50 protein-coding genes (2 of these 50 only partly in view) are annotated in these 57,671 nt (G+C 62.2%); 25 read left to right on the top strand and 25 right to left on the bottom strand.

Translation table 11 applies throughout. The annotated features are described in order from the left end of the window. Window positions 1-235, bottom strand: the 5' portion of a protein-coding gene (locus MRY75_RS03870; RefSeq protein WP_292305832.1) for a glycosyltransferase. The gene continues 1,004 nt to the left of window position 1, outside the view; the window shows 235 of its 1,239 coding nt (coding positions 1-235); it begins with the start codon at window positions 233-235; the stop codon falls past the left edge of the window. Window positions 236-243: 8 nt separating this feature from the next. Then, window positions 244-1,041, bottom strand: a complete 798-nt coding sequence (gene cysQ, locus MRY75_RS03865) for a 3'(2'),5'-bisphosphate nucleotidase CysQ (RefSeq protein ID WP_292305831.1) — start codon at window positions 1,039-1,041, stop codon at window positions 244-246. Between the two features lie 126 nt (window positions 1,042-1,167). Here cysQ and MRY75_RS03860 point away from each other — a divergent pair, with 126 nt between their 5' ends. After that, on the top strand, window positions 1,168-1,998 hold the full coding sequence (locus MRY75_RS03860) for an ABC transporter permease (RefSeq protein WP_292305830.1): 831 nt from the start codon (window positions 1,168-1,170) through the stop codon (window positions 1,996-1,998). Here MRY75_RS03860 and MRY75_RS03855 read toward each other — a convergent pair whose 3' ends face one another. Continuing rightward, complete coding sequence (locus tag MRY75_RS03855) at window positions 1,999-2,601, bottom strand: alpha-ketoglutarate-dependent dioxygenase AlkB (protein WP_292305829.1); 603 nt, start codon at window positions 2,599-2,601, stop codon at window positions 1,999-2,001. 208 nt (window positions 2,602-2,809) lie between these two features. Between MRY75_RS03855 and dnaK the strand changes: the two genes are divergently transcribed. From dnaK to radC, 3 genes are all read left to right on the top strand, one after another. Next, the gene (dnaK, locus tag MRY75_RS03850; protein WP_292305828.1) at window positions 2,810-4,732 is read left to right on the top strand and encodes a molecular chaperone DnaK; all 1,923 of its coding nucleotides are present in this window, start codon (window positions 2,810-2,812) and stop codon (window positions 4,730-4,732) included. 77 nt (window positions 4,733-4,809) lie between these two features. Continuing rightward, window positions 4,810-5,961, top strand: a complete 1,152-nt coding sequence (gene dnaJ, locus MRY75_RS03845; protein WP_292305827.1) for a molecular chaperone DnaJ — start codon at window positions 4,810-4,812, stop codon at window positions 5,959-5,961. Window positions 5,962-6,058: 97 nt separating this feature from the next. After that, on the top strand, window positions 6,059-6,826 hold the full coding sequence (gene radC / locus MRY75_RS03840) for a DNA repair protein RadC (protein WP_292305826.1): 768 nt from the start codon (window positions 6,059-6,061) through the stop codon (window positions 6,824-6,826). Here the strand turns inward: radC and MRY75_RS03835 are convergent. The 3 genes from MRY75_RS03835 to secA form a co-directional block, all read right to left on the bottom strand. Then, window positions 6,823-8,382 carry a phosphate ABC transporter substrate-binding/OmpA family protein gene (locus tag MRY75_RS03835; RefSeq protein ID WP_292305825.1) on the bottom strand — a complete coding sequence of 520 codons (1,560 nt, stop codon included), beginning with the start codon at window positions 8,380-8,382 and terminating at the stop codon, window positions 6,823-6,825. The two genes, radC and MRY75_RS03835, sit on opposite strands and share 4 nt — an antisense overlap. Window positions 8,383-8,409: 27 nt before the next feature. Then, complete coding sequence (locus MRY75_RS03830; protein ID WP_292305824.1) at window positions 8,410-9,375, bottom strand: translocase; 966 nt, start codon at window positions 9,373-9,375, stop codon at window positions 8,410-8,412. Window positions 9,376-9,481: 106 nt separating this feature from the next. Further along, the gene (gene secA, locus MRY75_RS03825; RefSeq protein ID WP_292305823.1) at window positions 9,482-12,193 is read right to left on the bottom strand and encodes a preprotein translocase subunit SecA; all 2,712 of its coding nucleotides are present in this window, start codon (window positions 12,191-12,193) and stop codon (window positions 9,482-9,484) included. 174 nt (window positions 12,194-12,367) lie between these two features. On the opposite strand from secA, the gene MRY75_RS03820 reads away from it, so the two are divergent. From MRY75_RS03820 to MRY75_RS03805, 4 genes are all read left to right on the top strand, one after another. Beyond that, entirely contained in the window at window positions 12,368-13,219 is an 852-nt protein-coding gene (locus MRY75_RS03820; RefSeq protein WP_292305822.1) for a peptidylprolyl isomerase, read from the top strand. 3 nt (window positions 13,220-13,222) lie between these two features. Continuing rightward, window positions 13,223-14,452, top strand: coding sequence for a bifunctional glutamate N-acetyltransferase/amino-acid acetyltransferase ArgJ (argJ, locus tag MRY75_RS03815; protein ID WP_292305821.1), 1,230 nt, complete (start codon window positions 13,223-13,225; stop codon window positions 14,450-14,452). After that, window positions 14,449-14,847, top strand: coding sequence for an 8-oxo-dGTP diphosphatase MutT (gene mutT, locus MRY75_RS03810; RefSeq protein ID WP_292305820.1), 399 nt, complete (start codon window positions 14,449-14,451; stop codon window positions 14,845-14,847). Before argJ ends, mutT begins: the two co-directional genes overlap by 4 nt. A 107-nt stretch (window positions 14,848-14,954) precedes the next feature. After that, complete coding sequence (locus tag MRY75_RS03805; protein ID WP_292305819.1) at window positions 14,955-15,089, top strand: hypothetical protein; 135 nt, start codon at window positions 14,955-14,957, stop codon at window positions 15,087-15,089. Between the two features lie 74 nt (window positions 15,090-15,163). Here the strand turns inward: MRY75_RS03805 and infB are convergent, their stop codons facing one another. The 4 genes from infB to rimP are packed head-to-tail and all read right to left on the bottom strand — an operon-like array spanning window position 15,164 to window position 20,585. Continuing rightward, window positions 15,164-17,653: a translation initiation factor IF-2 gene (gene infB / locus MRY75_RS03800; RefSeq protein WP_292305818.1), complete on the bottom strand. Its 2,490-nt coding sequence runs from the start codon at window positions 17,651-17,653 to the stop codon at window positions 15,164-15,166. Continuing rightward, the gene (locus MRY75_RS03795; RefSeq protein ID WP_292305817.1) at window positions 17,650-18,297 is read right to left on the bottom strand and encodes an RNA-binding protein; all 648 of its coding nucleotides are present in this window, start codon (window positions 18,295-18,297) and stop codon (window positions 17,650-17,652) included. The genes infB and MRY75_RS03795 overlap by 4 nt, the downstream gene beginning before the upstream one ends. Window positions 18,298-18,327: 30 nt before the next feature. Then, a complete protein-coding gene (gene nusA / locus MRY75_RS03790; protein WP_292305816.1) occupies window positions 18,328-20,010 on the bottom strand; it encodes a transcription termination factor NusA in 1,683 nt (560 codons plus the stop codon). A gap of 5 nt (window positions 20,011-20,015) precedes the next feature. Beyond that, the gene (rimP, locus tag MRY75_RS03785; RefSeq protein WP_292305815.1) at window positions 20,016-20,585 is read right to left on the bottom strand and encodes a ribosome maturation factor RimP; all 570 of its coding nucleotides are present in this window, start codon (window positions 20,583-20,585) and stop codon (window positions 20,016-20,018) included. 422 nt (window positions 20,586-21,007) lie between these two features. Here rimP and MRY75_RS03780 point away from each other — a divergent pair, with 422 nt between their 5' ends. After that, complete coding sequence (locus MRY75_RS03780; RefSeq protein WP_292305814.1) at window positions 21,008-21,619, top strand: Hint domain-containing protein; 612 nt, start codon at window positions 21,008-21,010, stop codon at window positions 21,617-21,619. Between the two features lie 74 nt (window positions 21,620-21,693). Here MRY75_RS03780 and MRY75_RS03775 read toward each other — a convergent pair whose 3' ends face one another. The 3 genes from MRY75_RS03775 to MRY75_RS03765 form a co-directional block, all read right to left on the bottom strand. After that, complete coding sequence (locus MRY75_RS03775) at window positions 21,694-25,776, bottom strand: translocation/assembly module TamB domain-containing protein (RefSeq protein ID WP_292305813.1); 4,083 nt, start codon at window positions 25,774-25,776, stop codon at window positions 21,694-21,696. 1 nt (window position 25,777) lies between these two features. Beyond that, window positions 25,778-27,568, bottom strand: a complete 1,791-nt coding sequence (locus MRY75_RS03770; protein WP_292305812.1) for an autotransporter assembly complex family protein — start codon at window positions 27,566-27,568, stop codon at window positions 25,778-25,780. A 195-nt stretch (window positions 27,569-27,763) separates the two neighbouring features. Then, window positions 27,764-28,273 carry a hypothetical protein gene (locus MRY75_RS03765; protein ID WP_292305811.1) on the bottom strand — a complete coding sequence of 170 codons (510 nt, stop codon included), beginning with the start codon at window positions 28,271-28,273 and terminating at the stop codon, window positions 27,764-27,766. Window positions 28,274-28,454: 181 nt separating this feature from the next. Here MRY75_RS03765 and MRY75_RS03760 point away from each other — a divergent pair, with 181 nt between their 5' ends. After that, complete coding sequence (locus tag MRY75_RS03760) at window positions 28,455-28,739, top strand: hypothetical protein (RefSeq protein WP_292305810.1); 285 nt, start codon at window positions 28,455-28,457, stop codon at window positions 28,737-28,739. Then, window positions 28,711-29,415, top strand: coding sequence for a hypothetical protein (locus tag MRY75_RS03755; RefSeq protein ID WP_292305809.1), 705 nt, complete (start codon window positions 28,711-28,713; stop codon window positions 29,413-29,415). The genes MRY75_RS03760 and MRY75_RS03755 overlap by 29 nt, the downstream gene beginning before the upstream one ends. A gap of 215 nt (window positions 29,416-29,630) precedes the next feature. On the opposite strand, the gene MRY75_RS03750 is transcribed toward MRY75_RS03755, so the two are convergent. The 4 genes from MRY75_RS03750 to rbfA all read right to left on the bottom strand — a co-directional run bounded on the left by MRY75_RS03750 (window position 29,631) and on the right by rbfA (window position 32,947). Then, the gene (locus tag MRY75_RS03750) at window positions 29,631-30,413 is read right to left on the bottom strand and encodes a 3'(2'),5'-bisphosphate nucleotidase CysQ (protein WP_292305808.1); all 783 of its coding nucleotides are present in this window, start codon (window positions 30,411-30,413) and stop codon (window positions 29,631-29,633) included. Next, window positions 30,400-31,746, bottom strand: coding sequence for a TldD/PmbA family protein (locus tag MRY75_RS03745; RefSeq protein WP_292305807.1), 1,347 nt, complete (start codon window positions 31,744-31,746; stop codon window positions 30,400-30,402). Before MRY75_RS03745 ends, MRY75_RS03750 begins: the two co-directional genes overlap by 14 nt. 63 nt (window positions 31,747-31,809) lie before the next feature. After that, a complete protein-coding gene (locus MRY75_RS03740) occupies window positions 31,810-32,520 on the bottom strand; it encodes a phosphodiester glycosidase family protein (protein ID WP_292305836.1) in 711 nt (236 codons plus the stop codon). Between the two features lie 31 nt (window positions 32,521-32,551). Beyond that, entirely contained in the window at window positions 32,552-32,947 is a 396-nt protein-coding gene (rbfA, locus tag MRY75_RS03735; protein WP_292305806.1) for a 30S ribosome-binding factor RbfA, read from the bottom strand. An 85-nt stretch (window positions 32,948-33,032) separates the two neighbouring features. On the opposite strand from rbfA, the gene dapB reads away from it, so the two are divergent. Together dapB and MRY75_RS03725 are read left to right on the top strand one after the other, a co-directional pair. Next, window positions 33,033-33,851, top strand: coding sequence for a 4-hydroxy-tetrahydrodipicolinate reductase (gene dapB / locus MRY75_RS03730; RefSeq protein ID WP_292305805.1), 819 nt, complete (start codon window positions 33,033-33,035; stop codon window positions 33,849-33,851). An 82-nt stretch (window positions 33,852-33,933) separates the two neighbouring features. Continuing rightward, a complete protein-coding gene (locus tag MRY75_RS03725) occupies window positions 33,934-34,296 on the top strand; it encodes a dihydrodipicolinate reductase (protein WP_292305804.1) in 363 nt (120 codons plus the stop codon). 3 nt (window positions 34,297-34,299) lie between these two features. On the opposite strand, the gene MRY75_RS03720 is transcribed toward MRY75_RS03725, so the two are convergent. Beyond that, window positions 34,300-34,482 carry a DUF1674 domain-containing protein gene (locus MRY75_RS03720; RefSeq protein ID WP_292305803.1) on the bottom strand — a complete coding sequence of 61 codons (183 nt, stop codon included), beginning with the start codon at window positions 34,480-34,482 and terminating at the stop codon, window positions 34,300-34,302. An 80-nt stretch (window positions 34,483-34,562) separates the two neighbouring features. On the opposite strand from MRY75_RS03720, the gene MRY75_RS03715 reads away from it, so the two are divergent. The 7 genes from MRY75_RS03715 (at window position 34,563) to MRY75_RS03685 (ending at window position 43,146) form a co-directional block, all read left to right on the top strand. Continuing rightward, window positions 34,563-35,843, top strand: a complete 1,281-nt coding sequence (locus MRY75_RS03715) for a transcription antitermination factor NusB (RefSeq protein ID WP_292305802.1) — start codon at window positions 34,563-34,565, stop codon at window positions 35,841-35,843. An 85-nt stretch (window positions 35,844-35,928) separates the two neighbouring features. Next, window positions 35,929-37,680 carry a heparinase II/III family protein gene (locus tag MRY75_RS03710; RefSeq protein WP_292305801.1) on the top strand — a complete coding sequence of 584 codons (1,752 nt, stop codon included), beginning with the start codon at window positions 35,929-35,931 and terminating at the stop codon, window positions 37,678-37,680. Window positions 37,681-37,702: 22 nt separating this feature from the next. Further along, window positions 37,703-39,292: a bifunctional phosphoribosylaminoimidazolecarboxamide formyltransferase/IMP cyclohydrolase gene (gene purH, locus MRY75_RS03705; RefSeq protein ID WP_292305800.1), complete on the top strand. Its 1,590-nt coding sequence runs from the start codon at window positions 37,703-37,705 to the stop codon at window positions 39,290-39,292. Between the two features lie 45 nt (window positions 39,293-39,337). Further along, window positions 39,338-39,808 carry a signal peptidase II gene (gene lspA / locus MRY75_RS03700; RefSeq protein WP_292305799.1) on the top strand — a complete coding sequence of 157 codons (471 nt, stop codon included), beginning with the start codon at window positions 39,338-39,340 and terminating at the stop codon, window positions 39,806-39,808. Window positions 39,809-39,882: 74 nt separating this feature from the next. After that, window positions 39,883-40,398: a DUF3035 domain-containing protein gene (locus MRY75_RS03695; protein ID WP_292305798.1), complete on the top strand. Its 516-nt coding sequence runs from the start codon at window positions 39,883-39,885 to the stop codon at window positions 40,396-40,398. 100 nt (window positions 40,399-40,498) lie between these two features. After that, a complete protein-coding gene (locus MRY75_RS03690; RefSeq protein ID WP_292305797.1) occupies window positions 40,499-41,842 on the top strand; it encodes a pitrilysin family protein in 1,344 nt (447 codons plus the stop codon). Next, window positions 41,839-43,146, top strand: coding sequence for a pitrilysin family protein (locus MRY75_RS03685; protein ID WP_292305796.1), 1,308 nt, complete (start codon window positions 41,839-41,841; stop codon window positions 43,144-43,146). The genes MRY75_RS03690 and MRY75_RS03685 overlap by 4 nt, the downstream gene beginning before the upstream one ends. Before the next feature lie 114 nt (window positions 43,147-43,260). Here MRY75_RS03685 and dapA read toward each other — a convergent pair whose 3' ends face one another. Continuing rightward, a complete protein-coding gene (gene dapA / locus MRY75_RS03680; RefSeq protein ID WP_292305835.1) occupies window positions 43,261-44,136 on the bottom strand; it encodes a 4-hydroxy-tetrahydrodipicolinate synthase in 876 nt (291 codons plus the stop codon). A gap of 130 nt (window positions 44,137-44,266) precedes the next feature. On the opposite strand from dapA, the gene MRY75_RS03675 reads away from it, so the two are divergent. After that, complete coding sequence (locus tag MRY75_RS03675) at window positions 44,267-46,231, top strand: lytic transglycosylase domain-containing protein (protein ID WP_292305795.1); 1,965 nt, start codon at window positions 44,267-44,269, stop codon at window positions 46,229-46,231. Here the strand turns inward: MRY75_RS03675 and MRY75_RS03670 are convergent. Both MRY75_RS03670 and mnmD read right to left on the bottom strand, forming a co-directional pair. Further along, window positions 46,196-47,062, bottom strand: a complete 867-nt coding sequence (locus tag MRY75_RS03670; RefSeq protein WP_292305794.1) for a DMT family transporter — start codon at window positions 47,060-47,062, stop codon at window positions 46,196-46,198. The genes MRY75_RS03675 and MRY75_RS03670 overlap by 36 nt on opposite strands. 1 nt (window position 47,063) lies before the next feature. Further along, window positions 47,064-47,738 carry a tRNA (5-methylaminomethyl-2-thiouridine)(34)-methyltransferase MnmD gene (gene mnmD / locus MRY75_RS03665; RefSeq protein WP_292305793.1) on the bottom strand — a complete coding sequence of 225 codons (675 nt, stop codon included), beginning with the start codon at window positions 47,736-47,738 and terminating at the stop codon, window positions 47,064-47,066. Window positions 47,739-47,785: 47 nt separating this feature from the next. Between mnmD and MRY75_RS03660 the strand changes: the two genes are divergently transcribed. Continuing rightward, entirely contained in the window at window positions 47,786-48,826 is a 1,041-nt protein-coding gene (locus MRY75_RS03660; RefSeq protein ID WP_292305792.1) for an FAD-dependent oxidoreductase, read from the top strand. Here MRY75_RS03660 and MRY75_RS03655 read toward each other — a convergent pair. The 4 genes from MRY75_RS03655 to MRY75_RS03640 form a co-directional block, all read right to left on the bottom strand. Beyond that, entirely contained in the window at window positions 48,819-50,288 is a 1,470-nt protein-coding gene (locus MRY75_RS03655) for a PLP-dependent aminotransferase family protein (RefSeq protein ID WP_292305791.1), read from the bottom strand. The genes MRY75_RS03660 and MRY75_RS03655 overlap by 8 nt on opposite strands. Before the next feature lie 203 nt (window positions 50,289-50,491). After that, window positions 50,492-51,967: an ABC transporter substrate-binding protein gene (locus tag MRY75_RS03650; protein ID WP_292305790.1), complete on the bottom strand. Its 1,476-nt coding sequence runs from the start codon at window positions 51,965-51,967 to the stop codon at window positions 50,492-50,494. Window positions 51,968-52,106: 139 nt separating this feature from the next. Then, window positions 52,107-53,381 carry an acetylornithine deacetylase/succinyl-diaminopimelate desuccinylase family protein gene (locus MRY75_RS03645; protein WP_292305789.1) on the bottom strand — a complete coding sequence of 425 codons (1,275 nt, stop codon included), beginning with the start codon at window positions 53,379-53,381 and terminating at the stop codon, window positions 52,107-52,109. A gap of 54 nt (window positions 53,382-53,435) precedes the next feature. Next, a complete protein-coding gene (locus tag MRY75_RS03640; protein WP_292305788.1) occupies window positions 53,436-54,401 on the bottom strand; it encodes a DUF2125 domain-containing protein in 966 nt (321 codons plus the stop codon). A 65-nt stretch (window positions 54,402-54,466) separates the two neighbouring features. Here MRY75_RS03640 and MRY75_RS03635 point away from each other — a divergent pair, with 65 nt between their 5' ends. The 3 genes from MRY75_RS03635 to MRY75_RS03625 form a co-directional block, all read left to right on the top strand. After that, window positions 54,467-54,997 carry a gamma-glutamylcyclotransferase gene (locus MRY75_RS03635; protein WP_292305787.1) on the top strand — a complete coding sequence of 177 codons (531 nt, stop codon included), beginning with the start codon at window positions 54,467-54,469 and terminating at the stop codon, window positions 54,995-54,997. A gap of 72 nt (window positions 54,998-55,069) precedes the next feature. Beyond that, entirely contained in the window at window positions 55,070-56,260 is a 1,191-nt protein-coding gene (locus MRY75_RS03630; RefSeq protein WP_292305786.1) for a biopolymer transporter ExbB, read from the top strand. A gap of 3 nt (window positions 56,261-56,263) precedes the next feature. Further along, window positions 56,264-57,671: the 5' portion of a peptidoglycan -binding protein gene (locus tag MRY75_RS03625; RefSeq protein WP_292305785.1), read on the top strand. 857 nt of this gene lie beyond the right edge of the window; only the first 1,408 of its 2,265 coding nucleotides appear in the window; it begins with the start codon at window positions 56,264-56,266; its stop codon lies beyond the right edge, outside the window.

The raw sequence follows: 57,671 nt of genomic DNA, 5'->3' as shown, positions 1-57,671 counted from the left end.
CCTCGCCCCGCGCCAGAGTTATGCCGGCATTACGCGCCTCCGAGATGTTGGCGCGATCAAAGTCGATCACCCGCACCCCTGCGGCCTCACGAGCGACCGCAGCTCCTTTGGGGCAGGCCACAACGATGGTCTCGAATCTGGGGTAATCCAGTTGCCGGACCGCCAGAAGACAGCGTCGAAGCCAGTCGGGCCGATCACGGCTGACGACGATGACGCTGATGGCGGGCTCTGCCATCGTCCCGTTCAGACAGGGCTCAGGTCGATGCCCGGTGCCGTCGCGACGAAGAACGGATTGGCAAAACCGGGCTTGCCATAGGCAAGCGGCTCCAGATCATCAAGCCGCAACACCCGCCCGCCTGCGCCGGTCAGAACCGCGTGACCCGCAGCGGTGTCCCACTCCATCGTCCGGCCAAGACGCGGGTAAAAATCCGCTTCTCCCGTCGCAACAAGACAGAACTTCAGTGACGATCCCGCGCTCTTGCTGTCCTTGACGGCATATCGGTTGATGTAATCGTCGGTCGCCTGATCGCGATGGGATTTCGACGCCACCACCATCAAAGCCGCGCTGTCCGGATCCGAGACTTGGATGGCCTTTGTGGCGCCTGGTGTCTGCTTGTCGAAGGCGCCGGTTTCCTCGACACTGCGACCAGAGGCGTCGGTATAGAAGAGCCGATCCTTCGCAGGCGCATAGACCACACCCCGCGTCGGGACACCGTTCTCCACGAGCGCGATATTGACGGTAAAGTCGCCCCGGCGATTGATGAACTCCTTGGTGCCGTCCAGCGGATCGACGATCAGGAAGTCACGCACATCAAGATCATGGGTGTCGGCCTGTTCCTCGGTGATCAGGGCGATTTCCGGGAACGCAGCCCGCAGGCCAGCCGAAATCAACGCATCCGCCGCCTCGTCCGCCGCCGTGACCGGACTCGCGTCAGATTTCGCGCGAATGTCGAAATCATCCGCCTCATAGATCTCCATGATCCTGTCACCGGCCTCGAGCGCAAGGCGTCGCATCGTCTGTGTCAGGGTTTCGTAATCCATGCGGGTCGGTCCTCGGGTCGATTGATTTACAGGCGCGCCTCTCTTATCATTGCCTTAACAAATGTCCGCAACAACAGTCAGGTCAATTGACGGAAAGACGCGGGCGACGGCAGAGGCAGACCGGCCATGTTTCAGAAATCGGTTCCGACGAACAATGTGTCGTCAGCGTTCCAGATCCTTGAACTGATCTACCACAACACGGTGCGCTCCGTGCGCAAGACCCACGGCAACGCGTTCATGTCGATTGCCGTCAGTGTCTTCCAGTCACTGCTTTTCGTGCTCTTCTTCTATGTGATGTTCAGCATCATGGGTATGAAAAGCCTGGCCCTGCGGGGCGATTTCGTCATCTTCCTGCTGACCGGCATCTTCATGTTCATGACTCACAACAAGGCGGTGGGTGCAGTCCTTGGCAGCGAAGGCCCCTCCAGCGCGATGATGCAGCACGCGCCAATGAACACTTTCATTTCCATCGTCTCCGGCATGCTGTCTGTCCTTTACATCCAGATGCTGGCCATTTTCTTCATCCTCTTTGTCTATGACGTTGCGATGAACCCGTATGTGCTGACCGAGATCGTCGATCCGGCACCGGTGATGGGGATGCTTCTGCTGTCATGGTTCTCCGGCGGCGCGGTCGGTATGGTCTTTCTGGCGATGAAGCCATGGTTGCCCGGCCTCACGTCGACCCTGTCCAACGTCTACAAGCGCGCCAACATGATCGCATCGGGTAAGATGTTTGTCGCCAATTCCCTGCCTTCCTTCATGGTGTCCATGTTCGACTGGAACCCGCTTTTCCACACGATCGATCAGGCGCGGGGCTTTGCGTTCATCAACTACGTGCCGCGCAACACGAACTGGGAATACGTGGTCTACCTCTCGCTGACCCTGCTGATGATCGGTCTCATGGGCGAATTCTACACCCGCAAACACGCGTCGGCCTCGTGGTCGGCGCGGCGCTGATCAGGTCACAACCCGCAGAGTCAGTTTGATGCGGCCCCCTTTTGGCATCAGGGTAGAACTGTTCGGGCGAATGCGGTCGATCCCGTGATAGGCCAGCCGGGCAGCGCCGCTCATCACCACAACATCGCCGGATCGAAGCCAAACCGACTCGGTCTTGCCGCCGCGGGTCGGATTGCCCATCCGGAACAATCCCTCATCCCCGAGTGAGACTGACACCACCGGCTGAGTCAGATCGGCCTCGTCCCGGTCCTGATGGAGGCCCATCCGGGCTGATGCGTCATACCAGTTGATCAGGCAGCATTCCGGCGCCCGCGCGTCAGGTACAAGATCCTGCCACATCCGCAACAGCCGATCCGGAATCGCGGGCCACGGGACGCCCGAAGGATGCCGGGCTTCGTACCTGTAGCCCTTGCGGTCACTGATCCAGCCATATCGACCAGCCGCGCTCATCCGCACGGACATCGGCTTGCCCCGAGGCGTCACCGGCTGGATCAGCGGCGCATGGGTCAGGACCTCCCGCAGGTCTGACACAAGTGCGGCCTGCGCGTCAGGTGGGAAATATCCGGTGTGAATCGCGAAGTCTCGGACATGCAATACGGTCATTCTCCAAGGATAATGCGGGCAACCGGGGAACACATACCGAATTTTCAGAAAGTCGCGGTAGATGCGGCGCTTGCAGGCGTCCGGATGCCTCCTTATATACCCTCCGGACCCGCTGAACCGAATGGTCGGCGGAATGAAATGCGGGGCGGGATGCCGGAATGGGTCTTCGTCTCGTGACATCGCCTTAAGACATGAAGGGATCGAAAACATGGCCAAAGTGATTGGTATTGACCTCGGAACAACCAACAGCTGCGTCGCGATCATGGATGGATCGCAGCCGCGCGTGATTGAAAACTCCGAAGGGGCGCGCACAACCCCGTCCATCGTGGCATTCACCGACGACGAACGCCTCGTCGGTCAGCCGGCAAAGCGTCAGGCTGTCACCAACCCCGAAAACACCGTCTTCGGCGTCAAGCGCCTGATCGGTCGCCGCAACGATGACGCCGATCTTGCGAAGGACCGCAAGAACATGCCGTTCGAGGTGATCGATGGCGGCAATGGCGACGCATGGGTGCGCGCCAAGGGTGACAAGTACAGCCCCTCCCAGATTTCCGCCTTCATCCTGCAGAAGATGAAGGAAACCGCCGAGTCGTATCTTGGCGAAGACGTAACGCAGGCGGTCATCACCGTTCCGGCGTATTTCAACGACGCACAGCGTCAGGCAACCAAGGACGCGGGCAAGATTGCGGGCCTCGAAGTGCTGCGGATCATCAACGAACCGACAGCCGCCGCGCTGGCCTATGGTCTCGACAAGAAAGACAGCAAGACGATCGCGGTCTATGACCTTGGCGGTGGTACGTTCGACGTCACCATCCTCGAAATCGACGACGGCCTCTTCGAAGTGAAATCCACCAACGGCGACACCTTCCTTGGTGGTGAAGACTTCGACATGCGGATCGTCAACTACCTTGCCGACGAGTTCAAGAAAGAGAACGGCGTCGACCTGACCAAGGACAAGATGGCGCTCCAGCGTCTCAAGGAAGCTGCGGAAAAGGCCAAGATCGAGCTTTCGTCCTCCAGCCAGACCGAGATCAACCAGCCGTTCATCTCGATGGACAGCAAGACGGGCCAGCCGCTTCACCTCGTGATGAAGCTGACACGCGCCAAGCTGGAAAGCCTTGTTGGCGACCTCATCAAGGCGTCGATGAAGCCGTGTCAGGCCGCTCTGAAGGACGCAGGTCTGTCGACCTCCGACATCGACGAAGTCGTGCTGGTCGGTGGTATGACCCGCATGCCGAAAGTGGTCGAGGAAGTGACCAAGTTCTTCGGTAAGGAGCCGCACAAGGGTGTGAACCCGGACGAGGTTGTGGCGCTGGGCGCGGCCATTCAGGCTGGCGTTCTGCAAGGTGACGTGAAGGACGTTGTCCTTCTCGACGTGACCCCGCTGTCGCTGGGCATCGAAACGCTGGGTGGCGTGTTCACCCGCCTGATCGACCGCAACACTACGATCCCGACGAAGAAGTCGCAGATTTTCTCGACCGCCGAGGACAACCAGAACGCCGTGACGATCCGCGTGTTCCAGGGGGAACGCGAGATGGCGGCCGACAACAAGATGCTCGGTCAGTTCAACCTCGAAGACATCCCGCCCGCACCGCGCGGCATGCCGCAGATCGAGGTGACGTTCGACATCGACGCCAACGGCATCGTGTCCGTGTCGGCCAAGGACAAAGGCACCGGCAAGACGCAGAACATTACCATTCAGGCGTCCGGTGGTCTGTCCGACGAGGACATCGAGAAGATGGTCAAGGACGCAGAGGCGAACGCCGAAGCGGACAAGGAACGCCGCGAAATGGTCGAGGCCCGCAACCAGGCCGAAAGCCTCATCCATTCGACCGAGAAGTCGGTGGAAGAGCACGGCGACAAGGTTGACCCGACCACGGTCGAAGCAATCGAATTGGCCATCGCGGCGCTCAAGGATGATCTGGAAGACGAAAAGTCCACCGCCGACAAGATCAAGTCGGGCATCCAGAACGTGACCGAAGCGGCCATGAAGCTGGGCGAAGCGATCTACAAGGCGCAGCAGGAAGAGGGCGACTCGGAACCCGCTGCGGCAGACCGTGGACGCGGTGACGACGATGATTCCATCGTCGATGCCGATTTCGAAGATCTCGACGACAACAAGCGCGCCTGACGCTGGTTGGGCGGAACCGAAAAGGGGCCGGTCCGGACACCGGGCCGGCCTCTCTCGTTCCGTAGAAGGAGGGCATGATGTCCAAACGTGACTACTACGAAGTGCTCGGCCTCAAGAAAGGCGCTTCTGCTGACGAGATCAAGAAAGCCTATCGCGCCAAGGCGAAAGAGCTTCATCCCGATCGCAACGCAGACAATCCAAAGGCGGAAGAGCAGTTCAAGGAAGCGAACGAGGCCTACGAGGTTCTCAAGGACGCTGACAAGAAAGCGGCCTATGACCGCTATGGCCACGCGGCCTTTGAAGGCGGCATGGGCGGCGGTGGTCGTCCCGGTGGCTTTGGCGGCGGCGGACAGGGCGATTTCGCCAGCGCCTTTTCTGACGTGTTCGACGATCTCTTCGGTGATTTCATGGGCGGCGGCCGTGGTGGCGGGCGTCAGCGCGCTTCGCGCGGGGCCGACCTGCGCTACAACCTGCGTGTGACGCTTGAAGATGCCTATGGGGGTCTGCAGAAGACGATCCAGGTGCCAACCTCGGTCCAGTGTGGGTCTTGCAACGGTTCTGGTGCCGAAGGCGGGGCCGAACCCACGACCTGTCCCACCTGTTCCGGCATGGGCAAGGTTCGTGCGACCCAAGGGTTCTTCACTGTCGAACGCACCTGTCCGACCTGTTCCGGTCTGGGCCAGACGATCAAGAACCCCTGCAAGACATGCAGCGGGGCTGGCCGCGTCCAGAAAGAGCGTGCTCTGTCCGTGAATATCCCGAAGGGCGTGGAAACCGGCACCCGTATCCGTCTTGCTGGTGAGGGTGAGGCGGGTCTGCGCGGCGGACCTCCGGGCGATCTCTACATCTTTATCGAGGTGGCCAAGCACGATCTTTTCGAACGTGATGGGGTGCACCTGCATTGCCGCGTGCCCGTATCGATGACCGTTGCCGCCCTGGGTGGCAATATCGAAGTGCCCAGCATCGACGGCGGTCGCAGCCGTGTCGCTATCCCGGCAGGAAGCCAGTCCGGCCGCCAGATGCGCCTTCGCAGCAAGGGCATGCCCGCGCTGCGTGGTGCAGGGCAGGGCGACATGTTCATTGAACTCGCGGTGGAAACACCGGTCAATCTGACCGCAAAGCAGAAAGAACTGCTGCGTGAATTCGAAGAGCTGAGCGAAGACAACAACCCGGAATCCAAGAGCTTTTTCAAATCTGTAAAGGGCTTTTGGGATTCGATGAAAGGCTGATGATAAGGCTCCGGAGACTCTTCGGGGCCTTTCATCGTTTCGGGCCATACAGGATTGCTTAGCCTTTTCTTAACGATCCACGCGCCATGATCAGCACATGGTGCAGTCTCGTCCTCCACAACCTTCGCTCTTCGAAGCCGCGGCTTTCGCGCCCACGCCGCCGTCCAAGAGCGACGCAATCAGGAAAAAACAGCCGTCCTATATCGATGGTCATCGCAAACGCCTGCGTGCCCGTTTCATTGCAGGTGGTGCCGATCCGCTGCCCGATTACGAACTGCTCGAACTTCTCCTTTTCCGATCGCTTCGGAATGGCGATGTGAAACCGGTCGCGCATCGTCTGATCGCCACTTTCGGTGACTTCAACTGCGTCTTGTCGGCACCCATCGATCGCCTGAAGGAGGTGGAGGGCGTGGGTCCCGAAACCGCGTTCGACCTCAAACTGATCGAAGCCGCGACGCACCGCATGTCCCAGGGCAGGGTTCTGAAACGCCCTGTCATCTCAAGCTGGGATGCGCTGCTCGACTATTGCCGTGTGACGATGTCCCATCGTGACACTGAACTCTTCCGCGTGCTGTTTCTGGACCGCAAGAATGTCCTGATCGCGGATGAAATCCAGGGCAAAGGCACGGTCGATCATGTCCCCGTCTATCCGCGCGAGGTGATCAAACGCGCGCTGGATCTGAACGCGTCGGCACTGATCCTTGTGCACAACCACCCCTCGGGTGACCCGACGCCTTCAGGCGCCGATATCGACATGACCGAGACCATCCGGCGGGCCTGCGAAGGGATGGGCATTACCCTGCATGATCATTTGATCATTGGAAAATCGCGCGAGGTCAGCTTCAAATCCGAAGGCTATCTCTAGCGCACCCAGACCTCGACCCGCCGGTTCACCTGCCGTCCCCAGCTTGTGTCGTCACAGGCCATCGGCATTGCTTCGCCGAATGCGTCAGTCGACAGCTGCAGCTGTGACAGATCGGCTGTTTCTACCGCGGCCTCGATCGCCTGTTTCACGGCCTGCGCTCTTTGCTGCGCAATGCGCAGATTGCCTTCCGCCGGGCCTTCGCCATCGGAGAATCCGACGAACACCAACTGCCGCCCGTCATAAACTCCGGCCTCGATCGCATGGGCCAACTGCTGCACGTTCGACCGTGACTGGGCGTCCAGCCGTGCCGCCCCTGCCTCGAACCGGAACGAGGTGGACAGGCGCCGCAGTGGGGCCAGCGTATCGACCATCCGCTTCAAAGCCAGCAAATCCGCCTCGCCCTCGGCCACGCGGATGGCATTGGCGAACCGGTCCCCCTGCGCATTGAGCGCTATCTCTTCGGGTGCCTGATCCACGAACCCGGCCCGCCGCGTGATGATCTGTGCAGGCGCGGTACGCGCATAAGCCAGAAAGTCCCGCGCCAGCTTGGGCAAGCGTCGCGCTGGAATGTAGAGGAACATCGGCGCGGTCAGCGGGTAATCCTCAGTCTTGATAGTCAGCCGATTGGCGCGCAACTGGAACCCGCAGGTCCCGGTCAGCGCCAGGGGCTTGCTGTTGCCGATTTCTGAATAACTCGCCACTCCCAGCGCAAGCTGGTCGCGCGCCACCGCGTCGGCCAAAGCCACATTGGTCGCATGCCGTATCACTTCGTCCGTCAGGCGCAGCCCGGCTTGCTGAAGCACGCGATCTTCGACCGCCTGTGCGATGCCGGACTGAGCGTCACGCATGTGGATCGTGATTGGTGCATCCGGCCCGCCCAATGTGCGCCAGTTGTCGATCTGACCGGCCAGAATCCGCGCCAGATCCGACACCGATACAGCCGCCACAGGATTGGTTGGCGACACGATCACCGTCATTGCGTCCAGCGCCAGAACCCGACTGCGGTTCAGATCGTCGAGCTGCCCGAGTCCGACCTCGGCCGCAAGGGACAATTCGCCCGGACGAATCTCGCGCAGCGCCATCACGAGGTCCGCCTCGTCAGCCAGCAGATCGGCAAAGCCCTCATCGGTGCTGGTCACGCGGAATCGGAACCGGCCGACCGGCGTCTTCCCTTCGGGGCCGGTCAGGACATAGTCGAAATGCGCCTCGTCCCGGGTGATCCGCTCTGCCTTCAGGCCGGACTGCAGCGCAAAGCCTTCGACAAGTGCGGGCATCAGCACATCTCCGATGGTCGAAGATCCGGAAATCGAGAGTTCGGCCACGAATGGGGTCAATGACGGACATCCCGGCCCTTCGCAGAGAACGCCCGATCCATCGACGGTCAATTCACCATACTGGGTCTCGACGCGGTAATATTCGCCGTCAAAGCCCAAAAGGGTGCCCGACAATTCGATCGCTCCATCGCGCGACCGCAGCGTCACGTCATCCGCGCGCGAGGCGCTCGCACTCACTACAAGGAAAAGTGCGGCCAAAAGCGCCGCACAGAACTGTTTCATCTCACAAAGAGCCTTTGACCCGCCCGCCTATTTTGCAGCGATTGTCAGGTCTTCGACGAGATTTTTCAACAGCAAGAAATCCCCGACGGCATCGCAACCTGGCACGTCGATGGTCAGCTCTTTTGACGACAGCGTGCCGCCATTGCGAATCTCGAGGGTCTGCGCCTCGACGCTTCTGTCGCAGTTCGACGCGATGATTTCGGCCTCGACGGTCAGCGCGACCGTACCCGACGCCTGCGTCATGCCGGAGGGAAAGGTATAGACCTCGGCCAGTAAGGCATCCGGCGCGTCGACCCGGCCCAGCGTGGTCAGAAATCCGCCTTGCCCGGTTGCGGCACGGCTCGGTTCTCCACTGGCGCCATGCCAGATATGGCCGTCCGTGAAATACTCGGCATCGAATTCCCGCGCATGCAGCTGCAGCCCGGCATCGCCACGCCATTGCAGGACAACGCGATCATAGAAGGGGACCGAACTTACCTCGGTCATTGCAACCGCACCTTCGCCATCCAGGAAAGACGCAATCACAAGGGCCTGTTCGGACAGGGCGGGAACATCGAGAGACAGGCTGCCATCGGGCTGCATCACGGTCGTGAACATCAGCCCGTTGTGATGCAGGGTCACGCGTTCGCTGCCATGGCAGGGGGCCGTGATCTCGACCGACATCATCGCGCCCGCCGTCGGCGTCGCGGTCATTGCGACGTCACAGGCAAAACCGGTGTCGACCGGCGCTTCGGGAATCGCGATCTCGGGGGTTTCGATGACAGGTGTTACCGCGGCGGACACGATAGTGTCGGGAAGTGATGCGACCATGGGCATATCGACCGGCACCAGGTCGCGGGGGGTCGAGGATACAGGTTGCACATCGGACACCACCAAAGGCACCTGTGTGACGCTGCGCGGCTTCGACGATGGCCAGGACTGCATCACCAGCCCGATCCCAAGCGCCGCGCAAAGCGTGATGGCTGCGATACGAATAGTGAACTTCCTGTCCATGACAGACTCCCGATACACAACATGCACGGGAAGAAATGCCAAAGGATTTGGGTCTGCCTAGGGCAGCGAATGGGTCACTTTGGGACGGGATTGTGGCAGGACGGCCTTAGGCCAGCCGTCCATGACAATGCTTGAACTTCTTGCCGGATCCACAGGGGCAGGCATCGTTCCGGCCCGGATTGCCCCAAGTCGTGGGATCGGCTTCATCGAAGCCGTCAATGGCGGCTTCAGTGTCAACTGGCGGAGTGCCCGGCTGTGCCGTGGCCGCTTCGGCGGCGCGCGCCATCGCGGCCTGTTGCGCGGCCATCTGTTGAAGCATCGCCTTCTGCTCTTCCTCGGTCATCGGGCGAACCTTGCCCAACTGCTTGCTGACGTCCTCACGCAGACTGTCGAGCATGGATTCGAACAACTGGAACGCCTCGGACTTGTACTCGTTCAGCGGATCGCGCTGCGCATATCCCCGGAATCCCACGACCGATCGCAGATGTTCCAGCGTCAGCAGGTGTTCGCGCCACTTGCTGTCAATCGTCTGCAGCAGCACCTGCTTTTCGATCTGGCGCATCGTGTCCGCGCCAAAGGCCTCGGCCTTTTTCGCCATCATCTCGTCCGACGCGTCCTCGAGCCGCTCGCGGATCACCTCGGCATCCACACCCTCTTCATCTCCCCAGGCGACGACAGGGGCGTCAACACCAACCAGCTCTTTCACGGCCTCGTGCAGGCCTTGGGTATTCCACTGATCTGCATAGGTTTTGGGGGGGATGTAAGTGTCCACCAGATCGTCGATCACCTGATGGCGCATGTCGCGGGCGATTTCGGACAGATCCTGCGCTTCCATGATCTCGCGGCGCTGGCTGAAGATCACCTTCCGCTGATCGTTCATCACGTCGTCGAATTTCAGAAGTTGCTTGCGGATGTCGAAGTTGCGCCCCTCGACCTTGGCCTGCGCGCGCTCGAGCGACTTGTTCACCCACGGGTGCACGATCGCCTCGCCTTCCTTCATGCCCAGCGTAGACAGCACCTTGTCCAGCCGTTCAGAGCCGAAGATACGCATCAGATCATCGTCCAGCGACAGGAAGAAGGACGACCGGCCGGGGTCACCCTGACGGCCCGAGCGGCCACGCAACTGGTTGTCGATGCGGCGGCTTTCATGGCGTTCGGTGGCCAGAACGAACAGACCTCCCGCAGCCTTGACCGCCTCTTCGTCGGCGGCATGCCCCTCTTCGATCCGCTTCCGGATCGCCTCGGGGTCACCTTCGGGATCGGCGGCAATCGCTTCCATGATCTTGAACTCGACATTGCCGCCCAGTTTGATGTCGGTCCCGCGACCGGCCATGTTGGTGGCGATGGTGATCGCGCCCAGCTTGCCGGCATCGGCGACGATCTGCGCTTCCTGCTCGTGCTGGCGCGCATTTAGGACATTGTGCTTGAGCCCGGCTTGCGTCAGCAACTGGCTCAGCATCTCGGACTTCTCGATCGAGGTCGTGCCCACCAGAACAGGCTGCCCTTTGGCGTGGGCCTCTTTGATCTCGGTGACGATCGCGTCGTATTTTTCCTTGGCCGTGCGATAGACCTTGTCGTCCTCGTCGATCCGCGCAATCGCCCGGTTGGTCGGCACTTCGACAACACCAAGCCCGTAAATCTCGGCGAATTCGTCGGCCTCGGTCGCCGCCGTACCGGTCATCCCGGCCAGCTTTTCATAGAGACGGAAGTAGTTCTGGAACGTCACCGACGCGAGCGTGACGTTCTCGGGCTGGATCTTGCAGCCTTCCTTCGCTTCGATTGCCTGATGCAGACCCTCGGACAGACGCCGCCCGGCCATCATGCGACCGGTGAATTCGTCGATCAGCACCACTTCGCCATCGCGGACGATGTAATCCTTGTCCTTCTGATACAGCTTGTGCGCCCGCAGACCCTGGTTGATGTGATGGATCAGCGTGGTGCTTTCCGGATCGTACAAGGATTGTTCGTCAGGCAGCAGGCCAAGCCCGTGCAGCGTTTCCTCGAGGTATTCGTTCCCTTCGTCGGTGAAGGTCACGTTCCGCGTCTTTTCATCCAGCGTGAAATGTTCCTCGGTGAGGGACGGAATCACCTGGTCGATGGCCACATACAATTCGCTGCGGTCCTGTGCCGGGCCGGAAATGATCAGCGGCGTCCGAGCTTCGTCGATCAGGATGGAATCCACCTCGTCGACAATCGCCATGTAATGGTCCCGCTGATACATCTGCGTCAGTTCGGACTTCATGTTGTCGCGCAGATAGTCAAAGCCCAGCTCGTTGTTGGTCGCATAGGTGATGTCGCAGGCATAGGCGGCCTGCTTTTCCGCGTCCGGCTGGCGCGGATAGACCACACCCGTGGTCAACCCCAACGCGCCGTAAACCTTGCTCATCCATTCGCTGTCGCGTTTGGCAAGGTAATCGTTGACCGTCACGATATGCACGCCGCGCCCCGTGAGCGCGTTCAGGTAGGCCGGGAAAGTCGCGACCAGCGTCTTGCCCTCACCCGTCTTCATTTCCGAGATGTTGCCCTGATGCAGGAAAATCCCGCCCATCAACTGCACATCGAAGGCCCGCAGCCCCAGCGCGCGCTTTGCCGCCTCGCGGCAGTTGGCAAACGCCTCGGGCAGAACGGCATCCAGTGCTTCGCCATTGGTGATCCGGGCCTTGAATTCAGCCGTTTTTTCAATCAGCTGCGCATCGTTCAGTTTTTCGAACTCCGCTTCCAGTGCGTTGATCTTTTCGATCAGCGGGCGCGTCGCCTTGACTTTGCGGTCATTCGGCGTTCCGAACACCTTGCGCGCGACTTTACCTAATCCCAGCATGCAACCACTTTCAGCTTTGACATCTTCGTGTGCGGCATCTGCTTGCTCGCCTCGCACACAGCCCATATGTCACAGGGGAACGACTGGCTTCGCAGAGCCTTGTGGCGATGTAAGGTCAGACAAATACACTGTCAATGTCGCCCCAACGGTACCGGCGGCTCTGGAAGGATAAACATGACGAATCTCATCACGAAACTCTCCGCAAGCGCGCTCGCGCTGATGCTGGCCATGCCGGTTCAGGCGCAGGATACGCTGACGGCAGACTCGGTGGTGGCCACGGTCAACGGCACCGAGATCACGCTGGGTCACATGCTGATGATCCGCGCCTCCCTGCCCGAACAGTACCAGCAGCTTCCCAGCGATGTGCTTTGGGACGGCATCATGGATCAGATCGTCCAGCAGACGGTGCTCAGCCAGCAGGAGGGCAGCGAGGAAACCCGTCGCATCCAGCTTGCCCTCGAAAACGAACGGCGTGCCCTTCTGGCGGCACAGGTCATTGAAGGCATCGTTGACGACGCCGTCACCGACGAAGCCGTTCAGGCATTTTACGAAGAAACCTATGTGAACGGTGACAAGACCGAGGAATTCAACGCCTCGCACATTCTTGTCGAGACCGAGGAAGAGGCTGCCGCCATCGTCGAGGAACTCAATGGTGGGGCTGATTTCGCCACCGTCGCACGCGAGAAATCCACTGGCCCCTCCGGCCCGAATGGCGGTCAGCTCGGCTGGTTTGGTCCTGGCATGATGGTCCCCGAGTTTCAGTCCGCTGTCGAAACGCTCGAAGTAGGCGCGATTTCCGGTCCGGTGCAGACGCAATTCGGCTGGCACGTCATCACGCTGAACGAGAAGCGCCTCCAGGAAGCGCCTGCTCTGGACAGCGTGCGTGCAGAAATCGAAAATCAACTCAGCCAGCAGGCGGTCAGCCAGAAAATCGACGAACTGACCAACGCCGCTGATGTCACCCGCACCGCCAAGGAAGATGTCGACACATCTGTCCTCGGCAATCTCGGTCTTCTGGAGGACTAAGAATTGGCCAAGATCACATCGGTTTCGCCCCTCGCGCCTGCCAGCTTCCCAACGCTGCCGGTGATCAAGGGCGCAAGGTTTGCAACCGCGGCCGCGGGCGTGAAATATGCCGGGCGAACCGACGTGATGCTGGCCGTTCTTGACCCCGGCAGTTGCGTGGCGGGGGCATTCACCAAGTCCGCCACGCGATCCGCCAACGTACTGGACTGCCAATCGAAAATCCGGCTTGAGGACGCAGGCGGCGCTGCCATCATCGTCAACTCCGGCAATTCCAACGCCTTTACAGGCCGGGCAGGGGACGAGTCTGTCCAAGCCATTTGTGCCGAGGTCGCCCGCGTGACCGGCCTGCCCGCCACCCGCGTTTTCACAAGCTCCACCGGCGTCATCGGCGAACGCCTCCCGCATGACCGCATCGCGGCCAAGGTCGAAGAGCTGTATGGCAATCTGGACGAGTCCGGACTGCCGAACGCCGCCAAGGCGATCATGACCACCGACACCTTCCCCAAAGGATCGACCACCAGCGTCGAACTGCCGGGAGGCACCGTGACCATCGCCGGCATTGCCAAGGGTTCGGGCATGATCGCGCCCGACATGGCGACGATGCTGGTCTATATCTTCACTGATGCCAAGATCGCTCAGACCGATCTTCAGGCCTTCGTGTCCGAGATCAACGAAAAGACCTTCAACAGCATCACCGTCGACAGTGACACCTCCACCTCCGACACTCTGTTGGTCGCCGCTACAGGTGCGTCGGGTTTGACAGTCGGTGCAGAAGACACCGCCTTCCGCGACGCGCTGCACCATGTCATGTTGGACCTCGCTCATCAGGTTGTCCGCGACGGCGAGGGGGCTACCAAGTTCGTCGAAATCACAGTCACTGGCGCGCTCAACGATGCCGACGCCAAGACTCACGCCATGTCCATCGCCAATTCGCCATTGGTCAAAACTGCCATCGCGGGGGAAGACCCCAACTGGGGCCGCGTTGTCATGGCCATCGGCAAATCCGGCGCACCCGCCGACCGCGACACGCTCAGCATTTCGTTCGGGGATGTCAAAGTCGCCACCAACGGCTGGGTCGATCCGGACTACCGCGAGGAACAGGGCGCGGCGATCATGAAGCAGGAAAACATCGCTATGACCGTCGATCTGGGCATGGGCAGTGGACAGGCCACCGTGTGGACCTGCGACCTGACGCATGGCTACATCTCGATCAACGCCGATTACCGCTCGTGACCGTTGTTCTTGTTTCCGCGGTTGCGCTCATCGACCCCGATGGGCGCATCCTTCTGGCCCAGCGGCCCGAAGGCAAATCCATGGCGGGCCTGTGGGAATTCCCCGGCGGCAAAGTCGAACCCGGTGAGACCCCCGAACAGGCGCTGATCCGCGAACTACACGAAGAACTGGGCATCGACACGTGGCAAAGCTGTCTTGCCCCGCTCACCTTCGCCTCGCACAGCTACGAGAAGTTCCACCTGCTGATGCCGCTCTTTGCCTGCCGCAAGTGGAACGGCACCCCCGAATCACGTGAGGGACAGGCACTCAAATGGGTGCGGGCCAATCAGCTCAAGGACTATCCCATGCCTCCGGCGGATATCCCCTTGATCCCGATTCTACGTGACTGGCTCTGACCAAATCGTCCCAAACGCGCAAAACTTGCGGGCGGACGTCTTTTTTTCTGGCAAAGAATAAGGCGGCGTTCTACTTAAACTGTGTTAGACCTTGGGGGAGATTTGACATGCTGAGAACAATCATCATCGGAAGTTGCATGTCTGTGCAGGGGATTCTTGAAAAGACCCTGCCCGATGGGCGCATTTCTGTCCGCGTCGGAAGCCGCATCTTTACAGGTCTGCCGGTCGCATCGCGCGGCTGATCCTTCGGGATCATCGGAAAAAGAAAAAGGGCAGCGGTGACGCTGCCCTTTTCTGTGTCTGGTGACACGCCGGATCAATCCAGCGTGCGTTCCACTTCCTGACGCTCGAAGATTTCGATGACATCGCCCTCGCGGATATCGTCGTAATTCTCGAATGCCATCCCGCATTCCTGACCGGATTGCACCTCGGGAACCTCGTCCTTGAAGCGCTTGAGCGTCTTGAGCGTGCCTTCGTGGATCACCACGTTGTCGCGCAGCAGGCGCACACCGGCGCTGCGGCGGGCCACACCTTCGGTGACCAGACAGCCCGCGACCTTGCCCACGTTCGACACCTTGAAGACTTCCTTGATCTCGGCATAGCCGATGAAGGTCTCCTTGATCTCGGCGCTAAGCAGACCAGACGCCGCCGCTTTCACATCGTCCACAAGGTCGTAGATCACGCTGTAATAGCGGATCTCGACGCCCTTCTGGTTCGCCGTATTCCGCGCAGACGCATTGGCACGCACGTTGAACCCGATGACGGGACAACCCGACGCTTCGGCAAGGCCGATATCGGTTTCGGTGATGGCACCCACGCCCGAATGCAGCACGCGCACGCGCACTTCGTCGTTGCCGACTTTCTCCAGCGCCTGAACGATCGCTTCCGCCGACCCCTGCACATCCGCCTTGACCAGCACAGGAAGCTCGGAGACGTTCTCGTCGTCCTTCGCCTTTTTCATGAGCTGTTCCAGCGTTGTCGCCGCACCAAGGGCAGCCCGCTTTTCTTTTGCGACGTTCGCACGGTATTCCGCGATCTCGCGCGCCTGCGCTTCGGTTTCGGTCACGTTCAGCACGTCACCCGCTTCGGGTGTGCCGTTCAGACCCAACACCTCGACAGGTACCGACGGACCGGCTTCCTTGACGCGTTCGCCCTTGTCGTTGATCAGCGCCCGGACCTTGCCGTACTGCTCGCCCACGACGAAGATGTCGCCCTGACGCAGCGTCCCGGTCTGGATCAGAACAGTCGCCACCGGGCCACGGCCCACGTCAAGCTGCGCTTCGATCACCGCACCCTGCGCCGACCGATCCGGGTTTGCCTTGAGTTCGAGGATCTCCGCCTGCAGCGCGATCGCTTCGAGCAGGTCCGACAGGCCCTGACCGGTATGCGCCGACACTTCCACGTCCTGCACATCACCGGACATCTGCTCCACGACAACTTCGTGTTGCAAGAGGTCGGTCCGCACCTTGGTCGGGTTGGCGCTTGGTTTGTCGATCTTGTTGATCGCCACGATCATCGGCACCTTGGCCGCTTTCGCGTGGTTGATGGCCTCAACCGTCTGCGGCATCACCGCATCATCCGCTGCAACCACGAGAACGACGATGTCAGTCACCTGAGCACCGCGCGACCGCATCGACGTAAACGCCGCGTGGCCCGGAGTGTCGAGGAAGGTCAGAACTGCGCCATCCTTCGTCGTCACCTGATAGGCGCCGATATGCTGCGTGATCCCGCCCGCTTCGCCCGACGTCACGTTGGTTTCGCGGATCGCATCTAGCAGCGACGTCTTGCCGTGGTCGACGTGACCCATGATCGTGATGACCGGCGGACGCGGCTTGAGGTCTTCCGGAGCGTCCTCGACCTCCTTGATCACATCCTCCACATCGGCATCCGAAACGCGCGTCACCTTGTGACCGAACTCTTCGATAATGAGTTCCGCAGTATCTGCGTCGATGGTCTGGTTCTGGGTCGCCATGATGCCGTTCTGCATCAGCGCCTTGACCACATCGCCCACACGTTCGGCCATCCGGTTGGCCAGTTCGGCCACCGTGATCGCTTCGGGCAGCTGCACGTCGCGCACGACCTTTTCGCGCGGCTGGTTGCCGCCCATGGCCTTCTGACGCGCCCGCTCCTGCTTGCGCTTCATCGCCGCCATGGATTTCTGACGGCCACCTTCGCCACCCAGCGCCTGATTCAGCGTCAGCTTGCCGGAGCGACGCTCGGAATCGTCGCCCTTGCGGCGGCCGCGCTGCTCTTCGCGTTCCCGTTCGACCTTGCGCGGCGCAGGCTGCTGCGCGGGTTTCGGGCCGGCAGCGGATTGACGCGACACAGCCGGTTCAGCCGGTGCGGCCTCGGCCTGCTTGGCCGCTTCCGCGGCTTCACGCGCCTTGCGCTCTTCTTCTTCGGCCTTCTGGCGCGCACGCTCTTCGGCCTCGCGCTGCTCGCGCTCCTTGGCCTCTTTTTCGGCGCGCATCCGCTCGCGCTCTTCAGCGCGGGCTTTCTCTTCGGCTTCGCGCTGCGCGGCTTCTTCGCCTTCGCGGGCCTTCGCGGCCTGAAGCGCCTTCAACCGGCGTTCCATCTCCGCATCGGAAATGCCTGCGGGGCGTTTGTTCCCCGCTGCGGCCACAGCCGCGCTGGCAGACCCGCCCGAGGCAGACTGGGACGCGCCGGGTTTCGGCACCACAACGCGCTTGCGCTTGGTCTCGACCACGACGTTCTTGGTCCGTCCGTGGCTAAAGCTCTGCTTCACGTTCCCGGAACGGGGACCGCCGCGCAAACCCAATGTCTTTTTGCCGTCGTTATCGCTCATTTAGCTCTTTTTTCCTTCCCAGCGGCCCCTGCCGCTGTCTTTGCATCAGACGTTCCGATGCGAAAGCCCTTCAATCTTTGGGCTTCCTCTACAACACGTTGCGTGAGTCCACCAGCGCCAAGCGCGGCATGTATCACAGTTTGTCGCCCAAAGGCCATTCCAAGCTCGTCCGCCGTGAGCCAGCCGATGTAATGGCCGTAGTGCGGCGTGCTGAGTTTCGATTTCCCGCGACTCGATCCATCGGTCGCCTGCAACAGCACTTCGGCTGTTTCCTTGGACAGGACGTCCTTGACCTTTTCATAGCCAGAAACCGCCACGCCGGATTTGCGGCTGAGACTTATCAGATCGATAACACGGCGTGCAAGCTGCTGCTCGATATCGGAAACAAGGCTGTCGGAGACGCGCAGTTGCGTTTTCGCTGCCCTGTGAAACATGTTCTTTTTCACCGCCGTTTCAAGGGCGGTGCGCGTTGCCGTCACCCAGATACCCCGACCCGGCAGCTTTTCCGCCAGGTCGGGAACCAGTTGATCGTCGGGACCGACGACAAAACGGATCAGCTCGGCCTTCGGGCGCACCTCTCCGGTCGCAATGCACTTGCGTTCCGGTCCGCTCTCCCGATCCTTGTCTCTTCCGCCGCGTGTCACGTCTGTCGTCGTCCCTCAAGTCAAGGCAGGTCAGGCCTGCTCGTCTTCCATATCGCCAAGGTCTTCGCCTTCGGTCTCTTCCTCAAGCTCGGTCGGATCGACCCAGCCCAGAAGAACGCGCGCGGTCATGACCAGATGCTGTGCTTCGTCCAGCGACATGTCGAAGGGCTCCAGCAGACCTTCGTCCTTGTGACGCTCGCCGTTTTCGGTCGTCCAGCCACCGGCCAACTCCCAATCCGCGCAGGTCGCAAAATCCTCGAGCGTCTTGACGCCATCCTTGGCCAGCACTTCGATCATCTGCGGTGTCAGACCTTCGAAATTGATCAGGCTGTCATCGGCACCCAGCGCACGGGCGTTTTCCAGCGCCTTCTTGGCCTGCTCTTCAAGGTATTCGCGGGCACGGGTCTGAAGCTCCTCGGCGGTGCCTTCGTCCACACCGTCGATGACCAGAAGTTCGTCCAGCTCGACATAGGCGACTTCTTCAAGGTTGGTAAAGCCTTCGGCCACCAGAAGCTGGGCAAAGAACTCGTCCAGATCCAGAGTGTCCATGAACAGCTGCGTGCGCTCTTCGAACTCTTTCTGACGACGTTGCGATTCCTCTTCCTCGGTCATGATGTCGATGTCGAGGCCCGTCAGCTGCGACGCCAGACGCACGTTCTGACCGCGGCGACCGATGGCGAGCGACAGCTGCTCATCCGGTACGACGACTTCGATGCGCTCCGCGTCTTCGTCCAGAACCACCTTGCTCACTTCCGCAGGCTGCAACGCGTTCACAAGGAAGGTCGGCACATCTTCGTTCCACGGGATGATGTCGATCTTTTCGCCCTGCAGTTCGTTCACAACCGCCTGAACACGCGAACCGCGCATACCAACGCAGGCCCCAACCGGGTCGATCGACCCGTCATAGGAAATGACGGCGATCTTCGCGCGCGATCCCGGATCACGGGCAACCGCCTTGATCTCGATGATGCCGTCATAGATTTCCGGCACTTCCATCTTGAACAGTTCCGCCATGAACTCGGGCGCGGTCCGCGACAGGAAGATCTGCGGACCACGGGTCTCGCGACGCACGTCCTTGATGTAGCAGCGGATGCGGTCGCCATTGCGATAGCTTTCGCGGCCGATCTTTTCGTTGCGGCGCAGGATGCCTTCGCCCCGGCCCACATCGACGATGACGTTGCCGTATTCCTCGCGCTTGACCACACCGTTGATGATGGTGCCCGCGCGATCCTTGAATTCTTCGTACTGACGGTCACGCTCGGCTTCGCGCACCTTCTGCAGGATCACTTGCTTGGCCGACTGTGCCGCGATCCGGCCCATTTCCACCGGGGGCACTTCCTCGGTGAACATGTCGCCCACCTGCGGGCCACCCGCGAAATCGGTCAGCGCCTGACCATCCCGCATCCAGACCGCGTTCTGGTTCGGCTTCGGTGCCTCGAAATAGGGCTTGGCGCTGTCGATCGTGAACTCCGCCTGGTAGTTCTCGTACTCTTCTTCATCGACCACGGTGCGGACGCGGGTAAAGGTCGCGCGACCGGTCTTGCGGTCGATCTTCACGCGGATGTCCATCTCGGACCCGTAACGCGACTTGGCAGCACGGGCGAGGCTTTCTTCCATCGCCTCGACGACCAGTCCGGGGTCGATCATCTTCTCGCGCGCCACCGCTTCGGCGGTCTGCAGCAGTTCCAACTGGTTGGCGGAAGTGATTGCCATGCGGTTTACTCCTCTTCGGGCCCTTCGGCCTCAATCACGTCGTCAAATTTGGTCTCGTCAAAGCCCTGCGCCTTGCGGGCCTTCAGCATTTCCTTGATCAGCTCGTCGGTGAGGACCAGCTTGGCATCGGTCAGCCAGTCGAACTTCAGCCCAACGGTGCCTTCTTCGATATTGATCAGCACCTCGTCGTCCTCGACCCCGGCCAGCACACCCTTGAAGCGCTTGCGCCCGTCGATCATCTCCGAGGTCTCGATCTTGGCTTCATAACCTTCAAAGGTCTCGAAGTCCTTGAGCCGGGTCAAAGGCCGGTCGATGCCGGGCGACGACACTTCCAGTGTATAGGCATCCAGGATCGGGTCCTCGACATCCAGAGTCGCGCTCACGGCGGTGCTGATGGCGGCGCAGTCATCGACCTCGATCCCGCCTTCGGGGCGTTCGGCCATGATCTGCAGCGTGGGCGACTTGCCGCTCATCAAACGGATGCGCACCAGTTCGAACCCCATGTCCTCGATGACAGGGGCAACGATCTCGGCCAGTCGTCGGTCCATCGCGGCTTTGGCGATCAGGTCAGACATTGTGATGCAGGTCTCCAGACACAAAAAAACGGGCGCGCGGCCCGTTGAATAATTCGGTGGGTGCCGACCGAAGCCAACACGCCGCTGTTGAGATGCGTATACGGAGCATGGTCCGAGTCTGCAAGGCCTTTTGCGCTGATGCACATGTCCGCTTCGTCTGCGCCTGATTCCATTGCGATCGGCTCAGCGCACTTCGGAACCCCGACCATCGTCGCGAATTCAGGCCTTTGGACCCCGAAAACCCTGCCGGAACTGCCGATTTCAAGCGCGAACGAGAGTCTCCGGCTCTCTTTCGTATGCGCCCCGTTTACGGGGTTTGCGGTGCTTTTACAGTCACCGCATCCCTCCTCCAGAAAGAACCCGAGATGCCTCTCTTCAAGAAACAGGTCTGTGCAATCAGGCGAAGTGAAGCTGGTTGTTCAATGTGTAGTATTCGCGGAATCGTCGAAGGCACGTATGTGCATGTCGAAAGTGGCTGGCAGCCCGTTGAGACCCTCGACCATCTGGATCGCTGGGCCGTGCTGTCAGGGGGATATCGCCCCGCCACACGGCTCAGCTCGCACGAAGTCTGGCAGGACACCCGCGATTGCCCGTCGGTGGCACGTCCGCTCATCGTGCCGCAAGGCGCGTTGGGCAATGATGAACATCTCTGGATGCAACAGGACACGCGCGTCATCCTGCAAAGCGCTCCGTTCTCCGATCTGGTTGGTACAACCCATGTATCGCTCAGGGCTGGCGATCTGATCGGCGAGCGCGGGATCGAACTGGCCGACACACCGCCCACACGCGCCTTCATTTACCGCGTCTTCTTTGATGAGATCGACGCGGTGCAGATCGCCGGTGGGCTTTGGCAGATGTGTGCGCCGACCTGCAATAACCTCAATCTGTTCTCGATGGGCGATTACGATCAATGCCGGATCGGTCGCCATGTGGTGCGACACCTGACCCGGGACGAGGCCTTGATGTTCCTTCTGGCGCAGGATGCCGCCGGGACGCATGACATCACCCAAGGCATCAGACACACCTTCGCCTGACCGCGGTTCAGGACCGGCCATGGTCAGGTGGGCATGGGGAAAAGAAACACACCCTCTTTTCCCCATGGTCCCCGTCAGTAGTCCCGTTCGAAAAAGATCCCGAGCGACGAGTTCCCGGTATTGTCGACGCTGCCTCGCGCGGTGATGTCTGACGTGACATCCAGGTTGAGGTTGATCTCGGCCCGACCCCCGCTTTCGACAACCACGTCGGAATAGATATTGTCCGAGATGTATTTGCCTGCCCGCACTGCGGTGCCGCCTTCCTCGGTCTGGCTCACGTCCAGATCATCCAGCCCGAAACTGTCGCGCAGCCGTGACAACAGCCCGACACCGCCGCGCCCCGCCAGCGTTGCCACCGCGTTGGCCAGTTCGAGCGCCTGCAGCGCCGACAGATTCGACAGGTTGCGCCCGAACAGCAGTTGGGCCAGAACTTCGTCTTCCGGCAATTCCGGGCTCGACGAGAACGAGATATCGGGGGACGAGGCCGGTCCGTCGAGGATCACCCGTACAGTGATCCCGTTGGCATCGGTCTCTGCAACGAAACGCAGCACCGGGTTGAAACTGCCGCTCAGCTGAATCCGTCCCTCGTCCAGCGTAAAGCGCTGGTTCAGGATATCGAGCCGCCCGCGCACCAACTCGAACCCGCCTTGCGGGATGATGTCCGAGGTCGGCCCGGTGAGCCGCAATTCACCTGCCAGTTCCGCGTCAAGCCCGCGCCCGCGCACGAACACCTGCCCGGGCGCCCGCAGCACGATGTCCAGACGCGTGCTCGACGGTCCTCGCGACTCCTGCACGGTACTTTCTGCAGTGCGCGAAATCCCGGCCCGGTCCAGCGTCCGAATCACCGGGCGCGTCGCGCCCAAATGGTCGATGGGAGGAATATCACCCAATGCCGACACACCGGTCGAGGGCACCTGGATCTCGGTCTCGTTCAGCCGGAGATCTCCGCTGACGAGGAGGTTCCGACCGATGGGTCCACTCAGCGACACCGCACCGCTGACGCTCGTGTCATACAAATCGGGGTCGCGGATTCCGAACCGGTCCAGCGTTGCCGTGATCGCGGCATCCAGCGTCGTCAGACCCAGCCGCCCGGCCACATTGACCGATCCACCATGATTCCCCCGGGCATCCAGCCCGATCTGCGCCGCGCCATTGGAGAGTTGGATCTGCCCGGTGATGGGGGACAGGATGATGCCCAGTGTCGGCGCGCTGAACTCGGCCCCTTCCGGTGTGATCGTGCCGGAAACGCTTGACAAACCCAAGGGGCCCGCGACGCGCAGGTTCAGCGTTGCCCGCCCGTTCAATCGGCGCGGTGCAATGAAGACATTGGCCAGGCCCAGCGGGGCCGATCCGTTCACCGAAAGATTGGCGGTCCCGCCATTGGCAACGCGTCCATCGACGGCCAGCGTTGTACCGCCGGGACCGTCCAGATCAACATCGACGGCGTAGCCGTCGGACCGCTGTCCCACTGTTCCATCGACCACCAGAGCGCCTTGGAAATCTGGTGCGATCAGTCCGACATTCGCCAGCCGGGCGTCGATCTGCAAATTGCTGAGCGGCCCGTCCACGCGTGCGGTGATCTCGGGATTCTGGACGTTCGCGGACAACCGTCCAAGCGTGCCGCCCTGTCCGGTCGCACCCAGTTCGAACCGCGTTACGCCAGACAGAAGGCGATCCACCGTGGCATTGTTGATGCCCAACCCGGCGCCCTGACCGGTCACGTTCACGTCGAAATCACCGCCGTCCTGATACGTTCCCGTCACGTCGATATCGGCGCGTCCGCGCAGCGGCTGCCCGGCCAATCCAGACAGCGGGGCAAGGCTTTCGGCCAGCAGCGACAGCGCGAATTGCGCGTCCGGCGCGCTAAGCGTCTGCGACACCATCGCAGACCCCGTGACGTCGATCGAGCCGGTGTTCAGCGCAAGGGACTGCACCGTCAGCCGTTCGCCTTCTTGTTGCCAGTCAAACCGGGTCGTCACCGTCGGAGCGGTTCCAATCGCCTGGTCCAGCCGCGCATCGCTGAGACGCAGCGCCGAGGCCTCCGCGCGCAGTTCGCCCCCTGCAGAGACCAGACCGCCAGTCTCGGTCTGCGCAATCGTCCCGTTTCCGGTCAGTGCCAGCGTGCTGGCCGAAATCTGCGGCGACACCATATCGCGCAGCGCCACTTCGGCTTCCCATGTGCCATCTGGTCCACCTGTCGCAGTCACGTCCACCGTTCCGGTCTCAAGCCGCATCCCCCCGCCGAACGGCAACCGCACGGGCTGCGCGTCGTTCGACAGGTCCGCCGTCAGTTCGAGGTTGCGCAAGGTTGTGCCGGTCAGCCGCACGGATCCGTCCAGCACCGCTGCCCCCTCGGCTTCGCCGGGATAGACACGGTCAAGATTGCTCAGGACTCCATCGAACTGCACCGCGGTAGCCCCGCTGGTGATCTTGCCCGTCGCTTCGATGCTGGCAGCAGGGGTCACCACGCGCGCTGACCGGATCGTCGTGCCGGTTTCGTCCCGTCGCACATCCACCCGCGCCGAACCGACACCAGTGAGCAGCCGGTCCGCAATATCCTGCCCGACTGCCAGATCGACTGTCGTGCCATCGACGACCAGATCGATCATGCCGGAAACCGGCGCAACCGTTCCGTCGACCGCAACTTCGACCCGTCCGTCCAGCGCGCGGCCCGCCACGGCGGAAAAGCGCGCTATGTCCTCGGCCACGACCCGCAGGTCGAGCACCAGCGGCATCGCGTCTTCGGCCGTCCAGGTGGCATCGCCACTCAACCCGTAATCCGCTCCATTGGCTTCGAGCCCGGTCACGCGGATCGGTTGTCCGCTCTGGTAATCCACACGCGCGGCGCCTGACAGGTCCGTGCCAACGGCTTCGGCCAACGCCGGATCGGTAAATCCCAGCCTTTCTGCCGCCCAGGTCAGGTCCAGCGCGAACTGGCCATCCTGTTGCGCAAAGCTTTCCTGATCGATCTGCCCGCGTCCGGTCAGCGTCAGGACATCCAGCGTGGCTTCGGGCGTTTCAAAGCCTTCAAGCCGTGCGTCAAAGGTCAGGTCGCCGTCCAGCGCAGCGTCGAACGTCACAGACGCCACCCGCGTGTCGCCGCCGCCAAAGGGCAGGGCGACGGGTCCGCCATCGGTGTTTGCGATCCGCCCCTCTGCATCCAACGCCTCGAGCCAACCGCTTTCGGACACCACGGCGCTTCCGCGCAGGCTCAACGCATCGGCCCGCAGCGTGAATTGCGGCAGCTCGATCCGCCCCGACGCGTCACGCAGCACCTGCGCCTGCAAGCCGATATCGTCACCAAAGAAGGCACGTGTCTCTTCGGTCAGAAGCGGCGTCGGATCCCCGGTGATGTCCACCCGCACGTCAAACGCCCCGGTCTCGGCTGGCGCTGCGATCTCGACCGTTCCGGTGATGCGTGGGGCGCCGTCCGTGGCCAGCGCGATCTCGGCCGTAAAATCATCGACAGGGCTTTCACCCTGCACAGTCAGAGCCACGGAAGGCGTTCCCGGAATACCCAGCAAGGTCGCCGCCAGCCCGCCTGCCGCTTCCTCGGCGTTCAGGTCCACTGCCAGTTGACGGGAGGACGGCTCATAACTTGCCGCGAGCGCGATCTGCGCCTGTTTTCCGTCCGTCCGCTCCAGAGCGAAATCGACATCCGCACCGCCGCCTTCGAGAGCGGCGGATCCGGTGATCCGGAATGTGGCCGCCTCTCCCAGAAGCGGTGCTCCCAGTTCGACCGCGTCTACTGCGATCTGCTCGATCCGGATCGACACCGGCAACTCGGGAATGCTGAACGGTTCGGCTTCGGCGCTCGGCACGTCGGGCCCCGCATCAGGTGCACGCGCCACCACGACGCGCTCTGCAGTGAAGGCGGTGACATCCACCACACCCCGGAACAACGCTGCCCGGTTCCAGTCCAAAACCACATTCTCGGCCCGGAACCATTCGCCCTGACCGTCAGATATCGCGATCAACTCCACTGTCGCTTCGCTCGACAAGGCACCGGCAAAGCCACGAATGCGCACGTCGCGCCCTGCGCCTGACAAGGAATCCTGCAGGAGGCCCGCCAGATAGCCGGGGTCGTCGTCGCCATCCTGCGCGAAGCCGGCCATCGGCACCCACAGCAGGACCAGAAGTGTCGCTAGAAATCGCATGTCAGAATGCCTGGCCTATCCCGATGTAAAGCTCGTAATCCTGCCCGGCACCGTCACCGGTCACGGGCGTTGCGATATCCACCCGGATCGGTCCGATCCCGGTATTGTAGCGCAGCCCGACGCCCGCCCCCGCATGCCAGTCGCTGTCACCGGCAAAGCCGCTGTCTTCGGTGATCATCCCCGCATCGTAAAAACCGACGATACCGATATTCTCGCTCACGCGGGCACGCAGTTCGGCGGAAATGGCCGCGAAACTCTGCCCGCCGGTGAACTCGTCATTGGGCAGTGTCACACCGAGCGACTGGTAGGGCACACCGCGCACCGTCCCGCCGCCACCCGAATAAAACAGGTAGTCCGGCACCGTGTCCTCAAGGCTTGGCCCCCAGACCGTGCCGATCTGGGCCCGGCCCGCCAGCACGAACCGATCCTCGGCACCAAGCCCCAGATAGGCCCGCGCATCCGATGTCAGACGCAGCCCGCTTTCCGTGTCATCGAGACCCAGGAACGGCGTGCCTGTTGCAGACAGGTAGAACCCGCTGGTCGGGTTGAGAGACGTATCGCGGGTGTCATAGGTCGCCCCCAGCGTCGCGGTCAGAAGCTGGAACTCCCGCTCGCCGAACGCATCTTCGGTGTCGATATAGCGATACCCAAGCCCGAATGTCCCGCTCAGCTGGTCGGAAAACCGATGCGAGAGCCCCGCGGAAACGCTTGCCTGATTGCTCATGAATCCTGGCTCGTTGAGCTGTTCGATCTCGGCCGTCAGGTAGAACTCGGTATCCGGCGTGAACGTCGCAGGCCGCCCATAGGTCAGGGCCAGACGGTAATCCATTTCTTCGGTATCGGTGCCGATCCCGGACACCTCTCCTTCGACCCGCAGCCGTTCTGCCCCTTGAAACAGGTTGCGATGCAGCCAGAACGCGCTGAGCTTGCCGCCCTCCTGCGTCGATACTTCGGCGCCAAAGCCGAACCGGCGCGGTTTCTGCTCCGCCACCTGCAGGTTGAGGTCAAGCGTGCCATCCGCATTGGGCGACTCCGCCTCGGACACAGCAACAGAACTGAACACCCCTGTCTGGCGCAACCGCCGTTCGGCCTCTGCGATTTCGCGTGGATCAAACACTGTGCCCTGCGGCAGGCCCGCGATCTCGCGAATCCGCGTCCGTCGCACGCGGTCGTTGCCGGTCACGATGACCTCGCCGAACCGCAATCGCGGGCCCGGCGCCATCCGAAGCCGCACGTCCAGCTCTCGGTTGGGGTGATCGGCGACAATCTGCTGATCAGCCAATCGCGCCTTGGCATGGCCGACATTTCGCCAGCCCGTGACGCCGGCGCTTACCGTATCGCGAATGACGGATGTCGCGGCACGTTCGCCCACCTGAAACCCCGGCGGCACCTCGGTTCCCTCCGCCAGCGGCGCGATCTCGGCCCGGCCGAACCGGAATCTCGGGCCGGGTTCCACGTCGATGACGATCTGGGTGATCGACGCCGGGGCCTCGAACGCCGAAATGCCCGACGCCTCGCGTCCGTCGATGCGGATCGACACCACCGGCGAGAACCGCCCACCGCCATAGAGTGCCGCGACGATCCGCCCGTAATCGGCCTGTGCTGCCGCGATGAGCGCTTGCGGCGTCGCATCTTCGGCATCCACGAGTGCGTAAAGCGCCATCGCATCTTTGAGCTCGCTGCGCAGCTCATCGCTGCCGCCCGGCACGTTCAGATCAAGGTCCTGTGCCACGGCGAATGTCGGGGCAGCCGCCAATGCCGCGCACAATATCCTGCGTGTCAGACGGTTCATGTGCCCCAAACCTCGTTTTTTCGGATATCTCAGCTTAACAGCGCAACGACTCGTCGTGCAAACGGGTTCCGCGCGAACTTGGTCACATTTCGCGCAAGTCCCCCGACCGAAATCAAAAAGCACGCATGGCGTGGGGTCGCCATGCGTGCCAGGTGCGGGAACCAAGGACCAAAGTCCCCGCTGGTCCGGCGCGATTCAGTAGCGCGCCAGTGTGTATCCGCGATGCCGCAGGCACGGCAGCGCATAGGCGCGTGCCGCGCCGCGTCGGGTTTCGACAGTCATGTGGCAGGCTTTGGGAAGGGATTTCGTGTGGATGTTATTGCGTTCGAGGCAGCGACCCATCACGACTTTCCCGACACGCCCACCCTCGATATGGCGCACACAGGCCGCGGGCAGCACGGCTCCACTTCGGTGCTTTCCGTCGCGTGGCACGAGTCTCGGGAACGGCTTGTCATTGCCAGGACCGTATGGCTTCGAAACATGCGGGCGATAGTCGGGAGTATTGTGCCGGATCACTTCGGTCGACGTGTCCCGGCGGTCGTCGTCCCGGGAATTCTGGATCGCCTTGCCAATGATGAAGATGGTTGCCGCTCCGGCCAGCAGCCGGGCGATATCTTCTTCCGAGGCGGCGCGCGCCGGGACGGCGGAAACGGCGGCGATCGTGGTGGACACGGCTAGAACGGCTGCGATGAATTTGCGTGACATGGTCAGGTTCCTTTCCGAACGGGTTGGGCCAGCGATGGCTGTGACGGGCCGGGGATGTGGCCCCGTGCCGATGTCATGCATCTCGGACCGACCGCTCGGGTCAGGCAATATCGCCCTCCGGCTATCCGATAACGGGCGCTCCGTTATTGAATTTCCCAAGGCTTGGCCGCAGGGTGACGCCATGAAACACGCGCTCTCCCTTGCCTGTCTCGCCATGCTCTTCTGGCCCGCCGCCGCCCAGGCTGCGTGTTATGCCGATTACAAGGCGAAACAGGATGCCCCCCTCCGGCTGCACTATGGTGTGGCCGAGATTTCCGAACCCTGCACGCCCGCCTCTGCCGAGGCGCAGTTGCAGACCCGTCTTGCACAGGCGGGCTGGACGCTGCTCAATGTGGTGTCGGTCTTCGATGACTCAGGGTTAGCCGAAAGGAAAGAGAGTGCCGGACCAAATTACCTCCGTTACTGACGCGCGCCGCTCCGGCACCCGTCTGGTGGCTTTCGGCATAAGCGGCATTCTTGCGCTTCTGGTGCTGGCGGGGGTGTTTCTTGTCCTGACCTTGCCGGATGCCAATGCCTTCAACATGCGGGTGGAACAGATCTTCATCGAGAATGACGACCTCACGTCCCAGGCCGAAGTCAAGCTTCTGGAAATCCTGGCCCAGTCCGGCACCGCCTTTTCCGACACGCTGGCCGGGTATCGCACTACGATCTTTGTGCTTCTCGTCTTTGCCACGGCAATGCTGATTGCGGCCCTGGTGTTTTTGGTGATGCTTGTGACGATGAACCGGCGGATGGCGCAGATCGAACGGTCGGGGATTCAGGTCAATTCCCTGATTGTCAGTCGGGAAGAGAACACCGTTTATCTCAACACGATGGGCTTTAAGCTCACCGATGCGATGATCGAGACCATCTCAATTCTCGCCGAAGCGCGGCTGGACGACGAACTGCTCTCGGGTGCGCAGATCGAGGCAATCATTTCGGGCCGGTCCGAGGCCGATTGCGACGAGGCAGCTGGCGCCACCCGCATCAAACGCCTGCGCGACGGTCTGGGCAACCAGCTTGTCAGCGAATTGCTGATCAAGAACATTGCCCGGCGGGGATACATGCTTGCCATCGACAAGGACGTGATCGAAGTCGTCTGACAGAACCCCCGGTGACTTTGCCCGCATCCTTTTCCCACTGGGTCCTCTCGGAGAGAACAAAAGACGGTTGCGAGAGTATCAATCGTAGGGTTCCCGGATTTGTCGCGGCGCATTGACCGGAGGCACATGTGTCTCCACGATCTCAGGTGGATACAGCCCGTCGGTCAATGGCACGGCGGACGGATGGACCTGCGGAACGGAAATGAGCGTCGTCGTCAGCTTGTATATACAAGCCTGCTGGCGATTTCCGTGTGCAGATGGGCGCTTGCGCCGACGATCCCGGCGGTCTGCGGCACAGCATTGTTGAACCGCAACGCGTCACCGTGCCGGTCCGTCACCTTTGCCCCGGCTTCGGACAGGATCAGCGCTCCGGCCGCGATGTCCCACTCCCAGCTTGGCCGGAACGTCAACATCGCATCATAGCGCCCTTGTGCCACCAGACACAGGCGGTACGCGAGCGAGGGCCTGTGCGATCTGGTAAAGCCGGGGACGGCATCGCGCCAATGGGCTGGGTCCATGTTCGGCTTGGTGGCCAGAACGCGAGCAGCGTGAATATCACTGATATCGGAAACACTTAGCTGATCTCCATTACAGAACGCGCCCTGCGTCCTGTCAGCGGAGTACAGCAAATCCATTTCCGGGAGGTAAACAACGCCATGGGTCACGACGCCTTCTTTGACCACTGCAAGCGAATGCGCCCATGTGCTTTCGCCATTGACGAAGCTGCGCGTCCCGTCGATCGGATCGACAATGAATACCCGCTCGCGGTCCAGCCGATCCGGCGTGTCGCGTGACTCTTCGCTTAACCAGCCATACGCAGGCCGGGCTGCTGTCAAAGCCTCCCGCAGGGCGAGGTCTACGGCGAGATCGGCCTGCGTCACCGGACCTGCATCATCCGGCTTATGCTCGACGTCCAAGCCCTTGGCCTTGTGGTAAAGGGCGATCTCACCTGCCTGGCGTGCGGCGTCGATCAGAAGGTCGAGGTCACTCTCCGGCAAGCGTCAGACCTTCCACCAGCAAGGACGGAACGACCCGGCTCAACCAAGGGCGCGCATCATTGGCGGGTGTGATTTTCTTGAGCATTTCGATGAGATTGCCGGCAATCGTCACGCCGCTGACCGGATAGGCGACTTCGCCGTTCTCGACCCAGAAACCGGCAGCGCCGCGGGAATAGTCGCCGGTGTTCGGGTTGATGGTCGAGCCGATCATCGACGTCACGACAAGCCCCGTTCCCATCTCTGCGATCAACCCGGCCCGGTCCTTGTCTCCTTGAGTCACGGACACATTCGACACGCTCGGCGACGAGCCGCCGGTGGTGCCGCGTGCGGCGTTGGCGGTGGAGTCCAGCCCCAGCTTACGAGCCGACGCCAGATCGAGCGTCCAACCCGTCAGCACGCCGTTCTCAACGATCTTGCGTTTCTGCGTGGCAAGTCCTTCGGCGTCGAAAGGACGAGAGCCTCCGACCCGAACGCGATGCGGATCCTCGATCAGGTCAAGCCCTTGGGGCAGAACCTCTTTACCGAGAAGATCGAGCGCCCAGGACGACCGGCGTGCAATCGCGGCACCATTGATCGCGGAAAGCAGATGTCCGATCAGCGAAGAGGAGATCCGCTCGTCGAACAGCACCGGATAGGCCCCGGTCTTAGGTTTGCGTGGGTTCATCCGTTCGAGCGTGCAGTCTGCCGCCGTCCGGCCAATCTCGGTCGGAGACCTCAGATCGCTCTGGAAAATGCGCTGGTCGCCATCGTAGTCGCGTTCCATGCCCGTGCCGGTCCCGGCGATGGCCACGCAGGAGGTAGAGCGCGATGTCCGTTGGTAGCCGCCGGAAAAGCCATTGCTGGCAGCAAGAAAGACCTCTTGCGACCCGTAACCGGCGGACGACGCCGACACCTGTGTAATACCGTCGACCGCAAGCGCTGCCGTTTCGGCATCGCGAGCGTCCTGTTCCAGCGCGGCGGGCGAGGGTTCCGGCGCGGGGTCGAAAAGTTCCAGCCAATCAGAGCTGCGGTTCACTGCCAATTGTCCAGAATCCGCCAGACCGACATAGGGATCTTCGGGCGCTTCGCGGGCCATGGCCACGGCGCGCTCGGCCATGATAGCGAGGCTGTCTGCCCGAACATCGGAAGACGACACATTGGCCACCCGCTGTCCGACAAAGACACGCAGACCGATATCCGTGGATTCCGACCGCTCCGCCTGTTCCAGAACCCCGTTCCGCACGTCGATGGATATGGAGTTGCCCCGCACGGCCAGCACATCGGCCGCATCGGCCCCCGCCGCCTTTGCGCGCTCCAGCAGGCTGTGCGTCAGGTCTTCAAGCGTGTTGGTCATGGGGCCTCCGATGGCGGAACATATGCGGCAGAGAGGTAGAGCGCCGCGCCGACCACCGCAACCCTATGGCGCGATCGGAGCCACGACGCCGACGATCGGCCCCAACCAACGTCCGAAATCCGACCGGTTCAGCTGTGGCGCGTGCAGTCGCGATACGCTGCCATCAAGGAAAAGCGCCTGCGGCAGACCGAGGTCGTCGCGAAAGATGCGGCCGAATTCATGGAAAGTCACGGCTTGATCGGAAATGACAAAAACCACGCGCGTGCCGTCTGCCGACGTGCCGACGCCGTTGCGGACATAGCGCGAGTCGCTGTCTTCGAGGAACCGGGGATGCAGTTCGCCGTCGATCACAAGCATGGGACCGGATTGCGTCGCGTAACGGCAATCGGGCCGTGCGGCATCATACCTGAGCGTTTCGATGACATCCGCGCGGTCGGACTGGATGCAGAAGATACCGTTGGGCAAGAGCCCGAAATTACCCGGTCCCGCGTTGGGGATCACACGCATGATTTCCCTGCCGTCCTCGACATAATGTCCAACAGGCGCCCGGTCGGCGTGGTACATGCCAGCGTTCATGCCGAAAACCAGAGTCTTTCCATCTGCGGCAAGCGTGGCGTCGATGGTCGAGAATTGCCCATACCGTTCGCCAGACGGCGCGTCGAGGAACAGCCGCAGATCATCGGCGCGCGGATCCACTTCGCATGCGGTATAGGCAAGCCCGTCAAAGCGGCGTTCCGAACAGGTCACGTCGGCCTGTACGCCCAGACCCGACATCAACAGCAGGGCCAGAGCGCCAAGGACGCTTTCAGCTTTCGATGTCACGGCGCACGGTGTCCTGTTCGAACATGCGGCGGGTGTCGTCCATGCGGTCGAACGTATCGTCCAGCTTGAACCGCAGCTCGGGCGCGAATTTCAGCGTGAGGTTCTTTGCCACCATGCGACGCAGCTCGCTGCGATTGCGGTGCAACAGCTCGAGCACGTCCTCCTGCCCCTTGCCCCCCAGAGGCACGACATAGGCTGTCGCGACCCGCAGATCGGGCGAGGTGCGCACTTCGCCCACGGTGATGGAGTAGCGGTTCAGGTCGGGATCATGGATGTCGCCACGCGCCAGCACATCGGCCAGCGTGCGGCGGATCAATTCCCCCACGCGCAGCTGTCGCTGGCTGGGTCCCTCAGAGCTGTGAGATCGGTTTTTTGCCATATCCGGCACATAAGCCGTCCTGCAGGCTTTGCCAAGCAGGGGGTCTCCGGCTATGGAGGCGAAAATCTACCTATGGAGTTTGGCCATGAGCGCAGAAATCGGGGTTGTCGTCACCGGAGTATCCGGACGCATGGGGCAGATGCTGGTGGCTGAAATCGCGAAACACCCGAGAATGCATCTCGCCGGCGCGGTCGAGCGCGAAGGCCATCCCTGGGTTGGGCAGGATGTGGGAACAGCCATGGGCGGTGCCGCGATTGGAGTGATCGTCGCAGACGACCCGCTGGATTGCTTTGCCCGCGCGCAGGCGGTGATCGACTTCACCGCACCTGCGGCGACTGTGGCCTTTGCCGAACTTGCAGCGCAGGCGCGCGCGGTGCACGTGATCGGAACCACCGGATTGTCGGAAGACGACCTGGCCAAGATCAAGGCGGCCGCGCGCCATGCGGTCGTTGTCCGCGCAGGCAACATGAGCCTTGGGGTGAATCTGCTCACGGTGCTGACGCGCAAAGTGGCAGCGGCGCTGGATGCGGATTACGACATCGAGGTGATCGAGTATCACCACAACCAAAAGGTCGATGCCCCGTCCGGAACCGCCCTGATGCTTGGCGAAGCCGCCGCAGAGGGGCGTGGCGTCGACCTGCGCGAGGTGTCGGACCGGGGGCGCGATGGCATCACCGGGGCACGCAAGCGCGGTGATATCGGCTTCAGCGCCGTTCGTGGTGGGGACATCGTGGGCGAACATGACGTACTGTTCGCGGCGGCAGGCGAGCGGATCATCCTGCGCCACGTGGCTAGCGACCGAGCGCTCTTTGCGCGGGGGGCTTTGAAAGCGGCCCTATGGGGGCAGGACAAGGCGCCGGGCGAGTATGACATGCTGGATGTTCTGGGATTGTCAGAGGCGTAATCACGCCGGTGTGACGGGAACCTCTTGATCCATTCCTGCATTTCTTGCGTATCTTTTTGCAAGTTGCTGTTTGGAGGTTTCCATGACGACCCGTATCGCTGCCGCCCTTGCCACCGTCGCTTCCATGGCCATCCCGCAAGCTGCTGCCGCCGAGCTGAAACGCATCGAAGACAAGTCGGAGTTCATTCGCCTGGTGCAGGGCAAGACCCTGTCCCGCCCGCTCGTGCGGTTGACGGTGACGCCGGATGGCAAGATCGCGGGACGGGGTGCCACGTGGGATGTCACGGGGTCGTGGGATTGGAAGAACGGGTTCTTCTGTCGTGACCTGAACTGGGGTGGCGACGATCTTGGCTACAATTGCCAGGCGGTTCTTGCCAATGGGTCCGAGATGCGGTTCATCGCCGATCAGGGAGCCGGTCAGTCTGCGGATTTCCGGCTGCGCTGAACTTCAGAAGTCGATCGCCAGACCACCCTTTTCCCAATCGCCGTAGCGGACGGGTTCAGGCCCGTCGCGGCCGCCCAGCTCTTTCGGCAATGGCTTTTCGGCAGCCGCCTTGCGTCGACGTTCTTCGGCCTCGGCCAAGGCGCGCTGGGCAGCAGGGGGCAGGTCTTTGGGTGTGTCAGAACTCATCGCGGTCTTCCATAACGTCTGTCTTTGATATACGCGCGGTCCGATCCGGGACAACCCCGGCCGTCTTGCAGGAGTGGTCTTTGCCCTCACCCACATCGCCCCGCCTTGCCGCCCTTGACGGGTTGAGCCAGATCATCGGTGAAGGCCGCATGCTGTCGGATGTCACCGGCGATGCGGCCTGGCAGGAACTCTCTCCGCCCGAACGCGCCACGGCACAGCGGCTCATCACGGACACGCTGCGGTTTCTTGGTCGGGCGGACCATCTGCTCACGCCGCATCTCAACCGCCATCCACCTTTGCGGGTGATGAACCTTCTGCGCATGGCGACGGTCGAACTGATGACGGGCGGCGCCGCGCATGGTGTTGTGAACGAGGCGGTCAAACTCGCCGGACGCAACCGCAAGACCGCGCCGATGAAGGGGTTGGTGAACGCGGTCTTGCGCAAGATCACGGCGATTGATGCATCGGCATGGGATACCGCACCCGACACGATGCTGCCGAAATGGCTGCGTCCCAAACTCGCCAAGGCCTGGAGCAAGGCCACTGTGGCACAGATCGAGCGGGCCCATGCGGTGCCGCCGCCGGTGGATCTGTCGGTGAAATCCGATCCCGCGGGCTGGGCGGACAAGCTGGGTGGAACACTCCTGCCGACAGGGTCGGTGCGTCTGACGGCGCGCGGCCAGATTTCTGCGTTGCCGGGTTTTGAAAGCGGTGACTGGTGGGTGCAGGACGCGGCGGCTGCGGTCCCGGTTCAGCTTTTGGGCGACGTCTCTGGCAAGCGCGTGCTCGACGTCTGCGCGGCCCCAGGTGGCAAGACCATGCAGCTCGCCGCGAAAGGTGCGGATGTCACCGCGCTCGATATTTCAGAGGCGCGGATGACGCGGCTTGCCGAAAACCTTGCCCGGACCAAGCTGCCTGCCAGGACGGTGGTTGCGGATGCGCTGACCTATGACGATGGGTGTTTCGATGCGATCCTGCTCGACGCGCCGTGCTCGGCCACGGGAACCATCCGGCGGCATCCCGATCTGCCCTATGTCAAATCCCACACAGGCATCGACGACTTGGTCAGGCTGCAACGGGATTTGCTGAACCGGACACTTGGTTTTCTGCAACCGCACGGAATGCTCGTCTATTGCACCTGCAGTCTCCTGCGCGAGGAAGGGGAGGACCAGATCAAATTGCTTCTGTCCCAATCCGACGCGCTCGAGGTTGTCCGGCCGAATGCGCCGGGTCTCGACCCTGCCTGGATCGGGCCGGAAGGCGGCGTGCGCCTGCGCCCGGATTACTGGCCCGAGTCGGGCGGTATGGACGGGTTCTATATGGCCGTCTTGCAGCACAAATCGTCCCCGTCGCGTGCCTGACATTTGCACCGTGACTCGATTCACGCACGCGGCTATGGTGTCTGCATAAGAACGCTTGCGCAAACGCAAGACAGAGGCAGAGCTGATGTTCCGACTGGACGCCGCAAAACGGGCGCAGGCCCGGATGTTGAACCGTGTTCATGCACGGTTGTCCACGCGCGCCAAGCCGGCAACCGCTTTCGTGGCACAGCCTGAACCCCGAACCGTCGGGTCCTATGCTCGGGGTCGGCAACTGACCGCGGGCAATCTTCTGTTTGCCGGACATCTTGTCGAGGCACCGGGGGCGATCCTTTGGGACATCGCGCCGCCCGATGATGTGTTTCTTGAGGAAATCCACGGATTTGTCTGGCTGGACGACATGGCCAGCGTCGGAGATGCGGCGGCGCGCAGAACGGCGCAAAGCTGGCTTTTTGATTGGATCGCCCGCTATGGCAATGGGTCGGGCCCCGACTGGACGCCGGAACTGGCCGGTCGGCGTGTCATGCGCTGGCTGCATCATGCAATCTTCGTATTGGGAGGGTGTACGCCGGAACAATCGCGCGCCTTTTTCCGGTCGATTGCGCAGCAGACGATCTTTCTCAATCGCCGGTGGCACAGCTCTGCGCCGGGACTGCCCCGGTTCGAGGCGCTGACCGGGCTTATCAGTGCCGGATTGTCGCTTCAGGGGATGGAGTCGCAGGCCGATCCCGCCATCAAGGCGCTGGGGCAGGAATGCGCGCGGCAGATCAACGAGGCGGGCGGCATCCCGACGCGCAATCCCGAGGAACTGCTTGAGGTCTGCACATTGTTGATCTGGACGCGTGACGTTCTCGAGGACACGGCACGCCAGCCCGAACTGGCACATGTTCAGGCCATCAAGAGGATCGTGCCGACCTTGCGTGCGTTGCGCCATGCCGATGGCAGCCTCGCGCGGTTCCACGGGGGTGGTCGCGGCGCAGAAGGCCGTCTGGACACCGCTTTGGCGGCCGCGGGCACCAAGGCGCAGGTCGCCAAGGGGCTGGCGATGGGGTATGCGCGGCTGTCGGCCGGGCGCACCACCATGGTGATTGACGCAGCGGCCCCGCCCACCGGACAGGCCAGTTTCAACGCGCATGCCTCGACCCTTGCCTTTGAACTGACGTCGGGGCGGCGGCCTCTGATCGTCAATTGCGGATCAGGATCGACTTTCGGTGAAGAGTGGCGCCGCGCCGGACGCGCGACACCGTCGCATTCAACCCTGTGCCTTGATGGATTCTCCAGCTCGCGCCTTGGCAGCACGTCCCGCATGGGTGCGCTGGAGCGGGAGCTGCTGGACGACATTCCAAAAGGTGTTCCCGTGGAAATGTCCCGTGCCACGGATGGGGTTCGGTTCGAAGGCGGGCATGACGGCTATCTCAAGACCCACGGTCTGACCCATGCGCGCATTCTCGAGCTGACCTTCGACGGACGCGGTGTTGTGGGCGAAGACCTGCTGATCGCGCTGGATACGTCGGCCAAGGCACGCTTTGATCAGAAGCTGGAGGACAGCCGACTTGCCGGCATTCCCTTTGACATCCGGTTCCACCTGCACCCCGAAGTCGACACCGCCATCGACCTGAACGGGACGGCGATTTCGATGGCGCTGCGCAGCGGCGAGATCTGGGTTTTTCGCTATGAGGGCCTCTGTGACCTCAAGCTCGAACCCTCGGTTTATCTGGAAAAAGGGCGCCTGCGGCCGCGCGCGACCAAACAGATCGTTTTATCTGCCCGCGCAATGGAGTATGCGACCCGCGTTCGCTGGTCGCTGGCGAAGGCTCAGGAAACCGCAATCGCGGTCCGGGACCTTGTTCAGGACGATGCGACAGAGCTGCTGAACTGAACATCTGGGACCTATCGCTGTCATGACCAATCTCGCCCCCCTTCGCCGTGCGCTTCTGTCCGTTTCGGACAAGACCGGACTTGTCGATCTTGCCAAGGCGCTGGACGCGCGGGGTGTCGAATTGCTGTCCACGGGTGGGTCTGCCAAGACGCTGCGCGACGCAGGTGTGCCGGTCAGGGACGTGGCCGAGGTGACGGGCTTTCCCGAGATGATGGATGGTCGCGTCAAGACGCTGCACCCGATGGTGCATGGCGGGCTGCTGGCACTGCGGGACAATGACGATCACGTCGCGGCAATGTTCCAGCATGACATCAAGGCCATCGACCTGCTGGTCGTGAACCTCTACCCGTTCGAGGAAACCGTCGCCAAAGGTGCCGATTATGACACCTGCATCGAAAACATCGACATCGGCGGCCCCGCGATGATCCGCGCTGCGGCCAAGAACCATGCCTTCGTGACGACGATTGTGGATGTCGAGGATTACGACGCGCTTCTGGCCGAGCTTGATGCCCATGACGGCCAGACCACGCTGGCCTTCCGCCAGCGCCACGCGCAGATCGCCTATGCGCGCACCGGTGCCTATGATGCCGCCGTCAGCACTTGGATGGCGGGTGCCATCGGTGAAGAGACCCCGCGCCGCCGCGTGTTTGCCGGAACGCTGGCGCAGCCGCTCCGCTATGGCGAGAACCCGCATCAGGGCGCGTCCTTCTATCATGACGGCTCCGCCCGTCCGGGGGTTGCCACGGCGACCCAGCTTCAGGGCAAGGAACTGAGCTACAACAACATCAACGACACCGATGCGGCGTTCGAACTGGTGTCGGAATTCCTTCCCAAGGACGGCTTTGCCTGCGCGATCATCAAACACGCCAACCCCTGCGGTGTGGCAACAGGCCGGACGCTGAAAGAAGCGTATCAGAAGGCGTTCGATTGCGACCGCACCTCTGCCTTCGGCGGGATCGTGGCGCTGAACTCCACGCTTGATGGTGAAACCGCCGAGGCGATTGCCGAGATCTTCACCGAGGTCGTCATCGCCCCCGGTGCGCATCAGGACGCCAAGGATGTGTTCGCTGCCAAAAAGAACCTGCGTCTGCTGACCACTCCGGGTTTGGCCAACACGGCCGAGCCGGGTACTGCGTGGAAACAGGTGTCGGGCGGTATTCTGGTTCAGAATCGTGACAACGGGCGGATCAGCATGGACGACCTCAAGGTCGTGACCAAGATTGCGCCGACCGACGACCAGATGCGCGACCTGCTCTTTGCCTGGACCGTGGCGAAGCACGTCAAATCCAACGCCATCGTCTACGTCAAGGACGGCGCGACCGTGGGTGTCGGGGCCGGCCAGATGAGCCGTCTGGACAGCGCTTTGATCGCCGCGAAAAAGGCCGAGCGCATGGCTCAGGCGCTGGGCCTGCCGGAACCGCTGACCAAGGGCAGCGCCGTGGCGTCCGACGCGTTCTTCCCGTTTGCCGATGGTCTGCTTGAAGCGGCCGCCGCTGGTGCGTCCTGCGTCATTCAGCCGGGCGGGTCGATGCGGGACGACGAAGTGATCAAGGCGGCAGATGAGGCCGGTCTGGCGATGGTGCTGACGGGGATGCGCCACTTCCGGCACTGAATTTGACCATCCGGTAAAATTCCGGAGCAGGGCAAAGGAGACAACATGCGTCTGGTGGCCATCGTCGCGGCGGCGATCTTTCTTCTGGATCAACTGACCAAATGGCTGGTGGTTCACGTGATGGATCTGGCCCGCGTCGGCGCCATCGACGTGTTGCCGCCCTATCTGAATTTCCGCATGGCGTGGAACACCGGCATCAATTTCGGCTTGCTTTCGGGTCAGGCGGACTGGACGCGCTGGGTGCTGATCTCGGTCGCGCTGGGGATTGTCCTCTTTGTGCTGGTCTGGATGCGCCGCGATCCACCGGGGAAAACCGGCCTTGTCTTTGCCGGGCTGCTGATCGGAGGCGCCTTGGGCAATGTGGTGGACCGGGTTCTCTACGGGGCGGTTGCGGATTTCCTCAACATGTCCTGTTGCGGTTTCACCAATCCTTATGCCTTTAATGTGGCAGACATTTCGGTGTTTATGGGGGCCATCGGGCTCGCGCTGTTCTCGGGCGGGAAAAACGCCTCGTGACGTGTGCGGCTTCATGCGTTAAAGCAGAGTTGAGGCGACTACGGAGGCGGGCAGGACCAATGATGCCGCGCGCATTGATCATACTTTCCCTGGTGGCACTGACCGCCTGTGGATCGCGTCAGGACACGGCCGATCGGGACACCAACCTGCGCCAATTGCGCAATGCCAGCGGCGCGCCCGAGGAATTCTCGATTGTGCCGGCAAAGCCGTTGCAAGCGCCCGAAAGCCTGACCGCGTTGCCCGAACCGACACCCGGCGGCAGCAACCGGACCGACCAGACGCCGCTCAAGGACGCTGTTGCGGCTCTGGGTGGCGCGCCGTCACGGCTTGATGCGCGCGAGGGAATCGGCGCGGGCGATCAGGCGCTTGTGGCCCGTGCCTCGCGCTTCGGTCGCGACCAGAACATCCGGGTCGAGCTGGCAGAGGCCGATCAGGCCTTCCGCGAACGCCGGTCGTTCTTCAACTGGCGGCTGATCCCCGAGGACACCTATAACCGCATCTACCGCAATCAGGCGCTTGACCCGTATGCGACGCTTGACGCGGCGCGGCGGGCCGGTGCCCGAACCCCGTCGGCGCCTCCCGAGGAGTAAGTCGGCGATTTCGGCAGCGAAAGCCGCTCACGAAACTGTTGATCCGCTTGAACTCGGCCCGGCGCATCGTACCTTACCGTGAAACGGAGGAGTATTGCCGATGCGTCGCCTCATAGCCCTCGCCGGGCTCTGTTTTCTGACGGCAGCGCCGCTGCGCGCTGCAACCATCGAGGATCAGGTCACGACCTTCCAGCTTGAGAACGGGATGGATGTCGTCGTGATCGAGGATCACCGTGCGCCCGCGGTTGTTCACATGGTCTGGTATCGTGCAGGGTCTGCGGATGAGCAGCCCGGTGTGTCTGGCGTGGCGCATTTTCTGGAACATCTGCTGTTCAAGGGGACTGAAACGCTTGCGCCCGGTGAATTCAGCGAGGTCGTCAAGGCCAATGGCGGCACAGACAACGCGTTTACCAGTTTTGACTACACCGCCTATTTCCAGCGTGTCGCGGCAGATCGACTTGGTCTCATGATGGACATGGAAGCGGACCGGATGAAGAATCTTCAGCTTGATCGCGAAGACATCCTGACCGAACGCGACGTGATCATCGAAGAGCGCAATCAGCGTGTCGAGAACGATCCCGGTTCGCTGTTCCGCGAACAGCGGATGGCAGCGCAGTACCTCAACCATCCTTATGGACGGCCCATCATCGGCTGGCGTCACGAGATGGTAAACCTCGATCTGGATGACGCCTTGGCCTACTACAGGCAGTTCTATTCGCCCAACAACGCGGTGCTGGTGGTGGCCGGTGACGTGTTGCCCGACGAGGTGCTTGCGCTCGCGCAGGAGCATTACGGCCCGATCCCGCGAAATGACGCGCTGCCCGAACGGACGCGCCCGTCAGAGCCGCCGCAGATGGCGGAGCGCCGGATCACCTTCAGCGATCCCCGTGTTGCGCAACCCTATGTGATGCGCACCTATCTTGCGCCGGAACGTGATCCCGGAGATCAGCGCAAGGCGGCCGCGCTGACCTTGCTGGCCGAAGTGCTGGGAGGGTCACAAACAGCGGTGATGCCGCAAAAGCTTCAATTTGAAGAAAAACGCTCCGTCTATGCCGGAGTCTTCTACAGTGGACTGTCCTTGGATGACACGACCTTTGGTGTGGTGAATGTCCCGGCCGAGGGTGTGAGCCTTGAAGAGGCCGAGGCCGATATGGATCGCGTGATTGCAGAGTTTTTTGAAACCGGCGTTGATCCGGTTCAGTTGGACCGTATCAAGTTTCAACTCCGCGCGGCGCAGGTTTACGAGCTGGACAGCTCGAACTCACTGGCCAACCGGTACGGTGCGGCACTCGCCTCGGGTCTGACCATCGACGATGTGCATGAATGGCCGCGTATCCTGCAATCCATCACGCCCGAGGAAATCATCGCGGCCGCAAAAGATGTGTTTGATCGTGACAACGCCGTGACCGGATTCCTGCGCACGGCCGAGGAGGTGACGCAATGAAGTTCTTTGGTGCGCTGATCACATTCATGCTGCTGGCAACCGGTCCGTTGCGGGCAGAGATCGACATTACCGAAGTCACCAGCCCGGGCGGCATCAACGCCTGGCTGGTGCAGGAAGAGTCGATTCCCTTCGTCGCTCTCGAGTTGCGGTTCAAGGGAGGGGCGTCGCTTGACCTTCCGGGCAAGCGTGGGGCCACCAACCTGATGGTCGGATTGCTGGATGAAGGCGCGGGCGAGCTTGAGTCCCGCGCGTTTTCCGAGCGCGCTGAATCGCTGGCAGCCAGTTTCGATTTCGACATCGGCGATGATGCCGTATCGATCTCGGCCCGGTTCCTGACCGAAAATCAGGACGACGCGCTTGCGCTTCTGCGCGACGCGATCACCCGGCCGCGCTTCGATCAGGAGGCGATTGATCGGGTCAAGGCGCAGATCGTGTCCGGCGTGCGTTCGGACGCTCAGGATCCCGACACGATCGTTGGTGCCACTTTTGACAGCATGGTGTTCGGCGATCATCCCTATGGTTCCGCCATCGAAGGCACCGAAGAGAGCATCGCCGCGCTGACGCGAGACGATCTGATCGAGGCGCATCGAGGCGCGCTGGCCCGTGACCGGGTTTATGTCGGCGCGGCGGGTGACATCTCTCCCGAGGAACTGGCCTCGCTGCTGGACAAGCTTCTGTCGGATCTGCCTGAAACCGGAACACCGCAAGCGCCGGATGTGACGGTGTCTACCGAGGCTGGTGTGACCGTGGTGCCGTTCGATGTGCCGCAATCCGTTGCCCTTTTTGGGCATGTCGGGATTGCGCGGGACGATCCGGATTTCTTTCCGGCCTATGTTCTGAACGAGATCCTTGGCGGTGGCGGGTTCGAAGCCCGACTGATGGAAGAGGTGCGCGAGAAGCGCGGTCTGACCTATGGCGTCTACAGCTATCTCGTGCCCAAGGACCACGCGGCGCTGTATCTGGGACGTGTGTCGAGCGCCAATGACCGCATTGCCGAAGCCATTGACGTGATCCGCGACGAATGGACCAAGCTGGCCGAAAATGGCGTCACCGAAGAGGAACTGGCCACCGCCAAGACCTATCTGACTGGGGCGTATCCGCTTCGCTTTGACGGGAATGGGCCAATCGCGAATATCCTTGTCGGCATGCAGATGGATGATCTTCCGGTGGAGTACGTGAACACCCGGAATGCGCAGATCGAGGCGATCACGCTTGAGGACATCAAACGTGTCGCGGCGCGGATTCTGAAACCGGAGGCTTTGCATTTCGTGGTGGTGGGGCAACCCGAAGGTCTCGACTCCTGAATTTGACCATTTGGTAAAAAACGAAAGGCCGCGCTTCAGAGGCGCGGCCTTTTTGTATTTCGAGGCCAAATCCTTCAAAGGATTTGGCCAAACTCTTTCAAGAGTTTGCCCCGCTCAGTTCAGCAGTCCGGCATGGCGCAGACCGCTGTCGATCAGATCGCGCGTCGGCTGCGAGACCGGGAAGAGCGGTGCGCGCATCTCCTCGTCACACAGGCCCAGACGGCTCATGGCGTATTTCGCGCCACACAGGCCCGGCTCGACGAAGATGCTGTGATGCAGCGGCATCAGGCGATCCTGAAGCTCCAGCGCAGTCATGTAGTCGCCGATCAGCGTCGCTTCCTGCATCTGGGAACAGAGGGCAGGGGCCACGTTGGCGGTGACCGAAATGCAGCCGACACCGCCCTGCGCGTTGAAGCCGTGCGCGGTGGCGTCTTCGCCTGACAGCTGGACAAAGTCCTTGCCGCAGGTGATCCGCTGGGCGCAGACGCGCGCCAGATCACCGGTTGCGTCCTTGACCCCGATGATGCGCGGCAGCTTGGCCAGTTCGCCCATTGTCTTGGGCGACATGTCCACGGCCGACCGGCCCGGGATGTTGTAAATGATGATCGGCAGATCGCAGGCATCATGCAGCATGGTGAAATGCCGGATCAGCCCGTCCTGCGTCGGCTTGTTGTAGTAGGGAGTCACGACGAGACCCGCCTGAGCCCCGGCCTTTTCGGCATGCTGCAGAAAGCGGATCGCCTCGTCGGTGTTGTTCGACCCGGCCCCCGCGATGACGGGAATGCGCCCGGCGGCGGCTTCGACGACGAAAGACACAACCTCTTCGTGTTCCTCGTGGGTCAGGGTCGGGCTTTCGCCCGTGGTGCCGACGGGGACAAGCCCGTGGCTGCCCTGATCGACATGCCAGTCCACAAGTTTCTTGAGCGTGTCAAAATCCACTGCACCGTTCTTGAACGGTGTGACCAGTGCAGGCATCGACCCTTTGAACATCGTCACGCTCCTTTTCGTGTGTGGCACTTTCGCCGTTACACCTGTCCCGCGAATGTGAGTTGCAGGTCGCGGGGTGCAGGCTATCCTTTAGCGTGCCGTCTATCCTGTTTCATCGGAGAAAATGCAAGCCATGTTTCGGCGTATCGCGATCCTGACGGTGCTTCTGCTGTCCTTTCCCCTGAGCGTTCTGGCCCAGCAGGGGACGCGTCCGTTGGAGCGGGCGATGGACCTGATGCGCGAAGGCAACTGGGCCGCAGCGCAGATCGAGGCGCGGGGTGACGGGCAGGCGGCGCTGGATGTGATCCTGTGGCATTACCTGCGCGCGGGACTCGGCTCTGCGCGGGAGGTGCAGGATTTTCTGGCGCGCAACCCGGATTGGCCGGGGCTCCCGTTTCTCAAGGAAAAGAGCGAGGGCGCAATGGCCGCGGCCTCTGCAGAGGCAATCCGCGCATTCTATGCCGATCACGAACCTGAAACCGGAGCTGGGGCCCTTTCGCTGGCACGGGCGTTTCTGACGGCGGATGACCGGGCGAGTGCCGATGCAGTGATCCTGAACGCGTGGACGCAACTCACGCTGACCGCCGATGAACAGAGCGCGTTTGTCGCCGGGTATGGAGACCTGATCCGGCCACATCACACGTCCCGGCTGGACGCCATGCTGTGGCGGGGCAATGCCGGCAACGCACGAGCCATGTTCCCGTTGGTCGGAGAGGATTGGCGGGCCCTTGCGGAAGCGCGCCTTGGATTGCGCGAGGATGTGGCGGGTGTCGATACGTTGATCAATGCGGTGCCTGCCGCCCTCGGTTCGGATGCGGGTCTGGCCTACGAGCGCTTTGCCTGGCGCATGCGCAAGGGGCGGACGGATGACGCGGTCGAGCTGCTGCTGGCCCGCTCATCCTCTGGCGAGTCCTTGGGCCGGCCCGAGCTCTGGGCACGTCAAAGGGACGACCTTGTGCGGCGCCTGATGTGGGACAAGCGGTATCAGACGGGCTATGACGTGGCAGCGAGCCATCATCTGGACGAGGGATCATCCTTTGCCGATCTGGAATGGCTGGCTGGCTACCTGTCCCTGCGGTTCCTCGGCGAACCCAAGCGCGCGGCCCAGCATTTCCGCGACCTGCGCGGTGGAGTGGAATCTCCCATCTCGTTGGGGCGGGCCGGGTACTGGTTGGGCCGCGCGCTGGAGGCGGCTGGTGATGCCGAGGGGGCTGCCAAGGCCTATGCCTTCGGGGCGCAGTACCAGACGTCCTTTTACGGGTTGCTGGCAGCAGAGGCGGGCGGTCTTCCGCCTGACCCGATGCTTGCAGGCAACGAAGTCTTTCCCGACTGGCGCGATGCAGCTTTCACACAATCGTCCGTCTTCACGGCCGCGATTCTCTTGCTCGACGCCGAAGAAAAGGTGTTGGCCGAGCGGTTTTTGACCCACCTCGCGGAGTCGCTCGACCGTCAACAGATCGGACAGATGGGTCAGATGCTTGAGGATTTGGGCTTGCCGCACATCCAGGTGATGCTGGGCAAACGCGCGGCGCAGTACGGGTTCGAGGTGCACGCGCCCTATTACGCGCTGCACCCGGTTGCCGAGCTGGAACATCCCGTTCCGACAGAGCTTGTTCTGGCGATTGCGCGCCGGGAATCCGAGTTCGATCCGGGTGTGATTTCCCCCGTTGGCGCGCGTGGGTTGATGCAGGTGATGCCACGCACGGCCCAAGAGGTCGCCGGGTGGCTGGATATCGAATACTCCGAGACCAAGCTGCTGACCGATCCGATCTACAATGCGGTCTTGGGTGCGACCTATCTCGAACGGCTGGCGCAGCAGTTCAACGGCAATGCGGTGATGATCGCCGCGGGATACAACGCGGGTCCCAGCCGACCGGAGCGTTGGATGCAAGAGCGTGGTGACCCCCGGCGTGGCGAGATGGACATCATCGACTGGATCGAACACATCCCCTTTACCGAGACACGCAACTACGTGATGCGCGTCACCGAAAGCCTGCCGATCTACCGTGCCCGGCTGGGGCGTGATCCGCATCCGGTGCCATTTTCGGAAGAGCTGAAAGGCTCAACCCTTCTGCCGCTGACGCCACAGGGTGAATAGGCCCGCGCCGACGATCAGGCTTGCCCCGAAGACGACATTGGGGCGGATCGCCTCTCCGAAGACCATGATGCCAAGGCTCGCTGCGAACGGCAGTTGCAGGTAGGCGAAGGGTTGAACCGCGCTGGCCTCGGCCACGTCGTAGCACTTGATCAGCAGGTAATGCCCGGTTGCCCCGGTGATGCAGAGCAGCGCCATCATGGCCCAATCGGTGGGAGTCATTGGTTCCCAGAACCAGATGCCGATCAGGGTCATGAACACCGCGCCCACGGTGCCCGTCCAGAAAAAGCTGGTGGCGGCGCTGTCCTTGCGGGCGGCATAGCGGGTGAGCAGGCCGTAAAGGGCGAACATCAGCGCAGAGATCGCCGGGATGATGGCGAGGGGTGAGAAGACGCCGAAGCCGGGTTGCAGGATGATGAGGATGCCGACGAAGCCCACACCAATCGCTGTCCAGCGCCGCCATCCGACCTGCTCGCCCAGGATCGGGCCAGACAGAGCCGCGATGAGCAGGGGGTAACAGGCGAAGATCGCGTGGCTCTCGACCAGACCGAGATAGGTGAACCCGAGCACCATGACGCAGATCTCGGAGGCCAGAAGCAATCCTCGGAAGCCTTGCAGCCAGGGCTGGGTGGTCGCTGCCGCCGCACGCAGGCCTCCTGCGCGGCGGCTGGCAACGAACATCACGAAGGCGGCGAAAAACCAGTAGCGGATCATCACCACCATCAGCACGTTGTATTCGCTGGCCAGATGCTGCGAGAGGCCGTCCTGCATGGCGAAGACGAAAGTGGTCGCCACCATGAGCCAGATGCCCAGGCGGTTGTTGGTCTCGGTCATGTCAGTCGGCTTTCCGGGCGATGGTCATGTGACGCTTGCGGCCAAAGCCGGGGATGCGGGTGGTGACAAGACCCGCCGCATCCAGCGTGCGGCGCACGTGTCCGGCGGCGGTGTAGGTGGCGGCGGTGCCAGTGGGCGCGGTTTTTTCGGCGACGCAGGTCAGAAGCCCGGGCTCCCAGAGTTCAGGGTTCTTGGCGGGGGCAAAGCCGTCAAGGAACCACGCGTCGGCGGGGCGGGGCATGGTTTTTACGGTTTCACGCGCGTCGCCTTCGATAAGGGTGAAGTGCAGGTCTGGCAGGGTGATTTCGCGCGCGCTTGCCGCCCAGAACGGGGCGAGGTCCTTGGCAATCGGGGCGAGGTCCGGGAACGCCTGCTGTGCGCGGATCATGTCTTGGGGCTGCATCGGGAAGGCTTCGAAACTGGTGTAGTGCAGCGTGCCGGCCTGACCGCTGGATCGCCAGAGGTCGAGCGTTGCCAAGAGGTTCAGCCCTGTGCCGAAACCCAGTTCGGCGATGCGGAACCCGTCCCTGAACCGCGCAGGCAGGTCATTGCCTGCAAGAAACACGTAACGCGTTTCCGCCAGGCCATTGTCGAGCGAAAAATAGGGATCGTCGAACCGGCGGGAGACAGGCACATCCCCATCGCGCCAGTCGAGCGGTTCCGTCTGGAGTTCCATGATGACATACCTTAGCGACAGCGCGACCTTGGCGAGGAGAGACCGGAATGGCAATGCCCGAAATCACGGTGCGCGGTGCGGGGATATTCGGCCTGAGCATCGCGTGGATTCTGACGCAACGCGGCGCGCGGGTGCAGGTCGTTGATCCGTTCGGGGCCGGTTCGGGATCAAGCGGTGGCCTGGTCGGGGCCCTGGCACCGCATGTGCCGGAGAATTGGAACGACAAGAAGGCGTTTCAGCTTGAAAGTCTGCTGATAGCTGAATCGTTCTGGGCCGATGTGCAGGCGGTCGGCGGTGTCGATCCCGGATATGGCCGTACCGGGCGGTTGCAGCCGATTGCGGACGGTCATGCCCTGGAGTTGGCGCAGGCGCGGTGCGACGGCGCCCGCGATCTCTGGCAGGGGCAGGCGGTCTGGGAGGTGATCCCGGCTGCTGAAGGCGGTCCCTTCGCGCCGGTTTCACCGACGGGTTTTCTGATCCGGGATACCTTGACCGCGCGGATGCATCCGCGTCAGGCCTGTGCCGCTCTGACAGCCGCTTTGCATGCCAAGGGCGTGAATGTTGCCACGGAAGCTCCGGATCGAGGTGCGGTGATCTGGGCAACCGGCTGGCGTGGATTGTCGGATTTGTCCAAAGCGTTCGGACGACCGGTCGGAGCGGGGATCAAGGGCCAATCCGCGGCTATGTCCTATGACGCCGGGCCGGTGCCGCAGGTATTTGTCGACGGCTTGCACATCATCCCGCATGCAAATGGGACGGTTGCCATCGGCTCGACCAGTGAGCGGGAGTTCGACTCGCCCGATGGTCTGGATGCCCAATGCGAGGAGCTGATCGCCCGCGCCATCGCCGCTATGCCGGTGCTTGCGGGTGCGCAGGTGGTGGATCGCTGGGCCGGTGTGCGGCCTCGGGCGCGGTCACGCGCGCCAATGCTCGGGATGTGGCCGGGGCGCGACGGGCATTTCATCGCCAATGGAGGGTTCAAGATCGGATTCGGTATGGCACCCAAGGTAGCAGAGGTGATGGCTGATCTGGTGCTCGACTCGCGTGACGCGATCCCCGCAGGTTTTCGCGTCGACGCGTCTATGTGACGGGGGTGGCGTCGATGGCCTTGGCGATCTCGGCCACGCCCGGGTCAATCCGCGCCTGGGCAATCGAGCTGTAGGCCAGCCGGTAGTAATTCCGTGGCGGGGCGTCTCCGGCAAAGAACGCGGTTCCCGGTTCGATCAGAACGCCGATGCGGCTCAGGCGGTGGGCCAACTCTTCGCAATCGACATGCTCCGGGGCACGCATCCAGAAGCTCGATCCGCCATGTGTGCCCTTGCCCGCGATGGTCAGCCCGTGTTTGCGGATGGCATGTTCCATGATCACCCGCCGGTCATTGAGGGCCTTGCCCGTGCGGCGGATCAGGCTGTCATAGTGGCCGAGGCTGAGGAAGTAGGCGGTCGTGCGCTGGGTCAGACCCGGCGGATGCCGCAGCATCGAGGCCCGCAACGCGCGCGCCTCACGGATAAAGGGGGCCGACCCGACAAGATAGCCAAGGCGCAGTCCGGGAAAGAGCGACTTGGAGAAGCTGCCGACATAGATCACGCGTCCGTCCTCATCGAGGCTCTTCAGCGCAGGCATGGGCGGCTTGAGAAAGGCCATCTCGAACTCGTAATCGTCCTCGACGATCAGCGCGTCGAGCGCGCGAGCGCGCGCGAGCAGCGCCTGCCGGCGCGCCAAGGGCATCGTGCAGGAGGTGGGGCATTGATGACTGGGCGTGGTGAAGATCACGTCGGTCCGTTCGGGGATCCGGTCAGGCGGTAAGCCGTCTTCATCCACATCGACGGCGCTCAGGTGACAGCGTGACTGTGTCAGCACCCCGCGCAGCGCCGGATAGCAGGGGTTCTCGATCACTGCATGGCGCCGCTGGGTCAGAAGGACCTGCGAGGTCATCCAGAGCGCGTTCTGGGCCCCCATGGTGATGAGCACCTGATCCGGGCTGGCCGTGATTCCGCGACGTGGCAGCGTGTGGCGGAGAATGAATTCGACAAGCTGCGGGTCATCCTGATCATAGTAGTCGCGGGTCAGCGCCGCGAAGTCCCGAGCGCCAAGAGCCTGTAATGCGCAGAGCCGCCAGTTGGCATGATCGAAGAGTTGCGGGTCCGTCTGGCCATAGAGAAACGGATAGCGATACTGCGCCCAATCCTGCGGCTTCACGAGGGTCGCCGTTCCGGTGAATTTCTGCCCGAGCGCGCGCGACCAGTCGATCGCGTCGTCCCGCCGGGCCGTATCCGCGAAATGCGGCGGTACGGGCGCCTCGTTGGACACATAGTATCCGGATCGCCCTTTCGAGGTCAGGTAATCGTTGGCAAGGAGTTCGGTATAGGCGAGCGTCACGGTGATGCGGCTGACAGCGAGATGTTGTGCGAGCTTTCGGCTGGATGGCAGCTTCTCGCCGCGTCGGAACCGACCCGACAGGATCCCTTCGGCCACCATCTGTTGGATGCGGGCTTGCAGCGTGCCTTTGGTGTCAGGTTTGAGAAAGAAGTTTTCGACCGGGATTGCCATTCCGGAAGTCTAGATTGGACTTATCCTGTTGGCAATCTGGTCTTACCATGAGCGCGTCGGCCACGAACCGCACCTTGCCCAAGAATTTTATGGGGCGCGCCCAGAATCTTCGTACGAAGATTCTGGCAACCGTCCGTTTCAATCGCGTTAATGCGGCAGGGTGGCGACGGCACGCTGCCTGCCCTGCCGCATGGTGTTGAGGATTACTCCGTCCAGCTCACACCGGTGAGGTCGGTTGCCTGAGTGGGCGCGTTCTGCCAAAGACCCTTGATCCGGGCATCTGCAACCGTCGGGAATGCCAGCTGGAACAGATACCCGTTGACGTAGTCGTCCGCGATCATGGTCTGGGCCTGCGCGAGCAGCTCCGATCTTTTCGCCGGATCGCTGGTCGCGCCCAAAGTTGTCATCAGTTCCTGAAACGCCGGGTTGTCATACTGGAAGTAATAATCCGGGCGCGCATAGATACCGATATCGAACGGTTCGGTATGGCTGACGATGGTGAGGCCGAAATCCTTGCCGCGGAACACTTCCTCGAGCCATTGCGCCCATTCGAGATTGGTGATCTCGGTCTCGATTCCCACTGCGCTCAGCTGCGCTGCGATGATCTCGCCGCCGCGCCGGGCATAGGACGGCGGCGGCAGCTTGAGTGTGGTGGTGAAACCGTCAGCAAGCCCTGCCTCGGCAAGGAGCGCCTTGGCGCGCTCGGGGTCGTGAGCCGACGTCCCGGTCAGATCGACATAATCGGGATTGTGCGGCGCGAAATGCGTTCCGATCGGTGTGCCAAGGCCGAACATCGCCCCGTCGATGATGGCTTGCCGGTCGATGGCATGGGAAATCGCCTCACGGACGCGAACATCGTCAAGCGGCGGCAACTTGTTGTTCATCGCAAGGATCGTTTCGCCTTCGGTCGAGCCGACAAGGACCTGGAAGCGCGGATCGGCTTCGAATTGTGGCAGGTTCTCCGGTGCCGGGAAGCCGGCGAAGGCGTCGATGTCCTGGGCCATCATCGCGGCAAAGGCGGCGGTCGGGTCCGAGATGAACTTGAAGGTCGCCGCCTCGAGTGCCGGGGTGTTGCCCCAGTAGTCGGGATATCGGCTGATCTCGATCCGGTCGCCCTGCACCCAGGTGTCGAACTTGAAGGGGCCGGTGCCGATAGGGGTCTGCTTGATGCCGTCGATGCTTTCGGGGGCAACGATCACGGCATCCCCCCAGGCCATGTTGAACAGGAAATTGCCGTCCGGGGCCGACAGGGTGACTTCGACTGTCGCGGGGTCGATCACGGTGACTTCGGAAATACCGGCAAAGAGCGCCTTCTGCGCATTTGCGCTGTCTTCGGCGCGGGCGCGGTCAAGTGTGAACTTCACGTCCTCGGCATCCATCGTGGTGCCGTCGTGGAAGGTCACGCCGTCGCGAAGTTTGAATGTGTATGTCGTCCCATCGGCGCTGATCTCCCAGCTTTCGGCAAGGCCGGCCACGACCGACCCATCGGACATGAAGCGGGTCAGCCCTTCGAACACATTGGAATAGAGAACCGAATCGATGGCCCCGGCGGCAGCGCTGGTGGGATCGAGATGAGGTGGTTCGAGCTGAAGTGCGATGGTGAGGTCGGTTTGCTGCGCCATCGCAGGGAATGACAGCAGCGCGGCGGCAGCGGCGCCCCGAAGGAAGTGGTTGATCATGGTGTCCCTCCTGTGATTGCGCGCAGTTTCACGGCAAACCGTCCTGCAATCAAGCACATGCTGTGGCGCTGCCCGGAAATTGGCCTCGGCAGCCCAGCCATCAGAGAACAGCGCATCTGCCTTGGACGGGCCGTGGCACTCAGGGGATCAGCAGGGTTTCAAGTGCGCGTCCCATGACCTTGGCGCTGTCCAGCATGTCGGTGATTCCGACCCATTCGTCCGGTTTATGTGCCAGTTCCAGAACGCCCGGGCCATAGGCGATACAGTTCTTCAACTTACCGATCCGGTCGATGTGTTTCTGATCGTAACTGCCGGGCGAGGCGACATAGGTCGGGTCCTGGCCCAGAACCGATCGGATCGCGTCATGAACGGTGGTGACGATGGGCGCGGCCTTGTCCGTCATCGACGGGATGACCCGGTTGATCTCGCGAATCTCGTAGTCGAAATTCGCGCGCCGTGCCTTCAGGTCATCAAGCAGGTCGATCACCTCCTGCCGGACCGCATCAATGGGTTCTTCCATCAGAAAGCGGCGGTCGATCACGATACGGCAGCTGTCGGGCACGCAATGGGCGGGCAAGCCGGTATAGTCGCTGGCCTGTTCGGGCTGGCCGCCATGGATCGAGTTGATGTTCATGGTGGACTGGCGCGCGCCTTCGGGAACAACGGGCATATCGGTCCAACGCGCGGCCATCGCCGGATAGAGCGTCTCTTCGAATGCTTGCAACACAGCACCCATGTGGCGCACTGCGCAATCTCCGAGGAAGGGCATCGAGCCATGGGCAATCTCACCCTTGGTTTCGATCTCGGCCCACCAGCCGCCCCGATGGCCAAGGCAGATGCGATCCTTGTTCAGGGGTTCGGGAATGATGACATGCTGCACGCGTTTGGGGTCGAACCAGCCCTGCTCGGCCAGGTAAGCGACACCGCCATACCCGCCGGATTCCTCGTCGGCCGTCCCGCTGATCTCGATGGCACCCGCGTAATCAGGATGTTCGGCGATAAAGGCCTCTGCTGCAATGATCGAGGCCGCCAGCCCCCCCTTCATGTCACAGGCACCTCGGCCGTAGATCCGGTCCTCCCCGACATCACCGCCAAAGGGGTCGCGGGTCCATCCGTGGCCGACCTCAACCACGTCGGTATGGGAATTGAAGTGCACGCAGTCGCCCGGTCGGATGCCGTTGTGGCGCGCGATCAGGTTCCACCGGGGATACCGGTCGCTATCGCCGGGGGCGCCTTCAGCCCGAACCCAGGTGGTTTCAAACCCGGCGCGGGACAGGCGGACATCCAGGAGATCGCAAATGGCCGCATAGTTTTCGCCGGGCGGGTTCAGCGTGGGAATGCGGATCAGCTCTTGCGTCAGCGCAATCAGATCATCGCGCCGATCATCAATCCTTTGGAAAAGCCCGTCTGTCATCTGTCACCTCGCTGTTCGCGCCAGTGTCGCGGGGTGACGTGGCCTTGGCAAGGCTCAGCGCCATACCAGAGGTGGCACCGCCCCGATGGGCAACGGTCCGAGAAGCACCCCGCCTTTGTCGAGCCCGAGGGTCACATCCAACGCATCGCGTGAACCACCAAACGTGGCGAGCATCCCGAGAAGGTCGATCAACCCATCGCCAAGACCCGGCGGCAGGTCGCCAGACGCCTGAGCGGCGGCAATCGCATCGCGCCAATTCTCGGCGCTGACGTGGACTTCGCCGCTGGCGCGCCCCTGCGCATCGAGTTCGGCGTCGCCCGTCAGTTTGAACGTCACGCCGCCATAGCTGAGTTCAGAGCGATGGAGGGTGATCCGTGTGGGTTGCGGCGTGCTGCTTTCGAAAAGGTCAAAGGTCAGAGCGCGGTCGAGCGCAAGATCCATCTCGGCGCGCAGGCTGGCCATGGAGTCGGGGCCGATCCCCGGGGTGCGGGTGGCGATGCTGCCCAACGACAGCGCCACGCGATACGTGTCGGGGCTCGGCTCGATCCGGTGCACCGCCGCGTTCACGTCTGCCAACGCGAGACTCTGATCCGGACCTTCGAGATTGAGGACGGTGGCTTCGAGGTTGGTGCGGATGAGCGTTCCGTCGTCGTGAATGACGCTCGCGCGCAGTCCATCCGATGAAAGCGCAATTTCGCCTTGCGGCGTTGTGACGGTCTGGCTGTCTGGCCAGGCGACGATGACATGGCCCTGTTTATACGTCAGGCCAAAGACTTGCAGGAACGGCGCCTGCCATCCGAACCCGTTTTCGGGCGCGCGCAGCACCGGTGCGGTAAGTGTTAGGTCGGTCCGGTTGGGAAAGCCGCGCACCGTGAGATCGGCATAGCGCGCCTCAAGGCCCGCTGCCTGCTGTTGCTCGAACCAGTCGGCCACATCGGTGCGCAGGGCATTCGAAGCATAGACCCACCAGCCACTATAGGCCAACGTGGCCACAATGATCGCGCCAAGTAGACGTTTCACCCGCACCCCCTTTTCCCCGTGCCGCGTTTGGTGTTTACCGCGCCCGGAAAGGCAGGACCAGCATCATGACGCTTTGGGTTTTCGGCTACGGATCGCTTTTGTGGAATCCGGGTTTCACACCGGTCGAAACGGTGCATGCCCGACTAAACGGGTATGCACGCAGCTTTTGCATGCGATCGATCCACCATCGCGGAACCGAAGAGGACCCGGGACTGGTGCTGGCGCTTGACGCGCATCCTGCAAGCGCGTGCGAAGGTCTGGCGATGAAGATGCACGAGGCCGAGTACGACGCCACGATGGCCTATCTGCGGGAACGCGAGCTGGTGTCTTCGGCGTATCTCGAGAAAATCCTGCCGCTGACCTGCGCAGACGGTCGCGAGGTTTTGGCCGTGACCTATGTAATCGACCCGGATCACGTCCAGTATTGCGGTGCACTGGCCCTTGAAGAGCAGGCGCAGATCATCGCGCGGGCGGTCGGCGGGCGGGGGCCGAACAGCGAATACCTGTTCAACACGGCCTCTCATCTGGCTGAACTGGGCATTCCGGATGCAGAACTCGACTGGCTGTGTGCTCGGGTGCGGGAGTTGATCGCTTAACAGCTTGGCGATTGGCGGCGAACCGCCTAGAGTTGGCCCCGCAGAACAAGAAAATCGTCAGGAACTGTCCGAATGGATCAGCCGGACATCGAGGCCGAGCCGCAGTTTTCCCAGCCTGTCCGACAGGTGCTCATGATGCTCCTTGTGTTGGGGCTCACGGGGTTTGGCGGTTTCCTCGCCTTGCCACGGGTCTTGCCCGTGTTCGAATCCAATCCCTATCTGAACGGGTTCATTGCCTTTGTTTTCGTGATCGGGGTGCTGGCCTGTTTCTGGCAGGTCTGGCAATTGATCCAGTCGGTACGCTGGCTGGAGCAATTTGCCCGAGAGCGTGAACGGGGATTCCAGGGCAAGGCGCCCCTGCTGCTGGCGCCCTTGGCGACTTTGCTGCGTTCGCGCGGAAAGCGCATGCAGATCAACACGACGTCGACCCGGTCGATCCTCGATTCCGTGGCCACCCGCATCGACGAAGCGCGCGAGATCACGCGCTATATCGTCAACCTGCTGATCTTTCTGGGCCTGTTGGGCACGTTCTATGGTCTTGCGACCACGGTGCCGGCGCTGGTGGATACCATTCGCGGACTGGCTCCGGAGGATGGCGAGAGCGGGGTCGAGGTATTTGCCCGCCTCATGAATGGGCTCGACAGCCAATTGTCGGGTATGGGCGTCGCGTTCGCGTCGTCATTGCTGGGTCTTGCGGGCTCTCTTGTGGTTGGTCTGCTCGAACTTTTTGCCGGGCATGGCCAGAACCGGTTTTACCGCGAGCTTGAGGAGTGGCTGAGCTCGATCACCAAGCTGGGCTTTTCCAGCGGCGATGGTGACGGAGCAGGCGACATGGGTACAGCGGGGGTCATCCTCGACCAGATGGTGGAGCAGATGGAGGCGATGCAGCTCTTGTTCGCCCGGTCCGAGGAAGGCCGCTCCGAAGTCGAATACCGGCTGGGTCAGCTGAGCGACACGATCGAACGCATGACCGAACGGATGGAGGCGACAGCCCCCAGCGCGACGGCCTTCGCCCGGATTGCCGATACGCAGGAACGCTTGATCGATGTTCTGTCGCACAAGTCGGACAACGAGGGGCTTGATGCGGAAAGCCGGATGCGGTTGCGGTCGATCGACGTGCAGATGTTGCGCATCCTCGAAGAAGTGGCTGCCGGGCGTCAGGAAACCATGGCAGAGCTTCGCACCGATCTGAACGCCATTGCCCGTGCACTGGACCGCATGGCGCGGACGTCTGGGCGCAAGGCCGACAAAGGCGAGGGCTGATCCATGGCCTTGTCCCGTCGCACCGGCGCCCGGTTCCAGGCCTCGATCTGGCCTGGGTTCGTGGACGCTATGACGGGCTTGTTGCTCGTGCTGATGTTTGTGCTGACCATTTTCATGGTGGTGCAGGCGGTTCTGCGCGACACCATCACCGGGCAGGAAAACGAGCTGAACTCCCTGTCCTCCGAAATTGCCGAGCTGGCCCGGGCCCTGGGCGTGGAACGGCAACGGACGACGTCGCTGACCAACCAGCTTGGCGCGTTGAACGCCACATTGGACGACACGCAGGCGCGATTGACGGAACAGGAGGCGATCATCGCGTCCCTGTCCGCCACACGGGACCGGCAGGCAGCGGCCCTTGATGCGGCGGATGCCCGGATCGCGTCGTTCGAGGAACAGGTGGCGGGGCTTTTGTCCGAACGGGATTCGGCCCGGGATCAGGTGGCCGATCTTACGCAAACCCGCGATCAGCTCTTGTCAGAGCAGGAAGCCCTGAACCTTGCCCTGGCCACAGCCCGCAGCGAGATCGACGAACAGGTCGAGGCGGCGCGGCTGGCAGCGGCCCGCCGCGAGGCGCTTGAGGCGTTGGTGGCGGATCTGAGGGCAGAGAATGCGGCGACGACCGAACAGGTCGGTGCCTTGACGGCTCAGGTGGCGGATCTGGAAAATGCGCTGAGCGACGAGGAAGCGGCCAAACTGGCCGAGGCTGCTGCGGCCGAAGCTCTGCGCGCGCGGTTGGAAGATGCGGATGCCGAACTGACGGCCATGACCATGGCGCTCGAGGAGCAGCGGGCGCGGGCCGAAGAGACATTGACCATGCTTGCAGCCGCGCGGGATGCCGAAGAGGACCTCAATGCGCGCCTTGCGGCAGCGCTTCTGGAAGGCCGTGAAACAGCAGAGAGCTTGCAGGCACGGCTGGATGCCGCTTTGGCCGAGAGCGACGAGAAGCTTGCGACGCTTCAGGCGCAATTGGATGCCGCTGTCGCGCAAGGCAGCGAGACCGAGGCCAGCCTGCGGGCGCAACTGGCAGCCCAGGCGACCCGGATTGCCGCTTTGGAACAGGAGATCGCCGACGCTCAGGTCGATCGAACAACGCTTTCCTCGCTTGAGGCGCGGCTGTCGCAGGCCTTGATCCGCGTGTCCGAAGCCAATGCGCTCGAAGCGCGTCTGGAACAGCTGCGCGCAGAGAATACGGCACTTGCTGCGGATCTGAGTGGTTCGGAAGACACAACCGCTGAACAGCAGGCGACGATCGAGGCGCTTCGGCAGGCCTTGGCAGAGGCGCAGGCGCAAGCCGCTGCGCGCACCGAAAGCGAACAGACGCTGGAACAACGGCTGGCCGCCGCTCTGGCGCAACAGACGTCCGCCGAAGCAACGCTTGAGGAAACGCGCAACCAGCTGGCGGCCGCGCTGG

It is taken from the genome of Marivita sp. (assembly GCF_022763305.1).
Classification (GTDB): Bacteria; Pseudomonadota; Alphaproteobacteria; order Rhodobacterales; family Rhodobacteraceae; genus Marivita.
This window is presented reverse-complemented; position numbering and strand designations above follow the sequence as displayed.

Excerpts from the sequence above, each read along its gene's own strand:
- cysQ (WP_292305831.1), bottom strand. The coding sequence starts at position 1,041 with ATGGATTACGAAACCCTGACACAGACGATGCGACGCCTTGCGCTCGAG.
- MRY75_RS03860 (WP_292305830.1), top strand. The coding sequence starts at position 1,168 with ATGTTTCAGAAATCGGTTCCGACGAACAATGTGTCGTCAGCGTTCCAG.
- MRY75_RS03855 (WP_292305829.1), bottom strand. The coding sequence starts at position 2,601 with ATGACCGTATTGCATGTCCGAGACTTCGCGATTCACACCGGATATTTC.
- dnaK (WP_292305828.1), top strand. The coding sequence starts at position 2,810 with ATGGCCAAAGTGATTGGTATTGACCTCGGAACAACCAACAGCTGCGTC.
- dnaJ (WP_292305827.1), top strand. The coding sequence starts at position 4,810 with ATGTCCAAACGTGACTACTACGAAGTGCTCGGCCTCAAGAAAGGCGCT.
- radC (WP_292305826.1), top strand. The coding sequence starts at position 6,059 with ATGGTGCAGTCTCGTCCTCCACAACCTTCGCTCTTCGAAGCCGCGGCT.
- MRY75_RS03835 (WP_292305825.1), bottom strand. The coding sequence starts at position 8,382 with ATGAAACAGTTCTGTGCGGCGCTTTTGGCCGCACTTTTCCTTGTAGTG.
- MRY75_RS03830 (WP_292305824.1), bottom strand. The coding sequence starts at position 9,375 with ATGGACAGGAAGTTCACTATTCGTATCGCAGCCATCACGCTTTGCGCG.
- secA (WP_292305823.1), bottom strand. The coding sequence starts at position 12,193 with ATGCTGGGATTAGGTAAAGTCGCGCGCAAGGTGTTCGGAACGCCGAAT.
- MRY75_RS03820 (WP_292305822.1), top strand. The coding sequence starts at position 12,368 with ATGACGAATCTCATCACGAAACTCTCCGCAAGCGCGCTCGCGCTGATG.
- MRY75_RS03805 (WP_292305819.1), top strand. The coding sequence starts at position 14,955 with ATGCTGAGAACAATCATCATCGGAAGTTGCATGTCTGTGCAGGGGATT.
- infB (WP_292305818.1), bottom strand. The coding sequence starts at position 17,653 with ATGAGCGATAACGACGGCAAAAAGACATTGGGTTTGCGCGGCGGTCCC.
- nusA (WP_292305816.1), bottom strand. The coding sequence starts at position 20,010 with ATGGCAATCACTTCCGCCAACCAGTTGGAACTGCTGCAGACCGCCGAA.
- rimP (WP_292305815.1), bottom strand. The coding sequence starts at position 20,585 with ATGTCTGACCTGATCGCCAAAGCCGCGATGGACCGACGACTGGCCGAG.
- MRY75_RS03780 (WP_292305814.1), top strand. The coding sequence starts at position 21,008 with ATGTGTAGTATTCGCGGAATCGTCGAAGGCACGTATGTGCATGTCGAA.
- MRY75_RS03775 (WP_292305813.1), bottom strand. The coding sequence starts at position 25,776 with ATGCGATTTCTAGCGACACTTCTGGTCCTGCTGTGGGTGCCGATGGCC.
- MRY75_RS03770 (WP_292305812.1), bottom strand. The coding sequence starts at position 27,568 with ATGAACCGTCTGACACGCAGGATATTGTGCGCGGCATTGGCGGCTGCC.
- MRY75_RS03765 (WP_292305811.1), bottom strand. The coding sequence starts at position 28,273 with ATGTCACGCAAATTCATCGCAGCCGTTCTAGCCGTGTCCACCACGATC.
- MRY75_RS03760 (WP_292305810.1), top strand. The coding sequence starts at position 28,455 with ATGAAACACGCGCTCTCCCTTGCCTGTCTCGCCATGCTCTTCTGGCCC.
- MRY75_RS03745 (WP_292305807.1), bottom strand. The coding sequence starts at position 31,746 with ATGACCAACACGCTTGAAGACCTGACGCACAGCCTGCTGGAGCGCGCA.
- MRY75_RS03740 (WP_292305836.1), bottom strand. The coding sequence starts at position 32,520 with ATGTCGGGTCTGGGCGTACAGGCCGACGTGACCTGTTCGGAACGCCGC.
- rbfA (WP_292305806.1), bottom strand. The coding sequence starts at position 32,947 with ATGGCAAAAAACCGATCTCACAGCTCTGAGGGACCCAGCCAGCGACAG.
- dapB (WP_292305805.1), top strand. The coding sequence starts at position 33,033 with ATGAGCGCAGAAATCGGGGTTGTCGTCACCGGAGTATCCGGACGCATG.
- MRY75_RS03725 (WP_292305804.1), top strand. The coding sequence starts at position 33,934 with ATGACGACCCGTATCGCTGCCGCCCTTGCCACCGTCGCTTCCATGGCC.
- MRY75_RS03720 (WP_292305803.1), bottom strand. The coding sequence starts at position 34,482 with ATGAGTTCTGACACACCCAAAGACCTGCCCCCTGCTGCCCAGCGCGCC.
- MRY75_RS03710 (WP_292305801.1), top strand. The coding sequence starts at position 35,929 with ATGTTCCGACTGGACGCCGCAAAACGGGCGCAGGCCCGGATGTTGAAC.
- purH (WP_292305800.1), top strand. The coding sequence starts at position 37,703 with ATGACCAATCTCGCCCCCCTTCGCCGTGCGCTTCTGTCCGTTTCGGAC.
- lspA (WP_292305799.1), top strand. The coding sequence starts at position 39,338 with ATGCGTCTGGTGGCCATCGTCGCGGCGGCGATCTTTCTTCTGGATCAA.
- MRY75_RS03690 (WP_292305797.1), top strand. The coding sequence starts at position 40,499 with ATGCGTCGCCTCATAGCCCTCGCCGGGCTCTGTTTTCTGACGGCAGCG.
- MRY75_RS03685 (WP_292305796.1), top strand. The coding sequence starts at position 41,839 with ATGAAGTTCTTTGGTGCGCTGATCACATTCATGCTGCTGGCAACCGGT.
- dapA (WP_292305835.1), bottom strand. The coding sequence starts at position 44,136 with ATGTTCAAAGGGTCGATGCCTGCACTGGTCACACCGTTCAAGAACGGT.
- MRY75_RS03675 (WP_292305795.1), top strand. The coding sequence starts at position 44,267 with ATGTTTCGGCGTATCGCGATCCTGACGGTGCTTCTGCTGTCCTTTCCC.
- MRY75_RS03670 (WP_292305794.1), bottom strand. The coding sequence starts at position 47,062 with ATGACCGAGACCAACAACCGCCTGGGCATCTGGCTCATGGTGGCGACC.
- mnmD (WP_292305793.1), bottom strand. The coding sequence starts at position 47,738 with ATGGAACTCCAGACGGAACCGCTCGACTGGCGCGATGGGGATGTGCCT.
- MRY75_RS03660 (WP_292305792.1), top strand. The coding sequence starts at position 47,786 with ATGGCAATGCCCGAAATCACGGTGCGCGGTGCGGGGATATTCGGCCTG.
- MRY75_RS03655 (WP_292305791.1), bottom strand. The coding sequence starts at position 50,288 with ATGGCAATCCCGGTCGAAAACTTCTTTCTCAAACCTGACACCAAAGGC.
- MRY75_RS03650 (WP_292305790.1), bottom strand. The coding sequence starts at position 51,967 with ATGATCAACCACTTCCTTCGGGGCGCCGCTGCCGCCGCGCTGCTGTCA.
- MRY75_RS03645 (WP_292305789.1), bottom strand. The coding sequence starts at position 53,381 with ATGACAGACGGGCTTTTCCAAAGGATTGATGATCGGCGCGATGATCTG.
- MRY75_RS03635 (WP_292305787.1), top strand. The coding sequence starts at position 54,467 with ATGACGCTTTGGGTTTTCGGCTACGGATCGCTTTTGTGGAATCCGGGT.
- MRY75_RS03630 (WP_292305786.1), top strand. The coding sequence starts at position 55,070 with ATGGATCAGCCGGACATCGAGGCCGAGCCGCAGTTTTCCCAGCCTGTC.